A 56,087-nucleotide genomic window follows, 5' to 3' on the forward strand; every position below is an offset into this window, starting at 1 on the left:
TTATCTTCCAGCCTGATCCAACCTTTAAAATCCATTTGCCAGAGTTGATTAGGAAGAGGAGCTTCAAATCGCTGCCAATCCGGGGACCTTGGGGTTGATTTCGGTTCAATACGGTCATGGCGCTGTAGAATGGCGTGCACCGTGGAGCTTGCTGGAACTGTAATGCCTTTATGCTGCAGATAAGCGCAGATCTTTCGAGCGCCCCAAGCCGGGTAAGTATCACGTACTGATAAAACCCTCTGCTCCACCTCCTGTGGTGAACGTCCAGGAGATGTTCTGGGCCGGCGGGAGAGATCATTCAAGTCTTCTCCCGCACGCCACCGCCTCAGCCATTTATAGCCTGTTTGTGGGCTGATACCGAACCGGCGACACAAGGCACGCCGATTAGCATTGTCCTGAGCTGCAAGTCGGACAAACTCTTCTCGAAGTTTCATTGTTGAACACTCTTTCCAAGGCATCCCGGTCCCTCCCTGAATGCCATGTTAATGTGTCAACCATCTCTCCGAACACCTGTCACCTATGTCTCCGGTATGTACATCAATGGCCGGGAAGACACCAGTGTTGCGGCGGCGACCAGTGGCCAACCACCAGCCTACACAGGGAGCCCAGTAAGGCATCCATCAACAGCACCGTCACAGCTCGTCATCCCGCGCAAACGAAGTGCGACGCGGGAACCAGAGCCCCACGCACAAACCTCACAATACGGCACTCGATACCGGATCAGCACTCCGCTCGTCCGGCATGACGTTAGGAACTAGCTCTCAGGCTTCAACAACAGACATTGCCTCACTAACAAACCGCCGACTGCCAACAACACCACGCCTTGGTGTCATCCCGGGCGAAGCAAAGCGAAGACCCGGGATCTATACTCCCACCAGTCACGACCTTTACGATCTACTTTGGGTATCATTCTAAAACTTCGCGAGTGCGGCTTGAATTTGCTCATTCGCTCCCATGTTAAGCAATGCATTCTCCAATTGGTACGGAACTTTTCCGTACCCATTTTTCTTCCTCCTGGCCCAGTCAAAGAGAGAGCAAACAGACGAATAAACAGACGCGATCTCTTCAACATCAGACAACAAAGATTGCCCCCAATCATCAGTTTGCATCATCATGCTTGAAGCACGTGTATGCATTGATTGAATGCTTCTGAAGATTTGCACTGCTTTTGCTTGTTCTACTTTGTAAAAAACGACCGCTTGTGCCAACTTATCGGCACTATCTCTCGGAAAATCAGGCACTTTAAAATTAGCTTCTCTGATTAGTTCACAGCTCACCAAACATGATAAAGTCGGCTCTCTCTGATCATGAGCGAGCACCCAAAGATCTTGATAGGCATTAAATAACGCTTCCAAATATAAGCAAATATCAGAAAGATAAAACGAAGACATTGAGCGCTTCGCCTCTGCCTCTCGTTTAGATCGAACCCGTTCAAGAAACAAAGCGATGAGAGCAGCGGCAACAGCACCAAAGGCCGCCAAAATCGTCCCAAAGGCAGAGACATAATCTACCCATGGATAGTTTTTGAAGGTTACATGCAATGCATAGCCATCAAGGAGTTGCAAATACACAATCCCTACAATGATCATCATCCAAAATATGTAACCAGATGCGATTGCAAATATGACCCAGGCTAATAAGCGCATTGAAAATCCATCAAAATATTAACTAACCGAGTTTTACAGGATGTTTCTGCGTAACAACTACCCTGTGCTCCAACAAAATGCACAACTCCCCCACCATGACCACATCCCGCCCAAATCACGGCATCAGGGGCGCGAAAATGCGACTTATTTAAAAACTTACGCTTTTCTTGCCCAATCGCAGCGATTTGCGGTTTCCTATTAACCGGAAATCGCGTTATCTAAAGACATCATTAACTTTAAAGCGGGTTCTGCTTGATTGGTCTGACCAGACAAAGAGAAGCCGCTTTGCTTTAGATGTACGCAGGATAATGGCACGCGACTACGATCCCTACAGTCTGTCGAGCCCACAGGTTTACCTGTGGCGCATGATTATTTTTCTGGTCCTGGCAGGCTTCATCGCCTTTGTCCTGATCGGGCAAATCACAGCAGCCTTCATGGCAAACCCCGCATTGAACGGCCTGATCGTAGGCGTCGCAGCACTGGGTATACTTCTGTCTTTCAGGCAGGTCCTGCGAATTTTCCCGGAAGTATCATGGGTTAACGGCTTCCGCCTCGGCGATCCTCGCCTTGAGGTACGCCGCCCGCCTATCCTTCTGGCGCCAATGGCAACCCTGCTTGGCAACAAAGCAGGTGACATGACCATCTCGCCAACCACCATGCGCTCTATGCTCGATTCCATCGGCATGCGCTTGGATGAATCCCGCGAGATTTCACGTTACCTCACCCGCTTGCTCATCTTCCTCGGTCTGGTCGGCACCTTCTGGGGCCTGATGCAAACCGTAAGCGCCGTGGCAACCACCGTCAGCACGCTGAATGCAGCAGGCGGCGATGCCAACGTGCTGTTTGAAGATCTGGTCTCCGGCATCACCGCACAGATGACCGGCCTCGGCATCGCGTTCTCCTCCTCCTTGCTCGGTCTCACAGGCTCCCTCGTTCTGGGCTTCCTCGACCTGCAGGCGGGACAGGCACAGAACCGCTTCTATCAGGAACTGGAAGACTGGCTCTCCACCCTGACGGATATCGATCCGGACGAACTGGGCAACGGCACATCTGCCGATATGGCTGCGGACCTGCGCATCACGCTCGACAAGCTGCGCAAATCCATGGAAACAAAAGGCGCTGAGCCGGATGAAAATTCCAACGCCGCCATGAGCAAACTGGCAGAAGGCATTCAGGGCCTTGTCCAGCACGTGCGTTCCGAGCAGAAGATGATGCGCGAATGGGCCGAGGCCCAGTCTATGCAACAGCGCCGGATTGAACGCTTCCTGAAAACGCTCACCGCAGAGGTAGAGCGGGAGAAGGAATAAAGCATGGCTGGTGTACGCACACGCAGGTCTCAAAACAACTCAGAGGATTACTGGCCGGGTTTCGTGGACGCCATGTCCGCGCTCCTGCTGGTGTTCATCTTCCTGCTCTCCATCTTCATGATTGCGCAGTTCTTCCTCAGCCAGCAGCTGTCTGGCCGGGATAAGGTGCTCAACCGCCTCAACCAGCAAATCGCAGAGCTCACAGAGCTGCTGGCGCTGGAAAAGGCGAGCGTTGGAGATCTGGAATCCACCATCTCCTCCCTGCAACTGGGTCTGGATCAGACCGCTGAAGAACGGGATCGTCTTCAGGGCCTGCTCAACGAGCGCTCCGGCCAGATTGACGAGGCAGGTGGCGCACTGGCATCCCTGCGCGCAAAGCTGGAAGGCGAACAGCAGATCAGCGACAAGGCTCTGGCACAGGTAGAACTGCTCAACCAGCAAATCAGCGCCCTGCGTCGCCAGATTGCCGTACTGGAAGACGCACTGGACGCCTCAGAAACACGCGACAGAGAAAGCCAGACCCGCATTGCGGACCTTGGCAAGCGGCTCAACGTCGCCCTCGCCCAACGGGTGCAGGAACTCTCACGGTACCGCTCAGACTTCTTTGGCCGCCTGCGCGAAATCCTCGCCCAGCGTTCTGATATTGAAGTTGTCGGCGATCGTTTTGTGTTCCAGTCCGAGGTGCTGTTCTCCTCCGGTGATGACGAGGTCAACCCGCAAGGCAAAAACCAGCTGGATATCCTCGCAAGCGCCATTTTGGAACTTGAGGGACAAATCCCATCAGAGATCAACTGGGTCCTGCGCGTGGATGGCCACACAGATGCCCGCCCACTCTCCGGCACCGGTCGCCTGCGCGACAACTGGGAACTCTCAGCCGCTCGGGCTATCTCGGTGGTCAAATACCTCATTGCCAGAGGCGTAGAACCAGACCGCCTGGTCGCCGCCGGCTTCGGCGAGTTCCAGCCCCTCGAAGAAGGCACCACCAATGAGGCCAACGCCAAAAACCGCCGCATCGAGCTAAAGCTGACACAGCGGTAGAGGTTGATAAAACCAGACACCAAAACAGGCGCTTGTGCATCCCTCAAGTGCCTGTTTTTTTTTGCTCAATGAAATTGATTTAATTGATGTAAAACTACCACCCCTCAGGGCTACAGAACAACCGATGTACGAATATAGCCGACAGTCGCTGCATCCTAAAAGTTCTGCTAAGCAAGTTGAAGCAGGCCCACTCTAAGGCTTCTACACTCACCCTCATGCGTGATCTGGAATTACCCAGCTGACCAAAAACGACTTGTTACACCCGCTAAGACCGGTGGTATTGCGTATGGCCACTAAGCCATTTTGGTTGGAATTACATTATCCTCAATCCTGGACTAAGGAACTGACGGCACCCCTCTTGTGGAGAGATGCCGTAAAGAGAATGTACTAAACTAGATTTCGGCACGGGCAGAAAAGTAAGCATTCGCTGTCTCTAGATCAGCCAGAGGCGTGAACATTTCAAAATCAAACGGACGTCGTGCTTCGTTCTTTTGCACTTTCACAGGCCAATTCTGCGTAACAAGCGCGTCTTTACCAATCGCCACAAAATCACACTCATCTTGCAGGATCATTTTTTGTGCGATTGCAGGATCACCCAGGCCGCCATTCGCTATGACAGGTAAACCGGTAAGATTTTTTGCATGTGCAGCTAAAGACGGTCCATGTTGAAATGCCGAGGCCTGAGCAGCAAATTCTGTAGTGTGCACGTAATCAGCACCACTCGCTTCAACCGCCTCGAAGATGACCTTAGCGTCGTCTTCTTGTCCTGCCCATTTGTGCTCGAAGTCGTTGACCTTGCTCTGTGATAGACGTATGCCAACCGTAAAGTCACCCCCGACAGCATCACGAACAGCTTCTAAAACCTCGCATGTCAGTCGTGCGCGTTCAAATATGCCTTGGCCGTATTGGTCACCACGCTGGTTTGCGTAATCGGTTAGGAACTGATCCAAAAGATAGCCGTTGGCACTGTGAATCTCGACCCCATCTGCACCAGCTTCCTGAGCACGTTTAGCCGAGTCTGCAAAACCGCAAATTGCAGTCTTAATCTCAGAAACCGTCATTTCAGAAGGGGTAGGATACATACCAGAACCCCGATAAAACTCCATTTGATGACCTTTAGGCTGTACTGGGGAAGGGCCACGTGTCTCATTAGAGAAACGATTAAATTGAGACAGGGCACCAGCATGCATTAATTGCATAATTATTTTTGCGCCTGTTGCCTTCACGCCTTTGATTAACTCAGCCCAACTTGCAGCTTGCGTTTTATCAGTGATCCCCGGCTGGAACTCGTATCCCTGACTAAAGTGTTGGTCAGTGTAGACACCCTCGGTAATGATTGCTCCAAAGCCACCCTTGCCAAATCTCTCATAATACGGCTGCATAAGAGGGCCAACGCAGCCTGAAGCACTTGCACTGACGCGCGTCATTGGAGCGACAAGAGTTCGGTTGCGTAGCTCTAGCTTCCCAAGTTTTGCGCTTTCGAATAACTGAGAGTAGGTCATGGTATCTCCGTTTGCTGGTAGTCAATCGGGTATACCTCTTCCTGCTAGTATGTTAATTGGATGCAATGGCTAATCACCTTTTCCAATTCGTTATATAATGACAAGCGAGAACCTATCAGATCTACTCGGTATTTTTCGGGTTGTTGTTGATTCTGGAAGCTTTTCAGCTGCCGGACGCATTCTCAATATCTCACCTGCCTGGGTTGCCAAGCAGGTTACCCGGTTAGAGGCTGTTTTAGGCGCTAGCTTATTGATCCGCTCAACCCGTGCTTTGCGTCTTACAGACGCCGGGCAGGAATGCTACCGAACCGCAAGTATTGTTGCCGATGAGCTGACATGGTTGAAGGACAAGCTTTGTGCAGACTCAAAGGCCATTACGGGCGTTGTACGGCTCAATGTGCCCTCAATCATTGCTCAAGACGTTATAGCTGAGCACATTTCTGAGTTTCAGATGAAATATCCGAGCTTAAAACTGGACATAGTTGTATCTGATAGCTTTTCTGATGTCTTGAATGAGGATGTTGATATCATTTTTAGGGTCTCCAGAGCCCTTGAAGACAGTACAGCTGTTACACAGCAAGTTTCGTTTGTGCCACGAGTACTTTGCGCCTCAAAAGACTACCTTTCCCGTACTCCAAAAATTGAAACAAGCCATGACGTGAAAGGCCATAAAGCTCTTGTGTTCGATAGCCCTCAGAGTTCTTCTGAGTGGTTTTTGCGCTGTCGCGAGGGGCAGGAGTGGATTGCGCCAAACGTCGTGCTGCGTGCCAATAATAGTTTTGTTTTAAAACGAGCAGCGATCAGCGGCGCGGGTATCGCTTTTCTGCCTAAAGTGATTGTAGAAAATGAACTAAGAACTGGTCAGCTGATCCATTTAGACCAAATAGAAGATGCTGACCCCTTTAAATTGTTCTTACTGCGCGCGCCCAGAAAACATCTTCCCAAGCGTGTTCAAATTGCATGGCGCTTTTTTGCCCAAGCTTGCAAAGACAAAACATAATGGGTGTAGCGCAGCAGTTGTGATGGAATGGCTGCCTCACCTACAACACTCTCAGGTCAAATTGACTTATTTATCCCTTAAGTACTGACGTCACACACTCATTGATCGTTTTTGTACTAGCACCATAAGCACGACAATGCTTTATGTTAGCTTCAACACAATGATAAGGTAGACTAAATCAATGGCAGATCGTTTTGAACGCCACCGCCAAGCATGGACCCCTGAGGAAATTCGGAAGCTGCATTTGCTGGCGACAAAGGGGATGAGTTTAAAGGCCATAGCCAAAGCTCTCACGCGTTCTGAAGAATCCACCAAGAATCGAGCGAAGCAAGAAAAACTGAAGATCTCAAAAGCCCGCTGACTTCTTACGCTCAGGCTTTCACAAAAGATACTTTCTTGCCAGCCTCCGCCTAATTGATACTCAAAGCCCACCTCACCCTACTCACGGACACTTTCTACCCTCAATCCGGCTATCACACACCTTCACACCGGACAGATAACGCGACCACTTCACAATCTCTGCCTTACTCACCTTTGAGCGCCAGGACTTGATGGTGAAGTAGGTACTGTCATTACCCACAATAACCTTGGTCAGCACTGTCTCACTTTTGGAAGCTGGTGTGGTGGTGCAGCTGGTAAGAAAGAGGTCAAACTCGTAGCCATTCTCACGCCCCCTTCTCACGAGGCGCCCATCTTGCTGCTTGCAGATAGGACTCTTCACCTGCGTATATTGCTTCTCCAGTACCTTCATTGGTACTCGCCGGGAAAAATGAATCTGAACGGTCACCATATCCTTCCAGTTCTTCAGAGATTGTCCGCGAGGGATCATCTCGGAAACCAGCAGACCATTCTTGTTTTGTGAAAAGGCAACCTTGTAGCCCTCAGGCATTCCCACCAGAAGGTTTTCGTTCTTCAGGTCAGAGGCAAACGACAAACCGCTCGCAATAAGCAATGAAAATACAGCACCAAGCAATCTACGCATAAGAGCAACTATCCAAACAATCAGGAAATGAAGTGATGCTACATCATAGCCTCAAACCTCAACAAGGGGAGTAACTTCCCTGTTGGAGGAGGCCAGCGTTCAGCCAACGAATGTAAGCCATTCCGACCTGTATAGCGCAATCAACACAGCAACGCGGTCAGAACGTAAAAAACGCAGAATAACGCAAAGGTTCACATAGCAGCGCAAACACGAAAAAAGCCGCTCCCCAGCAGGCAGCGGCTTTTCATGTTATCCAACAAAGGCAGGGCAAGCTCTTTTAGAGTTATGCCCCTTCCAAGCGCGTTCCGTTTGATTAAGTTCAATCAAACGACAAGAATTCGCTCTAAAGACGCTCTTAGAGCGTGTTCCCGAAAAGTGGTTCCGGTTTTCGGATAAGAATACGCGCAAAATTAAAGAGTTAGAGCTTGGTGCGTGAATGCATATGAGCGCAACAGGCTCTAGCGCTCGTCTTCGTCCTCATCGCTGTCACCGGTAGATTTGAAGTTCGCGAACACAGCATCTGCATCCACGGCTTCTTCAACTTCACGGGTCTTCGGCGCAGGTGTCGCAAACGCAGCAGCCATCGCTTCTTCGCTTGTTGTTTCATCAACAGGCAGAAGGGATTGCGGCTCTTCACCTTCAACCGGTTTCGGAGCGTTCTTCGCAGCTTTCTCAACTTCGATGTCCAGCTCAATCTGAGAACTCAAACCCAGAGTGACCGGATCCATCGGATCAAGATGCGCAGAGTTCCAATGCGTTCTCGTACGAATTGCTTCAATCGTCGGCTTGGTTGTGCCAACAAGACGCATGATCTGAGCATCAAGCAGCTCAGGATGGTAGCGTACAAGCCACAAAATTGCGTTCGGACGATCCTGACGACGAGAAACAGGGGTGTAACGAGGACCTTTGCGCTTGTTCTCTGGAACACGCACTTTGGACTCGAAAATCTGCATACGGTAGCGCGGATCGTTCGACGCTTTTTCAATTTCGTCACGGGTCAGCTGACCTGCCAGAACAGGGTCCATACCCTTGATGCCCTGAGCAGCTTCACCATCAGCGATCGCCTTCACTTCAAGCGGATGCAGCTTACAAAACGCAGCAATCTGATCAAAGCCAAGAGCGGTGTTATCTACCAACCATACGGCTGTTGCCTTTGGCATAAGCGGCGCGTTGGACATTGTATAAATCCCTCCTGAGTGCTCCACAGCCTAATCAAAGGTGGCGAAGCCGAATTCCATAAGAGTTTTTGGGAAACTTGAGCGCACTATACGCTCACATTTTCCCAAAAGCAAACCAGATCAACACGGGCCTCCACCATCTTTAGGAAACCTGTGAGAATTCAAAACCGGCCTATGCACTTTCCCTAGGCAACCTTGAGGATGATCTTTCCGATATGGCCGGAACCTTCCATCCTGTCATGCGCGGCCTTTACATCGCTGATATCAAAGACCTTATCCAAAACCACCTTAACGCGGCTGGTCTCCAGCAATGGCCAGACCTTCTCACGAAGAGCATCAGCGATCTGACCTTTATACGCGTTGGTCCGTGGTCGCAGTGTTGAACCGGTGTGCGTCAGCCGCTTCATCATTAATCGGCTAAAGTTGACATTCTCCGAAGGCCCATGAAGCGTCGCAATCTGGCAGATACGCCCGTCAACTGCTGCAACAATCCAGTTCTTCTCAACATAATCACCACCAACCATATCAAGGATCACTTCAACCCCCTGCTTAGATGTGATGTTACCAATCTCTTTCACAAAATCGGTCGTCCGGTAATTGATCACATAGTCCGCCCCAAGCTCGCGAACCGCCTGAGCTTTTTCATCAGACCCAACCGTTGTAAACACCTCAGCGCCGAAGGCCTTTGCCAATTGAATGGCTGTTGTCCCGATCCCGGAAGACCCGCCATGAACAAGGAACTTCTCACCAGACTGAAGCCCCAAACGGTCAAACACATTGGACCACACCGTAAAGAAAGTCTCCGGAATGCCGGCAGCTTCCTCCATAGATATCCCCGCAGGCACATGCAGAACATGCGCAGCAGGCGCAACACAATACTGCGCATACCCACCACCCGGCGTCAGCGCACAAACCCGCTCTCCCAAGCTGTGAGAAGCAACACCTTCTCCCAACTCCACAACTTCACCAGAAACTTCCAATCCCAGCAAAGGAGAAGCCCCGGGAGGTGGCGGATATGCTCCCGTCCGCTGAATGACATCCGGACGATTTACCCCCGCTGCATGAACCTTGATCAGCACCTCGCCGACACCAGGCCTGGGGACTTCAACCTCTGCAATTTCAAGGACTTCCGAACCCCCGACACCGTTCATTACAACGGCTTTCATTTGTGCTGAACGATCATCTATTGTCATAAGCTGCCTCGATTTTTGCAAATAGCGAAACTGCTGCTTGCTCACCTTCTCAATTAGGTAAAGAATAGTAGCCAACAAGTGCCCGTCTACCCCACCAAAGGTGAATTCTCGCTTTTTTGATATCGAGAATTCCCCAAGGCAAACACAAGGAGTACATAACGCTATGGGTTTATTCGATGATGATGACACACCTCGCCCAGCAACCTCCGGGGTAATAGTGGGAGAGCCCCTCACGAACCTCTCAATCCACGAATTAAATGAGCGTCTTGAGCAGCTTAAGGCAGAGATCGTGCGCGTTGAGAATGAGATCGAAACAAAATCAAGCGCCAACTCATCAGCCGAAAGCTTCTTTAAGTAATCAAACAAAGTTTAAAACAAAAACTTACTCAAATTCATATAAATGCAAGCTACAAATTGTAAATAAATGAATTGGATACTTATGGTTTACGTATCGTTAACCATTTTAAATTAGAACTTAGTTATTCCAGTTGATCTGGAACCAGAGTGAACATTCACTCTGCTTGACGCCTCCCTGTTAAAACACCTCAGAGCCGCACCGATGCGGCTCTTTTTTTCTGCTCAGGCAACACCCTGCCCCGGTTTAATCACTCTATTCACAACCATGAGTTGGCACGGGCTTTGCTCCACTCAGATTGAAGTAAGATCTCTTGCTCCATTTCGAGACAGTTTTATTCTTTCCAAAAGGCTCACTTCAATTTTCGAGCCGTAATTGTTTCAGACTGGGATTTTAAAGGACGCGAGTGAGAGAAACCTAACGCAGTTATTGAAGGGATTTTTAAGATGGGTGAATTCAAAACTGAAACAGGGCCAGAGAACACCTTCAACTTCGCTCAACGGCTCATGTCCTCCCAAAACTTCACGGAGCTTTTCCGCGAAGGGATGGGCCTTATTGAAGACACTGCATCCTATCTTGATGGTCCGGGAAGAAAACAGAGCAAAGCTCTTGGCTCCGCCGCTTCTCTCGCTTACGCAACCGAGTCCATGCGCCTCACCACCCGCCTCATGCAGATGGCCTCCTGGCTTCTGCTGCAACGGGCAGTAAATGACGGTGAGATTGTACAAGCAGAAGCTCAGAATGAGAAAAACAAGATCCGCGTCGATAATGCGACCAAGGAAATGCAGAACCCGGCCTGGCCAGACCTGCCTGAAACACTTCGCACCCTGATCGAGACCTCATTCCACCTGCAAAGACGCATCAAGCACGTCGATAGCATGCTCAAGGAGGAGCTCCTGCGCGAGCAAGCGGCAAACACCTCCAATCCAGTAGGTGATCAGCTCTCTCAAATCACAGCAGCGTTTAAATAGCCTGATAAGTTTCGCTAGCGCCAAACTCCGCTAGCAACCCTGCGCACTCCTCAAACGCGCACAAAAAAACCCGAAGCAAACGCTTCGGGTTTTTTAATTTCGCAAACTTCAGAGCAATTATTTGCCTAGGAAGCCACCAAACTTGTTGGTGAAGCGGGACACGCGACCGCCACGGTCCATGAGCTGACGGTCACCACCAGTCCATGCTGGGTGGGAGCTCGGATCGATGTCGAGCTGCAGGGTGTCACCTTCTTTACCGTAAGTAGAACGGGTGGTGAATTCGGAACCATCAACGAGTTTTACAGTGATGGTGTGGTAATCTGGATGAATGTCCTGTTTCATGACTAAACTGTCCTGTCAGCAACGGCTGAGCCGCCTCAATCAAAAGATGGGCTTAGGGCTGGCCTGAAGCATCGGTAGAAAGAAGCCGCGCTTTTCCAAGAACGGCACAATTGTGAAGGCGTCTATACCCCATCCAAACCGAGGAAACAAGAGGGTACAGCCCGCAGAAAACCAGAGAAAGCGCTTGCAATTAAAACTATCGGGACACATCTACTGCATCATACGATAAACTTAAATGATTTCGCAGATATCCGGGGGTGGCATGAGCCAGCAGGACTCAAACAATCGGGAAAAGACCTTGCGTCCACTCGCAACACTTTTCCCTTATCTTTTAAGGCACAAAACCCGTCTGGTTCTGGCAACCTTTGCTCTGCTGGCGGCAGCTGGCCTCACTTTGGTACTGCCAATTGCCGTCCGCTACATGGTTGACTACGGTTTTACCGGCGACAACCCCAACTTGATTGACGATTATTTCATTGTCATTATTTTTGTAATCGCGCTACTCGCCCTCACCAGCTCTCTTCGTTACTACATGGTCATGATGATTGGTGAGCGAGTCGTAGCGGACTTACGCTCTGACGTGTTCCGTCACCTCACTTATTTATCCCCCTCATTCTACGACAAAACAAAGTCCGGTGAGATCATTTCGCGCCTGACAGCCGATACAACCCTCATTCAGTCAGCATTCGGAGCCAGCGCATCTATTGCTCTTCGACACCTGCTGATGTTCGCTGGTTCGACAACCCTGATGGTCATCACCAGCCCGCGCCTCTCCTTGTTTGTACTACTTGCGATCCCGCTCATTGTCCTACCACTGCTTGGCTTTGGCCGTGCGGTTCGTAACAGAACCAGCCATGCACAATCCACGCTGGCAAATGCAATTGCTTATGCAACAGAAGCACTTGGTTCCATCCGCACACTTCAGGCTTTCACCAATGAAAAGAGCGTTTCAGACAGGTTTGCAGGAGATATCGAAACAACTTACGAAGTTGCTCTCATCGCCACCCGTGCTCGCTCATTCCTGATCGCCACAATCATCCTGATCATCGCCTCAAGTATTGTGGCGGTACTCTGGGTCGGTGCATTGGACGTGATTGATGGTCGTATGAGTGGAGGTCAGCTCACACAGTTCCTCATCTACTCCATCATCGCTGCAGGGGCTATGAGCGAACTCTCTCAGGTATGGGGCGAACTGGCAAAAGCTGCTGGTGCAGCAGACCGCATTACAGGGCTACTACATGTCCCATCCGAAATTAATGCACCAACCAACCCAGTTGAACTCCCCTCTCCTGCCATTGGTGAGCTCGAATTTGATGATGTTGACTTCCATTACCCGACAGCAAAAGAAGCTGGTGTCTTGGAGGGACTGAACCTCTCCGTCAAAAAGGGTGAAACAGTTGCGATCGTTGGCCCGAGTGGCGCAGGCAAGTCCACACTGTTCCAGCTCTTGATGCGATATTACGATCCGGTTGCTGGTAAAGTCACACTCGACGGTATCGAGCTGAACTCTGCTGATCCACGAGACCTCCGCGAACACATCGCTCTGGTCCCTCAGGACACTGCTATTTTCGGCAGCTCAATTGCAGAGAACATCGCATTCGGCAAAGAAGTCGCCTCCAGAGAGCAGATTGTCGAAGCTGCAAAGTTTGCGTTGGCCGATGAATTCATCAACAACATGAAAGACGGCTACGACACCCTCATTGGCGAGCGCGGAGTAACCCTCTCAGGCGGCCAACGACAGCGCATCGCGATCGCTCGTGCTATTCTGAAAGACGCCCCTGTATTGCTGCTGGACGAGGCCACCAGCGCATTGGACGCTGAAAGCGAGACCATTGTTCAAAAAGCACTCGATAAGCTGATGGAAGGCCGGACCACGCTGATTATCGCACACCGTCTGGCAACTGTCCTTAAAGCTGATCGTATTGTTGTTATGGACGGCGGCAAGATCGTGGAAGAAGGCACCCACGACACACTGGTCGCCCAGAACGGCCTTTACGCAAAACTCGCCAGAATGCAGTTTGAGATTGGAGCAGAAGCACTCAACTCTCAGGAAAAAGCAAGTTAGAGCATATTCCCGAAAAGGAGTTCCATCTTCGGACAGGAGTACTCTAAAACAAAAAAGCCGCGCTTTCAGAAGCGCGGCTTTTCAATTCTATCTGAGAAGATTACTCAGGCTCACTCACATCCACTGTATAGTTCAGCGGCATCCGCGCACCATCAGCGTAAATGGTCTGCCCGGAAACGTAGCTCGCATCGTCTGAAGCAAGGAAAGCAGCAATGCTGGCGACTTCAGCAGGTTGCCCCAAACGACCAAGCGGCGTCCGGGAAAGAACAGTTTCCATCTTGCTCGCATCCTGCACAACGCTCTTGAGCATCTCGGTCTCAATGGACCCAGGACCAATACCGTTCACACGAATACCGTGTTTTGCCAACGCAACAGCCGAAACGTGCGTCAGCTGGTTCAAGCCACCTTTAGAGATCGTGTAAGGGACCTGATCAGGGATCGCCAGAACACTATTCACGGAGCTGATATTGATGATTGAGCCGGCAGAACCGCCCTCTTCAACCTTCTCGACCATATGCCGCGCAACAGCTTGCGAGCACAGGAATGCACCCTTCAGATTGACACGCAGAACCCGATCAAAATCATCTTCGGAAAGCTGAAGAAAATCACCAGCCGCTGTAATGCCGGCATTATTAACCAGCACATCAATGTCACCAAACTCATCCAGAGTGTTCGCAACCATATTGCGCACATCAAGGCGGACACTTACATCGCAATGGCAGAACGCCACATGCCCAAACTCGGAGAGAGCTTCCTGAGCAGCTTCACCGGCACGCTCATCCGCATCGGAGAGCATGACTTTGGCGCCATCTTGCAAAAAACGCTGCGCAATAGCGTAACCGATGCCTTGAGCGCCACCGGTTACAATCGCAACTTTCTTCTCTAGTTTCACTTTGAAGATACCTCTGGCAATGCCGAAATTTCGCCGACCTTAGTCTCAAAGCCTAAATATGTCGATGCACTTCTCCAGTAAAACTGCTTAGCTCCTCTGAATTTAGCTGACAGATGCCACCCCACGAACAGAGATCGCTTCTGCAATCTCCTCAAGAATGGCAGGGTCATCAATTGTCGCTGGCATCTTGAACTCTTCGCCATCTGCAATCTTCCGCATAGTCGCACGAAGGATCTTACCAGACCGCGTTTTTGGAAGACGCTCAACGGTAATCGCCAGCTTAAAGGCAGCCACCGGACCAACCTTTTCTCGCACCAGAGCAACCAGCTCTTTCTCAATCACAGCAGTCGGTTTTTCAACACCACTCTTCAGAACCACAAAACCGCATGGCAACTGACCTTTGAGATTGTCTGCGATGCCGATCACAGCACACTCGGCCACATCCGGATGTTCAGAGAGGACTTCTTCCATGCCTCCAGTAGACAGCCGGTGCCCAGCCACGTTGATGATGTCATCGGTACGAGCCATGATGAAAAGATAGCCCTCATCATCCATAAGGCCAGCATCTGCGGTCTTGTAATAGCCCGGGAACTCAGTGAGATACGCTTCCTTAAACCGGTCATCGGCATTCCAAAGCGTTGGCAGTGATCCAGGTGGCATCGGCAGCTTCACCACAATGTTGCCAAGTTCACCCGCACCAAGCTCATTCCCTTCGTCGTCCAGCACACGCATATCGTATCCCGGCATCGGGACAGTGGAACTACCCAGCTTGATAGGCAGCTTACCAAGGCCAAGAGGGTTACCAGCAATGCACCAGCCAGTCTCTGTCTGCCACCAATGATCGATGACAGGTACGCCGAGCAGGTTTTCTGCCCATAAAATCGTATCCGGATCAGCTCGCTCTCCCGCAAGGAACAGCGACCGCAGGCCAGCAATGCTGTACTTCGCCAGCTCTTTACCTTCCGGATCTTCTTTCTTGATCGCCCGGAAAGCGGTCGGTGCGGTAAACAGCGAAACCACGGAATGCTCTGAGATCACCCGCCAGAACGCGCCAGCATCCGGTGTTCCAACTGGCTTACCTTCATAAAGAATAGTCGCAGCCCCATGAAGCAGCGGTGCATAAACGATGTAAGAGTGACCAACCACCCAGCCCACATCAGAAGCAGCCCAGAACACTTCACCCGGATCAATGCCGTAGAGGTTCTCCATAGACCACTTGAGCGCAACCATATGCCCGCCATTGTCACGCACCACGCCTTTCGGCTGTCCGGTCGTACCAGAAGTGTAGAGCACGTAAAGTGGGTCAGTCGCAGCAACAGGAACACACTCGGTGGTCATCTTTTCTGCCACCGCAGTTTCCATCAGCGCGCCCAGATCAAAATCACGGCCCTCAATGAGGCCAGCAACCTTTTGCTCGCGTTGCTGGATAAAACAGAAATCAGGTTTATGGGAGGACAATTCAATAGCGCGATCCAGCAGCGGCTTATATTCAACCACACGACCCGGCTCGATACCGCAAGACGCACTGATGATGGCTTGAGGCTTACAATCCTCGATACGAACAGCCAGCTCTTGAGCCGCGAAACCGCCAAATACAACAGAGTGGATAGCACCCAGACGTGCGCAGGCAAGCATCGCAAACGTCGCTTCAGGGATCATGGGCATATAGATCAGCACCATAGTGCCTTTCTCAACGCCCTTCTCACGCAGCAGCGCAGCCATAGCTCCCACTTGCTCCTGCACTTCAAGATAGGTGTAAGTGCGCTTCTCACCAGTCACAGCGCTGTCGTAGATAATCGCAGGCTGCCCTGGACGGCCATGCTCTACGTGGCGGTCAACACAGTTATAGCAGGTGTTGCACTCGCCTCCGACAAACCATCGTCCATATGTGCCTTGCGAAGCATCGAAAGTCTTGGTGTAGGGCGAGAACCAGTCAATGCCCTTAGCAGCTTCATCCCAGAAGGCTTCTTTGTTTTCTTTCCATCCATTGTAGATGTCGTGGTATCGGCTCGTCATAGCTGCTCTCCTCCCATGCACCCCTGCATAGTACCTGTCCACAGGTTCGGCTAAGACTGGGCCTTGAATGACCTAAAGGCAAGTTTTGCTATATTAGAAAATCGGCTTATAACTAAAGATGACCCTATAGTTTTCAACCCGCCTATTTCTTAGTTTCCTCTTAAATAAAAAGGACTTGCCTGCACCATTGCGGGAAATAAATCATGCTGCCAATTACCGATCCCTTCTTCTACCTCTGTGCAATACCTGCTGTTTTCATTGTTGGCATGGCCAAAGGAGGATTCGGAGGCGGCCTTGCCCTTGTCGGTGTGCCGCTTATGTCATTGGCAATTCCACCTGTGCAGGCAGCAGGAATACTCCTCCCGATCTTGTTAGTCATGGACGCTGTCGGGCTTATCTCTTACCGAGCAATCTTTTGCAGAAAAACATTGGCTATTCTCATACCAGCAGGTCTGATGGGAACCCTGATCGGCTACTTTGCAGCAGCCTACATTTCTGAGACCCACATCAGGCTGGTCACTGGAGCAATCGCTTTGATCTTTGTGCTCGACTATTGGTTCAACAACAAAGCCAACAAACCGCCGAAGCCTCAGAATGTACTTTTAGGGGGATTCTGGGGCACTGTTTCTGGCGTCACCAGTTTTATCGCTCACGCAGGCGGAGCCCCATTTCAGATGTATGTCCTGCCCCTCAGACTGGCACCACCAGTCATGGCAGGCACCGCTGTTATCTTCTTCTCAGTCGTGAACTTCTCAAAGGTGTTGCCTTACTTCGCCCTTGGTCAGTTTGATGCCAAGAACATCGCAACATCTCTTGTGTTGCTCCCGCTTGCCCCTCTGGCGACACTGGCAGGTATTAAGATCGTAAAACACATCAACAAAGAGCTGTTCTACAAGATCACTTACGCAGCCCTGTTTGTTATCGCACTCAAACTGATTTGGGTTGGCGCATCAGGCTTTTAAGGCATGTTATACGGTGCAGAGAAAGGACGTAGCATAAGCCATCAACTACGTGAGTATCAGTCGCGCTCACCCAAGCCGTGGTAAAGCACACGCTTGATCATGTCGATTGGCCCGTCGACCTCAAAAGCAGCATCCGGCATTGTCTTCCAGGTCACTCGGTTATGAAAGAAGCCCGAGGGATCGGTCAGATCCAGATCACCACGCGCAGGCGAAACAATCCGATACCGAACTTGCTTTGCATTATAAGTATCAGAGGGGTTCCCTGCATATTCTGAGCTTGGAGGTTGCCCTTCGACCCACGAGAAGAAGTAGGTACGCAGTTGATCTGCCATAGTACCTGTTGAATTAAGCTGGCCAAAGTTGAGCTGAAGTCCGACAACCAGACAAACGGCTGTCGATATCGCCCAAAGATACCAATGATCGCGGATGTGATTCAGAATAACAGCACGATTGAGATAGAGCTGGATTAGAACAGGGAATGCCACCAGCAGCACAAACCACTGCGCATCCTGTGATCGCTGTGGTCCAAGGGTGAAAATATAACCCGTCAGAGCCACGGTAATCGCGCAGAAAACCACGCCAAAAAATAAGGCGATCTTCCCCTGTCGATTTGGTGTCACTACGGTCATACGAGCCCTGCTTGTTCGTCACTCACCGTACCAAACGGGTCGCGATTTATTCTTTTATCAGACAGGTCTACATTACAAATCGAAAGGCAAACGGGGAAGACTTCTGAGGTGTTGCAAATTGTCGCGAGCGTTTGTCTTGCCCAAAAACGCAACAAGATTTCACCTTTACCGTTAAGTTAAGGCGCCAGTTGCAACCACCGCATTTAAATTCGCCGAATATATCGACACCAATCCACAAAACATCTCAAAAATACTTATAGATTAAAGTCTAATAGCAAGAAGCCCCTCAGACTAACATCTAAGTCATCTGAACTACCCCCTACGCCTATACTCAGATATATCAAAATATGCGACACTCTTAATTCCAAGCTCTTCACCGGAGCCAATAACTATCTTGGGAAAGCTGATAGCCAGCTCAAAGGATCTTCGCAGTTCTCTTGAGCGGAAGTTGAATGCCTGGGGAATTTCATGAAAAACAATAGTCCAAACACATCATATTTCGACAAAGACCTCTCAAAAACTGACGCAAATTACACGCCATTAAGCCCGCTCAGTTTTCTGGAGAGAGCTGCAAAAGTTTTTCCAACCCACACAGCCATCATTCACGGCAAGATTCGCCGGTCTTATAACGAGTTCTACGAGCGCTCCATCAAACTCGCGAGCGCCCTGGAAAAGCGTGGTATTAGCAAGAATGATTGCGTGTCAGTCATGCTGTCCAATACACCACCCATGCTTGAAGCTCATTACGGCGTGCCTATGGCTGGTGCAGTACTCCATGCACTCAACACCCGTCTCGATGCCGCTATCATTGCATTCCAGTTAGACCATGCGGAGAGCAAGCTGGTGATCGTGGACCGCGAGTTCTCGAAGGTCATGACCGAGGCATTAGAACTGGCAGCCGTGAAGCCGATCGTCGTGCTCTACGACGACAAGGAATTCCCGCAATCAGCTCCCACAATTGGAGAGTTGGAGTACGAGGAGCTGATTTCCAGCGGTTCAGATGACTTTGAATGGCAACTTCCTGCCGATGAATGGGATGCAATCTCACTCAACTACACATCGGGTACAACAGGAAACCCGAAAGGTGTCGTTTATCATCATCGTGGTGCCTACCTTCTCGCACAGGCAAACATCATCACCGCAGCCATGGGCAAAAAACCGATTTATCTCTGGACACTGCCAATGTTCCACTGCAATGGCTGGTGTTTCCCATGGGCTTTGTCCCTCGTTGCCGGAACGCACGTCTGCCTCCGCCAAGTACGACAAGCCCCAATCTGGAACGCGCTGGCGGATGAGAAAGTCACGCACCTCTGTGGTGCTCCAATCGTGATGTCTACGCTACTCAACACCCCTGAAGATCAAAAACGTGCATTCACCCACGATGTTGAGTTCTTCACTGCAGCAGCTCCACCGCCTGAAGCTGTTCTTGCCGCTATAGCAGAGGAAGGCTTCAACGTTACTCATCTGTATGGGCTCACAGAAGTCTATGGCCCAGCTGTCGTCAACGAATGGCATGACCATTGGAATGAGCTTCCACCATCGGAACAAGCTGCGTTGAAAGCCAGACAAGGGGTCAATTACGTCGCCTTGCAGGACCTTGCTGTGCTTGACCCCGAAACCATGAAACCAGCCCCTGCTGATGGAGAAACCATCGGCGAAGTCATGTTCAAGGGCAATGTTGTGATGAAAGGGTATCTGAAGAACCCAACGGCAACACAGGAAGCCTTCAGCGGTGGTTGGTTCCATTCAGGAGACTTAGGCGTTCAACACGAAGACGGATACGTCCAACTCAAAGACCGCTCCAAAGACATCATCATCTCAGGAGGTGAAAACATCTCATCCATTGAGATCGAGGAAGTCCTCTACAAACACCCGGAAATCTCCGCAGCAGCAGTGGTTGCCCGTCCCGATGACAAATGGGGGGAAACTCCCTGTGCGTTTGTAGAGCTGAAAGAGAACAGCAGTGTGACGGAAGACGATATCGTAACCTACTGCAAACAGCATCTGGCCAGCTTCAAATCACCAAGAACTGTTGTCTTCACAGACCTACCGAAAACCTCAACAGGCAAGATCCAAAAGTTCGTACTGCGCGAAGAAGCAAAAAAGATCGGCTGACCCTAAACAAAAAATGCGCCGCTAAAAGCGACGCATTTTCTATTCGTTTAAGAAAAAGGAAGCTACCCTGTCACTCGTATTCGCGAGATCTCATCCTTAAGCTTCAACTTTTGCCTTTTTAGATTGCCTAGTTCGATCTCATCCATCGAAGGATGGTGCTTGGCTGTTTCCAGCTCCCTCTCAATGGTAGCATGGCGGCGTTCCAGCTCAGTCAAATGCTCACGGATGGACATAGGTTTTGATCCTCCTACATTGTCTCTGTTACAGGTGGATGATGGCACCATTTTATTGAGTTGTCGAACTATGATTAGCTGTTTTTTTGGGGCCTCTACAACGCGAGATCGCTAATTCATGAAAAACTTAGGGAACTTATAAATGACCCAGTAAATTTAATGGGTTTCATATTCCACTCAAAAGAGAACTTCACTAAGTATTCAACCCTATATATACGCTGCGTAAATCCGTCATGAGACAACACTTCCTGTAAAAATCGAGAGACTCTTGTTCATCACCGCTGCACATTCGGTATACTGTTGCCGAGCGGTGAATTGCGACAACGCGCCCCACCAGATTTGATCAATGATGGGTCTCGTTGCACACAGACCGATATGTGTCATGTGAGGACAAAACGATGACGGAAGATACTCTCGATCAGGATAGCAAGCGTTCCGAGCTCGCTGAGTTGCGACAGGAGCATCGGGATCTTGATCATTCTATCGACGCGCTCATTGAAACGGGACGGGCGGATCTTCTCCAGCTGCAACGCCTAAAGAAGAAAAAACTGATGCTCAGAGACCAGATTCAAGTGCTGGAAACACAGCTCTTACCTGACATTATCGCCTAAATTAGAGGCAGAGCTCTAACCTTCGTATACTATTGGCATTTCTTATTGTAATTGGGTTGAAACACGCCGCGTTATTTCTATAATCCGCGCTTTCTTCCCAGACGCTCAGAGGGTGCCCGTTTTATGAACCGCACAGATCAGCCAGAAGTCGCTATCATCATGGGAAGCCAATCCGATTGGCCAACCATGAAAAATGCTGCAGATACGCTAGAAGCACTGGGAGTTTCCTATGATGCTCGCATCGTCTCAGCACATCGCACCCCGGACCGTCTGGTAGAATTCTCCAAAACAGCAAAAGAGAACGGCTTCAAGGTTGTTATCGCTGGCGCTGGCGGTGCAGCCCATCTTCCCGGCATGGCCGCATCCATGACCCCGCTGCCGGTATTTGGCGTTCCAATTGAGTCGCGTGCCCTTAAAGGACAGGACAGCCTTCTTTCTATCGTTCAAATGCCAGCAGGCATTCCGGTTGGCACTCTTGCAATCGGTCGCGCAGGTGCTGTCAACGCAGCATTGATGGCTGCTGCTGTTCTGGCACTCAACAATCCGGAGATCGCCGCCAATTTGGATGACTGGCGCGAAAAGCAAAGTCAGGCTGTGGCTGAGAAGCCAGTCAACCCGGAAGAGTAAGAGTTTCAGAGGCGCCCACTTGCAGGCGCCTCATTTGTATCAAGCCGCCCCTAACATCTGGCCCCTAACATCTGGAAAGTTTTCGAAATGGGTTCCACACTACGTCCTGGCGACACGATTGGTATTTTGGGTGGAGGCCAGCTTGGTCGCATGATCGCGCAAGCTGCCAGCAGGATGGGCCTGAAGTGCCATATCTATTGCCCGGATGAAAACAGCCCCGCTTTTGAGGTCTCAGAAAAGAAGACCATTGCGGCCTACGAAGACGAACAAGCACTCACCCAGTTTGCGAAAAGCGTTTCAGTCGTTACTTATGAGTTCGAAAATGTCCCCGGCGAGACAGCCCGCATTCTGGAGCAGTTTGTTCCAGTTCGCCCCGGCCCACATGCACTGAAAGTTTCCCAGGATCGCCTGGCAGAAAAGACATTCCTTTCAGAAGAAGCGGCAACACAGGTCGCTCCCTTTATAAAAGTCGACACGCAGGCAGAGCTGGAAGCTGCGCTCATGGAGTTGGGCGGTCAGGGTGTACTGAAAACGCGCCGTTTTGGATATGATGGCAAAGGCCAGATCATGATCCGTACACCTGAGGATATCGAAGGCGCCATGAGCAAGCTTGGCGATCAGCCAGCCATCCTTGAAGGCATAGTGCCGTTTGAAAAAGAGATCTCCATCATCGTCGCACGTGGCGTGGATGGAACAGTCAAATGCTACGACCCTGCGGACAACTACCACAAGAACCACATTCTGAAGACCTCTAGCGTACCAGCAGACATCCCGGCAGAAACCGCTCAGGAAGCCATCGAAATGGCAACTCGCATCGCTGTTGCGCTCGATTATATCGGAGTGATGGGCGTAGAACTCTTTGTCGTCAGAGATGGCGAGGCTACAGAGCTGAAAGTCAACGAAATAGCACCACGCGTTCACAACTCAGGTCACTGGACTGAAGACGCTTGTCCGGTTTCCCAGTTTGAACAGCATGTTCGCGCTGTTGCTGGCTGGCCACTTGGCGGACCAACCCGAGCACACAACGTCATCATGGAAAACCTGATTGGTGATGATGTGAACTCATGGGAATCAGCACTGCTCGAGCCAAACGCTCGTCTGACACTCTACGGTAAAGCCGAGACACGGGAAGGCCGCAAGATGGGCCACATCAACCGCCTCTCCCCAAAATCCTGATCGAATTATTCTACAAAGAAAAAGCCCCGAAGATCTCTTCATCTTCGGGGCTTTTTCTTATTTAAACCAGACTATCCTAGCCTAACCAGACCAAGTTGATCGCGTTTTTGGAATCGGATCAACAACAGGATTCCGGTGATAAAGAGACCGCTGGCCAAACCAACCCAGATCCCTTCAGGGCCCCAGTTAAAGGTGAACGCCATCACATAAGAAAGTGGCACACCAATAATCCAGTAGCCAATCACCGCAATCACCATCGGCACTCGCGTATCTGAAAGGCCGCGTAGAACACCACCAGCAACCACCTGAATGCCATCAACCACCATGTACACTGCTGCAATAAAGACCAGTGGCACACCAAGGCGGATCACATCAGCTGCGTCTGGATTGCTGCTGTCCAGATAGAAGGAAATCAACGTGTCAGGGATCGCAACAAACAACACCGCACCAAGCAGGCCAATCACAATGGACCAGATCAATGCGACCCAACCGGCTCGCGTAATAGCATCAGCATCACTACGGCCAGATGCGATACCAACACGCACCACAGCAGCATTAGCAAAGCCGAGCGGAATCATAAACGCAATACCAGAGAGCTGAACCGCAATACCGTGAGCAGCAAGCTCCAACGTCCCAATCCAACCCATCATCAAAGCGGCTGCTGCAAACAACCCGACTTCAGCAACCAACATGAGGGAAATCGGCCAGCCGAGGCGTAGAATTTCGAAGAACGCAGGCCAGTCAGCACGCCAGAAGCGAACGAACACCTCATATTTACGAGACTTCTCTTCCCAAAACACATAGGCGATCAAAATCACACAGGATGCCAACGCGGTCACAACAGAAGCAATCCCGGCACCTAGAATGCCAAGTTGAGGAAAGCCGTAATAGCCAAAGATCAACACATAATCGAGAAGTGCATTGACCACAGCACTCACCACGGTCGCCCACAAAACAATCTGCGAACGTTCAATACTGGTGAGGAAGCTACGCAGCGCCGCCACAAATAGGGATGGATACATCGACCACTGCACAATGCGCAGATAATCCGCAGCAATGGCAGAAACTTCTGCGTCCTGCCCAAGAGCAAGCAAGAGGCTCTCACCGTTCCACAGCACGACCATCGCAAAAGTCGTATAAATGAGCGAAATCCAAAGGCCCATGCGCGAAGCACGCCGCACATTACGCACGTCGCCTTTACCTTCGGCTCTGGATGCCAATGGCATAACGGCTTGCAAGAACCCAAGTCCTGCCAGCCATGTCAGAAAGAACAACTGCAAAGCCAGCACGGATGCTGCCAGCTCGGTTGCGCCAAGCCAACCGATCATCAATGCATCGGTGGCATTGATTGCCATCTGCGCAAGTTGCGCACCGATCAAAGGCAATCCCAAAATAAGCGTTGCATTGGACTCCCCCCACCATGCAGACATGGATATGGGTTTGGCAACGCTGGTGCTTTCAACCCGCGTCATCATAAGCTCCTGAAGAAAAGGGCATGGAGCCCCTCCAGAACTTGAGCCTCTCAAGAACATAAACAAGGCTGGGTCCTGCAATTGACCACAGTGCCTCGCTGGGAGGAAACTTCCTATCATAGAAACAGACCGACAAAGTCCCAGTGGCTTCTTGCCTAAGCAATACCGCTAGTAAAAATGCCGATTACGCTACTTTGCAAAACTCTTCAGGAATGTCCAGAGGAATAAAGCAAGGCGCATTATCCCCCCCATAAACCATGATGTGTCCGCAAGGCACTTCATACCAACCTTGCCCGCCCTTTTCCAAAGGCTCGGAGACAACACTCAAGTTGCTGTTATGTAAGCGGTAATACAAGCTTGGAACGATCTTATCACTAGAGCATCGCACAGCATAAAGACGCTCCCCATCAGTCAAGGCCATCGCTACACGCAATGGAGCAATGACATCATTGCAACGCATAATCTCAAGTGTTTTCGTGAGAACCTGTTGCACAGCCCCCACAGGATCAACATCCAGACCATGACTTAACATGGCAAGAAACAGCGCTTCACTGTCTGTTGTACCCTGCCGGTAACGATAAAAGTCGTCGCTGATCAAACTCTCAATCTGCCGGCGGATATCATCATACCCCCCAATCTGCCCGTTATGCATGAACATCCATTTGCCAACAGCAAACGGATGACAGTTGGAACGGGAGGTAGCAGTGCCAGTAGACGCACGCACATGAGCAAAGAACAAAGAGGATTTGAGGTGCTTGGTAATGCTCAGAAGGTTCTCATCGCCCCATGCAGGCTGCGTATCACGATAAAGACCCGGTTCTGATTTGTGACCGTACCAACCAATTCCAAAGCCGTCACCATTGGTGTTCACCTTGGCTTCCGCACAATGCAGGCTCTGCGCAATCAGAGAATGATTGGGCATTGAAATCAGCTCTTCCATGAAAATGGGAGCTCCACGGTACGCAAGCCAGCGGCACATTACATTATTCTTTCTTCTGGTCGATTACCCAAATGAGGTCACTAGAGTATGCATGATCCATCAGCACGTATAAACCCCTCCCCTATAACTAGAGTAACGAGTTTTCTCAGGGATCGTTCCGTGGATCTAAAGAGAGCCCCTCAACCGCAGCTCTCGTGAGTAAGATGGACTCACTCGACTCATCTTCGAAATCGGACATGACGAACGACGTTTGAAGCAAATTCCATTCAAATTTCCACCTCGATTTCCACTGTTCAGAAAAGCTCCTGTGACTTTTTTCAGCATCAAAAGAGAGACTCAACCACACACAATCAAAGGTTGTATTTTTTCAAAATAATTTCATACGTGAAGTTACAATGCATTTTGAAAGCATTTTTTACTTATCTTTTACTTCACACACGAGCGTGCCAATGCGCCATCTTGAAGAAAATGAGCAAACGCTGCTGAGATTGCCTTGTCCCACAAGAGGTATTCCCCCCTTTCCCATCTATAAATTAACATAGATTCTCAAGTAAGGAGGTAGACAGCCCCCACGCAGTCTGTTAGTTACCCCGTCAAGAAGCGACGCATCAGCGGCGACGGCGTTCTTGTGACCCGTGCATATGCGCTAAGTGTTGCTATCAATCATTTCATCTATGTCGTTCTGGATACGTAATCCAGAATGCTCGAAGGTAAGGATAAACGCGTGCAGGTTCTCGTTCGCGATAATAACGTCGATCAGGCGCTTAAAGCGCTTAAGAAAAAGATGCAGCGTGAAGGCATCTTCCGCGAAATGAAGCTTCGTGGCCACTACGAAAAGCCATCTGAAAAGAAGGCTCGCGAAAAGGCTGAAGCTATCCGCCGCACTCGCAAACTGGCTCGCAAGAAAGCACAGCGGGAAGGCCTGTTGGTCGGCAAAGGTCGTCGTTAATCCGGCGACACTCGGGACATCACGCAGCTAAGGCTCAACTATGTTTGACGAAAAGCGTGTGAGCGGACCGAAGCTAGAATTCAGAACGGACTAACCGGTAAACCGGTTGGTCCGTTTGTTGTTTTTGCTGGTTCATTTGACCTTTTTTTGCCACACTAAAGTGTAGGCTATCGTGTCATTGCAAGGACTCTTTAAGAATGGGGCACATTCTCGTGAACAATAAACTGGCTAAAGGCATCTGTGCGTGTCTGCTCGCACTTGGCGTTGCAGCATGCCAATCCAACTCATCTGGCCTTGTTTATCAGAATGTGCCTATCGACAAAGCTGTTGGCTCTTCCTCCAACATCGATAGTCTGAGTGCCGTTGTTGACGCAAACCCAACCGACGCTGACGCCTACAACAAGCGCGGCATTGCATATGCAAAAGCTGGACGCCTTGATCAGGCTATTGAGGACTTCAACAAGTCTCTTCAGCTGAGACCAAACTCTTATCAGGCTTACGCAAACCGAGCTTTGGTGGAGCGCCGCAAGGGCAACACGTCCCAGGCAGTGCAAGATTACAGCTCAGCACTTTCTATAAAGCCAGATTACGTGAAGGCCCTGAACGGACGCGGAAACACCTACCGCTCTATCGGACAGAACACAGCAGCGCTTCGTGACTACAACGAAGTCATTCGTTTGAACGCCGGCGATGCACAGGCCTATCACAACCGTGGCCTCATCTATCAGGCGCAGGGTCTACAGGAAGCAGCCCTCAATGACTTTTCATCGGCTGTTGGCTTCAACTCCCGCGCATATTCACCTCTGATTGCGCGAGGTGTAACCTACCTTTCTCTAAGTGATCCAAAATCTGCACTCAAAGACTTCAACGCTGCGATCGCACTCAATGACAAGTCCGCATCTGCTTGGGCAAACCGTGGCCGCGCTGAAGAAGCTCTGGGTCAGATTACAGAAGCCCGCCAGTCCTACAGCAGAGCACTGCAGATTTCTTCGACAAACCAGATTGCGAAGGAAGGCGCCCAGCGCCTATCAACGTCATCTGGCGTTCCGCAAGCTTAAGCTCACAAACATATCGCTTCCAAAGGCCGGGTTCTCCGGCCTTTTTTATTGTCTTGCTTTCGAAGATATAGACAGCATCCAGTTAATCTCGTCACGCCAGTCAATCATGCGAATGGGTGTTCCGTGAGAGCCTGTTTCGAACAGTCGGAAGCGCACCGGATACTGTTTCTTTTTACCAGTGAGCACCTCGAACAACTGATACTGCTTCTCCCAACTGTAAACCCTATCAGCACTGCCATGCCCAAAGACAATCGGCACGCCCGTCTTATACGCTTCACTCGTCGACAACCGCTGATCCGTCGCCCCGCCCAAGAACATGAGGCCGGACAGCGGCCCCGCGACACCGGCCTGATCAGCAAGCCCATAACAAACCTGCGAACCCATGGAACCACAAGCCACAATCACTTTGGCCTGAGGCGCTTCGTCCCGATACTGAGCAATCAGCTCGCGGATTTCCTGAGTACCCCTGGAGCTTTCAAGCTTCACATCAGGAGACAGATAAACCCCACGATTACGCACCATCAGGTTTTTCACGCGATTGAAATTGCCACCGAACGTCCAATCGGCATTCCCCTGCTTTCGATTGCCACCCTTACCATGCAGATAAAGCAGTAACAGCTTGGTGTCAGCGTCAGGAGCCCCAACTCGGATGTGCTTACGCATATTCCCCGCAAGCACAGCTGAGCGCTCTCGCACATACCACGAAGGCCTGCTGGAGACGTAACGCCTCTCAACGCGTCGTTCCGGTATTTCATCCCGATCACGCAAATCACGCTGAATCTGATAATCAAGCCGCAAAAAGGCTCCATCCTTCGACTGCTCCAGCACGCGCGGATAGGCAAACAGCTCATTTTTATAAGGCTTCAATTCAAAACCGGCAGCCTGCGCGACCGACAAAGTCACCGCAAGTGCGCTGCCAACCAAATACCCTAGGATCCTGAAGTTGCCTCGCATGTAGCACCTCCGTAAAAGTGCATCACTTAAGGCTTCAGGTAATCATACATAACCCGGCCATAAGGGAGTGTAAGGTCGGTGATAAAATGAACACCACCAAGTGATTTAAGCATTGGCAACTCAGCCACTGGTGCATTGGCATGGTGGAACAATTGCAGGCTTGCCGGACCAGACCATGCCCCTTTCACCGTCACATCAGCCGCCTCGTAAGCAACCAACTGAGCGATAGCCAAAGAACCATCAACATCTGGAATGAGCTTCAGATTAACCTGAGTTTTCTGAAGCTTCTTAAGAATCGCATCAGGGTGACACTGCGTACCATGTTCCACATCATAAAGAAGATGCTGGTACTTGTAGCCCATGGTCGCAATAGCGATGGTCACATCATCAAAGACCAGATGTCCCGTTAATGTTGCTCCCGATATACTCAATTCCGGCTGGCCAAGTTTTTTCGGGAAGCCCCAAATCTCACGACCACCAAATATCGGCGGCGTATCATCAAGAAACATTTGCTGCGTGAAGTTCACAGGATGATCACCAAACTTGGCAGGGATCACGATACCAGACTCGGTGTAGTCCCCAAAGCCAGCAGAATCTGGCATGCGGATCACCTCGAACATCACCGTGTTGGACCCATCCGGTTCCAAAGGCTCAGGCAAAGCTTCTCGAATTGCGTCGGGATCACTTTCATAGGAGACCACAAAAAACTCGCGGTCGATAAACCTGTATGGCCCCTTGGGATAAGCAGGAGAAGCAATCGGCATAGAAGCCTGTTCAAGAATATCGGCAATTTTCATGGACCACCTCGATCATGAAAGAGTGGGAACCGCGGCCAAATCACCAGCCAGCGCGCTCTCACCATAAGCACCGATATTTTAGATGTTGCCCCTTGGGTTTTAGGGTGACACTTTCAGAGCTCACCCCAAACACTTTTTTAATCAGCTTGTTACATCAATTTCTTTGAAAGTCGCCAGCGGCGCTTTTTCGCGGATAACCCAATTCAATGCACCCAGCTCCGTTTTCAATTTCGGGTGAACCAGCCCCAACACGCGCAGTTCACTCGCTCCGGTGCCTGAATGAGTTTGGTTTACACGACTTGCAATATTGAGTGTGGTCGTTGACTGATCAACGCTCCAACCAACGCGATCACCTGTAACAAAAGCAACTTTGCGCCCAGTGCGGGTGGTACCAATCGGAATCCCCTCAACCAGGTCAACAGAAGCAAGACGCTCCGTATCAATATGATAATCAGCGATCATCATCAGACCCAGTAGGTAATAATAACCCGCCTCTTGAGAAAGCCCCTGTCGACTAGCCTGATCAATCAGATCATTCTTTCCGCGAACACCCTTCAACGAGTGCAGGCTTGCAACGAAAATCATTTTTTCACCGCGCGTCATAGAAGTAGCGCTTAGGAATGCTCGTGTGCTGCGCTGGCGAATGGCCATATCACCAAGCATCTCGCGCATCGTCTCATCGGCAACGGTCGGGCTGGCCTTGAGAGCTTCGCTTAAATTGGTTGTCGCCAGAACTCCACTAACCGCCGTACCAACGCCACCCGGAATAAACACAGTTGCGAGATTGGTCAGACGGTTAGACGTTGCATAGGCCCAGGCGGCCTTATCAAGCGCGTCAGAGAGTGGAGGAAATGTCGTATACGGGTCAACATTCGCCGCAACAGCTATATAGCGTCGGGCTTTATCTCGGCCAACAACAGCTGCTGCAACACTCTCAACCGCAGAGGTCTTCTTTCCACTTTCCTTAGACGGGGCAGTCGCTCCGGAATTTCCGGTAATGGTGTTCACAGTACCATTCAGCAACAAGCCGACACCATCAGCCGTGGAACTCAGTGTCTCTTTGGGAGAGGTTACAAGGCTACCAAGAAACGTCAGAGGTTTGGCGACCGCAGTCACAACGCCCTCACCCGCCTGAGAAACCGTATCCAGTTCTTGAATGCCCTTCAGCGCATGAAGTTCATTAATGCGCTTCTTCAATGTCGCCGTACCGCGCACTTTATAGGTCTTGCCATGAACTTTGAGGCTGTAAACCAGCAATGTCCCGTTCCGCAAAACCGGCGGCACAGTCTCGTAATTACTGCCACGCGCAGCAACACCTTCTTCCTTCAGAATCTGGGAGAAACCAAGATCAGTCGAGGCAGAATGAGATGGCGATGAGACAACTGCAACCACAATGAAAATTGCAAGCAGTAAGGAACAGCGCAGAAGAACGCGAACAGTTTGCGCAGTAGACATATGATACCCGAACTCAGAACAACTCTTACTAAAGGCTCTATTCTTCAATAATGATCAGAAAAGGGCAGCGCCTCTGGCAAATCTCGGGGTTGAAACGAAAAATCGCAGAAGCACACAGCTCCTGCGATTCTCAAAACCTTAAAAACCTGAGGGTTTCTTAGATTGTCAGTACAGCTGTCACCACACAAGCAAACAGGAATACGATTCCCGGTACAATGTGCGACCTGTCACCAGATGCCATGCCAACGCCAACTGCAATCACTGTTGCGATTGTGGTGATGCTTGCCCAAACCGTCCCGGCAGTACCACCAAATCCAATCATTGCAATAACGAGTACAAATGTGAGAGCTGCAAGAATTCCAACCTTTGAGAAGTTGATGAAGTTCTTGTAAGTCTTCTCGTGTTCCTTATAGTCCATAACAGACGCGCTCCCGTCAGCCATGCTTCCCCCTCGAAACAAGTAGTTTTCCTAATATCAGTCTTTAACACCACATGGTCCGGTGACGCAACTTCCCTAAAGAACCACTCAGGAGATAACCCAGGTTCCGGGGAAAATTCCAACGGCCCGAGTATGTGCCTCAATCCTCACTAGACAAACCACATAAGTCCAGTTGGTGCTTTTGATGGGCGTTCAACGTATCCAGCTCAAACCCATCAATCTGCTCATTAAACAGTTGATGGAAGTTAAGCTCAGCTCGCAAGTGAAGGAAAACAGATCCAAGCCCAATTGCTGCCCGGTCCATAAAAACAAAGTACCGAGGTATTTTCACTGGCCCCAGCTCTTTGAGAGACTGATGCACCCGAAACGCTTCCTGCCGTCCATAAGCTGCTGGAGAAACCCCATCAGCAATCGAGCGCACCCGATCACTGAGCAACGGGCCAAAAATGAAACTCGCCCAAATATTCAAGGTCTCAATAAGCTCGGTCGTCAGCCCATCAAAACCCCAAGTCTCATAAGCAGCGACAACACGATCCTGATCATCTTCGAGCAGACCATGATACAGATCCACCACGCCTTGCACAAAATCAGGCGGGAAGATACGCACACACCCGTAATCCAGCAAATTCACACCAGCTGGCTCCGCGCCATCCTCAAAGATCGTGTAGTTCCCAAGATGGGGATCGCCATGGATCACACCATAATGCGCAAACGGATGCCACCACGCCTTAAACATCACTTGCGCAATCTTGTTACGCGCCTCCAGCTTTTCTTGTCGATAGGCCAGAAGCGGACGCCCTTCCAGCCAACTCATGGAAAGCAAGCGCCGTGTTGACAGACTTTCAAACACGTCTGGGATCCGGATCTGCTCATCTGCAGCAAAAACATTGGCGTAAAGCTTGGAATGCCGAGCTTCCCGGCGATAATCCAGCTCTTCCCGCAGTCGGTCACCAACTTCCTTTGCAATCTCAGAAGTCTCAATCGCAGGCCTGAAACGCCGATGCAGAGCAAGCAGCATGTCAAATTGGTTCAGGTCAGCTTCAACCGCACTATCCATATCCGGATATTGCAGCTTACAGGCCAGCATTGCCCCATCCTGATCATAAGCTCTGTGAACCTGACCAAGAGAAGCCGCTGCTGCAGGCTCCTTCTCAAACTTATCAAACTTGCCTTGCCAACCTGGACCAAGCTCAGCCCGCATGCGCCGCTTCACAAAAGCCCACCCCATAGGAGGTGCATTCGCCTGAAGGCTTGCCAGTTCTGCTGCATATTCGGGAGGCACAGCATCAGGAATCGTCGAAAGAAGTTGCGCCACCTTCATCAGTGGCCCTTTGAGTTCACCAAGAGATTCTGCGATGGAAGCCGCATTCTTCGCAGGGTCTTGATCCCAACCAAACAGCTTACCTGCTGCAAGCTTGGCTGCGATGCCACTCATATTTCCACCAACCTTGGCATAGCGGCCAAGACGGGCGGTCATTCTGTTTGCTTCCCGATCACGAGATGAAGGCATATGGGGTTCCTGCGTCTCACACTCTTATTGCAATATATAGTGCACTGCAAAACCTAGCAGAAAACGCAGAGAACCCAAGGGCACTTTTAGAAATTACCTAATCACATATTTGCTCAGGCTTGCTCAACTCTCTCCACAAACTCCAATTCAAGCAGGCTTTCAACAGCATTGCCATGCGAAGCAACATACTCGCCCCGACCAAAAACACTCTCAAATCCTCCAGTCCCGGAGCCGGGCACCACAGTCATCGAAGAGCGAACAGTCTCCGCATCAAACACCCCGCTCTCCTCAACAAGGAACGTGCCTTCACGCAATCCATATCGACCTGAAATCTGCGTGTATCCCGAGTATTTGCCCTCTTTCTCAGTTACATAGGCCAAAAGATAAAACATGTTTACCTGCCCAACGATTTCTCCGCTGAGGGGTCCATGAGCGCGAACTGATGCAAACTTGCTCGTCATAGAAAGCGCTTCTGCAATCTCCTCTTTCCATTCTTCAACTTTGTAGGTGCATTTAATCTTTGCCATTATCAGCTCCTTGCTTTGGGAGCCGAACACCTACTGCGTCACAACCAGAAGGGCTTGTAAAAGCGCGACAGCTGCTATCTTTTATGCCTATGCCAAATCAGGATGACACCTCAAACCAGATCAGCGGCTTGCTAGACCAGCAGCGCAGCCTCAAACACTTCAATCTGGACTGGCTCACTCCAGCTGAACCATTACAGGAAGCCATCGAGTTCTATTGGCTGATCACATGGGATCTTCGCGGCAAGCCTCCATATAAGCAAGCTAACCTGCCCCACCCATCCCAACACATTGTCATCGACACATTGCAGACGACAGGCGTGTTCGGCATTAACACAGGCGTTTTCCATTACACCTTGCAACAGAGAGGCCGCGTATTTGGGGTAAAGTTTCGCCCAGGAGCCTTTGCAGATTTCTTCCGATACAACCCATCCTCGCTCCTCAACACTCACGAAAATATTGAACCGTTCCTCAGTATTTCCGAGCAGCAACTGGTAGCTAAGCTAAAATCTGCTGATGACACAGCAGCATTCGCGATCCAGATGGACGCCCTTCTGATTTCACATAAACATCCCTCAACTTCTAAGGCGAAGGATGCCGGTGCACTCGTAGACCTCATCGCGACAACAGACGAAATTAGCAATCTGAAAGATCTTTCCGGGATCTCAGGTTTCCAGCCAAGAACAATCCAACGCCTCTTTCAAAGCCACGTCGGCGTTAATCCCAAATGGGTGATCGAACGCTACCGCATGCTGGCCGCGGTTGATGCGATCAACAACGGACAAGACCTCAACCTAACAGACTTGGCCCACTCCCTCGGCTACTTCGACCAATCCCATTTCAACAACGCCTTCAAGAAACTAACAGGCCACACACCAAGTCATTACCTACCAGCGTCTCAGCCTTCCTAAACACGTTCCTCAGCAATCATATCAAGCGCTCGCGCGATAGTTGATGCGTGCGCTTTGATGCCTTTGTAGTCCAACTGCTCATCAGTTAACTCAAGCAACTGTGTCTTTAGGCCTTGGGCTAGTTGATCACCATCCGGATGCTCTAACAAGCCATGAACGGGATCATGATGAACCCTGATAGTGAAGAGGATATCTCCACTGTTTGGCAGACGTCGCAATGTCTGCTTCTCAACGCGAACATAAAGCTGCTCAAATGCCTGATCAGCCTCACAAAGAACATCACCGCACAAACCCGAAATCGGATGATGAAGCTCAGCGTCCGTATACAGAGACCAATTCAGTCGCCAAACGGGCTTATCTGCCTCCAACCTTTCAAAAATCCGCTGAACCATGTGTCCCATGCGATGTCCATTGAAATCCGGTACCCCTTCATGGATTGCACTCATTGAGCCGCCGAACTTTTCCACCAAAGACCAACTGGAAGGGAAACAAAGGCTTGCTGCAACAAGCCTATACCCGTCATCGCCTTTACGCATCAGCACCAGATCTTCCTGAACAACACGGGAGATAGTTAGTAGTGGCGGTTCAGCACAAAACGATAGCTCAACACGCTTCCCCGCATTCTTCACGCGAAGAGAGTTATCCGAGTGAAGCTCATACATACTGGGAAATTGATCAGGCAGATGGACAGCAAGAAGATCTGCTACTTCGCGCTGAGCTGCTTCAGTATCCGCTTCTGCCGCAAACACAAACCTCTTAGGATCTGCAATCAGTCGCTCTTTTTCATCAAGATGGGCAATTAAAAACTCATCGGGCTCAATCCACTCTCTCAAATCAAGACGCTCAAGCCCAACGGTAAACGGTCTCTTAGAGCCATCATAAGGTGTATGTGCAAATCGCGACATAAAACGCCCTCCCCATACAAAACATGCACCGGAAGGAGGACGTTCTTCAACCTATACGGATTACCCGAGCTCTTTCATGAAATGAGCAAAAGAAATAATGCCTTCTGGCCACGGCCCCTGACCGCTCTCAGAATTGATATGGCCACTTTCACCAGCATCCTGCAAACGTGCATTCCAGAGCTTGGCAAGCTGCTCAGCACGCTCGAAGGTGCAATAAGGATCATTGCGGCTCGCCACAACCTTAGCATGGAACGGCAGTGGGGAAGTTGGAAACGGACCAAAGCTATGCAATTCCGACGGAACACATGAGGTATCATCCACATCTGCAGGCGCAACCAGATAAGCACCCTTCACCCAATTCTTGATACGAGGTGCAGCGTGAATCACTGCAGCAACACCAGCAGAGTGCGCAACAAGCACCACCGGACGCGTGGCTTCTTCGACCGCCTTCACAACGGCATTCACCCATTCCTCAAGGTCTGGCTTGCTCCAACTGCTCTGCTCAACACGCCGACCAGTGGAGAATTTTGTTTCCCAACGGCTTTGCCAGTGGTTTGCGTCGGAGCCATGTAGGCCGGGGACAATGAGAATGTCCGCCTCAGAAATCTTCATAAGGTTCCTCAATACGTGGTCGTGCTAAAAAGTCTGGCAGCTTAATAGGACGAAAATACCCAGTTTTCAAAGCGCCAGCCCAATCTCCACGCTGATTACGCGCAGCTTTTCTACTGGCATGGTCCCAATCGTAGTTCACCATTCGCTCTTCAAAGGACCACCGTGTCCCAACCCGGGTCACAATCATGTACCGCGCATGAGGACTTCCAACTTCCATCGTATGTGCATGAGGCTTGTCATCATCATAGGCTGGCAGCCCAACACTGCCTGCATTCATCACGATTTGTCCGGTTGTCTCTAACCAGATGACCCGGGGAATGTGGGAGTGCCCACAAACGACCAGCGGTGACGAGACATCGCCAATATGCTCTAACGCATACTCCGGTGATGCAATTCTGGTGTGATCCCCACAAAGCTCTTCAGTGAGATAAACATGATCCGCTGATGGCGTACCATGGCACAGAAACACATTCTCTACATGTTCCATTTGCGTTGGCAGTTGCTTCAACCATGCCTTGGATTCATCAGAAAGCAGAGAATAAGCATGTGCATCGCTAGGACCCATCTTGGATTGGACATGGTCCACCAAATGCCGGTCATGGTTCCCACGTACAGTGAGCCAGTTTTCTGCGATGAGGTACTGAGCTGTTTCTTCTGGCCACAACGGCCCCGAAACACAATCACCCAGATTAAATACCAGATCCGGTGACTTCCGCTTTATGTCGCGATGAACAGCTTCCAGAGCAGGCAGGTTACCGTGAATGTCCGAGATAACCGCAATTCTCATAGCAATGACTCCTGATCGACATCAGCCCTATTAAAACTAAGAAGGACCATGTTGTCAGCGAGGTTCGCCCAGCAGTGTCAAAACATTGCCAAACGGATCATGAAAATGTGCAAGAACTCCGCCCCACACCTGCTTTTCAGGCGGACTGGTAAAGGCAACGCCTTTCTCACAAAGGCGCTCATAAGTATCGACAATGTCATCAACCTGAAGGGATGCTCCGAGAAAGCGACCAATGTATTCTTGGTCTTCCTCGTTATGCGCTTGCTCAATAATGAGCTCTGCGTTGTCGAGCTTGGCACCAAACGCGCCAAGCTCTGGCATATCCCAGCTAAGAGGAAGACCGAGCGTTTCGGCATAAAACTCCCTGGCCTTTTCGATATCACTCACGAAAATCCGTAGACCATAAAGCTTCATCTTCCCCTCCACTGCTGTGTACGGGTTGCTTAGGCTTCGCCAAACACCCGCTTAAAGATCACATCTACATTCTTGGTGTGGTAACCAAGGTCAAAGCGTTCACGAATTTGCTCTTCAGAAAGATGCTTGCGAACGTCTTCATCCGCTAGCAGTTCCGTCAGGAAGTCCACCTTCGCATCACCAGAAACCTGGTAGCTGTCCCAAACCTTCATCGCATTACGCTGAACAAGGCGGTAGCTATCTTCGCGAGATGCACCAGCCTGTGTCAGTGCCAGCAAAATACGCTGAGAGTGCACCAGACCACCAAGGCGATCCATGTTACCCATCATACGCTCTGGGTAAACCACTAGATTTTCCATCACGTTGGTCAAACGAGCCAGCGCAAAGTCCAGTGTTACAGTCGCATCAGGACCGATCATACGCTCAACGGAAGAGTGCGAGATATCGCGCTCATGCCACAGTGCAACGTTCTCCATCGCAGGCAATGCATAAGAACGAACCATACGAGCAAGACCGGTCAGATTCTCAGTCAGCACAGGGTTCCGCTTATGCGGCATCGCAGAAGAGCCCTTCTGGCCTTTGGAGAAGAACTCCTCAGCTTCCAGAACTTCCGTGCGCTGCAGATGACGTACTTCTGTAGAAAGACGTTCGATAGAGGATGCAATCACACCCAAAACCGCGAAGAACATGGCATGACGGTCACGTGGAATAACCTGAGTGGAAACAGGCTCAGCACCCAACCCCAACTTCTCAGCAACATGCTCTTCAACACGCGGGTCGATGTTTGCAAAGGTACCAACAGCACCGGAGATCGCACAGGTTGCGATCTCTTCGCGAGCCAGCTCAAGACGCTTCTTACAGCGATCAAACTCAGCATAAGCCTGTGCCATTTTCAGACCAAAGGTCACTGGCTCAGCATGAATGCCGTGGGAACGACCGATGGTCACTGTGTCTTTGTGCTCGTAAGCACGGCGCTTCAAAGCAGCCAGCAGCTTGTCCATATCAGCCAGCAGAAGGTCTGCAGCGCGAACCAGCTGAACGTTGAAACAGGTGTCCAGAACGTCAGAAGAGGTCATGCCCTGGTGCACGAAGCGTGCTTCCGGACCAACAATTTCAGCAAGATGCGTCAGGAACGCAATCACATCGTGCTTGGTTTCACGCTCGATCTCATCAATCCGCGCAATGTCGAAGGTAGCTGGACCACCCTTCTCCCAGATCTTCTCAGCAGATTCTTTTGGGATTACACCCAGTTCTGCCAATGCATCACAGGCATGAGCTTCAATCTCAAACCAGATGCGGAATTTCGTTTCAGGAGACCAAATAGCGACCATGTCAGGACGCGAATAGCGCGGGATCATGCCAGTCCTCGTATGCGTTACAATTCTGTCGCAGGATGTAGCAGGACAGGCTCTCTAGAACAATGCCAGAAAGCTCCGGTAATGCCGAAAAAACGCGTTTTTTAGAGAATTCAACGTTGCTATGCGCACTATGAATATTTCTTCATCACCCGAAAAAAGAACCTGCACTTTTCAGTCAACTTGTCTGCAACCAAACACAATCAAATCCAAGCCGGAAATCCCCCTTGGTAGTATCTGTTGCATCGTGGTTCATGACCAACTTGAGCTCTGCAAAACTTCCCTTATGCTGAGCATCCAAGACGTTTCAAAGTGGTTCTTGAGGGGGAAGTCACATGCAATTGGGTGCATTTTCAATCAGCCTGACGGTTAAGGACATCAAAGCATCAATCTCGTTCTATCAAAAGCTCGGCTTCGCATGCGATCCTGGTTGTGATGGCACAGATGGCTGGGCGATCATGAAGAATGGCGTGACTATCATCGGGTTGTTTCAGGGAATGTTTGAAAAGAACATGCTCACCTTCAATCCAGGATGGGATCAGGAAGCACTAGCCCTTGATAAGTTCATCGATGTGAGAGAGCTCCAAAAGCGCTTGAAAACTGATGGTATTGAAGTTCACGGACAAGAAGCAGACGAGACCACATCAGGTCCGGCAAGCTTCACTGTAATTGATCCGGATGGAAACCCTATTCTGATAGACCAACACCGCTAGTGGGCAAAGGACCAGCAGCAAACAAGAGAGCCAGCAAAGTCATATTATAACTCCGACAAACGTTGAGCTTCAGTAAGCTACTCAGTTCCCTCTACACTCCTCTCAGTAATCCAGTGAGATTTGTGAGTGACTGTGCCTTCAAGTGAATTAGCCAATACCAAAGCCTGTTACCTGGAGTTCAACACCCCGAACAGGCAAACGCATTTCATTGAAAGTACATTCTTCCTCCGCGACGATGGAACGCTCTCGGCCCAAAGCAAAGGCAACTTCGCCTCCCCCTATGCTTCGTTGCGGTTCGAACATCACGCAGACCATTCAGACACCCCATTCAAGCCGAAATACATGCCTCCCAAACTGACAGCTTCACCTAAGAAACATCCGGTCATCGGCACCATATGGGGGATGAGGTTTAAGCACTTGCCACCCAAAACCATTCAGCATCCATCATACCGTATGCAAGAGCAAATCGCAGCCGTTCTCCAGCAACATACTCTGGCTCGGTTAAGTATCGAGGGCATCCATCAAACCCTTATCGAAATATGCGACCTCTTGATCTCGTCCGTACCCGATAACAGTTTGCCACAATATGCTGATGATCGGCCTGACAAGAGGTCAGAACGGACAGCGCGCCGACATTTCAAGGCGCATATGGGGCTATCCCCCAAGCCGTTCGCGGGGCTCAATCGGTTTCACGAGGCTCTCTCTGATATCACCAGAACCAACACCTCACTCACTGATATTGCCTACGATCACAAGTTTGCTGATCAGGCTCATCTCAGTCGGGACTTCCGCGAAATGACCGGCCATACACCAGCCCAGTTCCGACAAACCTGGCGCAAGACTGAAACTGTCCGTTTCCTTCAAGACTATAAGAGCCATCCCGCACTAAGACTTGGCATAGTTGCCACCTAACAGATTCAGATAGACATTTTCGGAGATAATATGAGTGAGTTTACGCCTCGATTTGCAGGTTATGAGAAGAAAGTACGAGACAGCTTTGCCCGTCAGCCAGCCATGGCTTCATTGGGTATTAAAATCGCCAAAGTAGAACCCGGTATCGTCGAGCTGACCATGCCGTACAACAAGGATTTTACCCAGCAACACGGTTTTCTCCACGCCGGCATCGTCACCACTGCCCTCGACAGCGCAGCCGGATACGCAGCCTTCTCACTGATGGACGAAGACGCTGCTGTACTTACTATCGAACTCAAAACCAACCTGATGAACCCAGCTGCGGGAGACCATTTCATCTTCAGAGCAAAAGTAGAAAAACCAGGCCGCACAATCACCTTCGTCAACGCCACCGCCTATGCAATTAAGGACGGCAGTGAAAAGAAAGTTGCCACCCTATCTGGCACCATGATGTCCGTCCGCGGCAGAGCCGACGTTCAACAGTAGATCAATGTTGCGAGAGTCGCGCGCTCTCGCCAAACAATTTCAAGTACACTCAGTTACTTATTCACGCGCAAAACAAGTGAAGGTGCCAATTTCCCATGGTCGCCAGAAATAAAGCTCACTCCAGCGACATCAAATGATTGCTTTCCATCGGAGGCTGTTTCTAACTCATTGATCCAGCTGGTGCGCTTGACACCTCCGGAAATCCTCACACTCTTTGAGAAAGAACCCGCATCTTTTTTGTAACCATCAAAGACATAGCTTTTAATTTTATCGTCGAAAAACTTGGCAGATCCGTATTTCATACTCGTAGCAAAATAACATGTTGGAGAAGCCTCAGTTGCATCTGCTGACTTATACTCTCCAAGAACAAGCACACTATCGCCATTTCGAGAGCGATACGCTTTCGTAGTCTTGTGACTAAAATTCCGGCTCTCAGCAATCGAGACCAACGGGAGATCACGCCCTGAAGAGGAAACCACTTTCCATCCTTCAGCCTTGAGATACTTATCTCGTCCCTTCGCGCTTGACGAAATACAGGCCTTTTCGAAAACCGCCCAGTTCCGCAAGTCGGTCTCCGAAGCCACGTCTTCAGCATCAAAGCCGCCGCCGCAAGCACCTAGAGGCATAATCACCGTCAGAAGTAATGGTATCCTTTTAAGTCTCATAAAGCCTCCCCAAGCAACGAACGATCAGATCGCAAAAATCACTTCAACTTGCACTTGGTTTCAGTCCCCTCCCAGAAACCACTACTAGTTTCGGTACAATCGATTGGAACTTTGCGAGCAACCTGCACATCAAGCCCACTCGCTCTTTCGCCGAAAGCTTGTTTCAAGCTCGCTTCGACAGCGCGTTTCAGGTCAGATGCGCTCCGCCGATGCTCCCACCCGTAGGGAATAACTGTCACGGTGCCAGGTTTGAAATTGCTTACAAATGTCGCGTCACCAACCTTGAAAATACGACTTCGTTGACCAGAGTCTCCAGTGACAAACGCATATTTGCCAGAGCGCGCAGACACGGCGTAAGTCATCAAGAAGTATTCGTCATCATGCTTGAAAGTGACCCGATAAGACCCAAATAGTCCTTCAAACGCCTCAAAGGTCAGCCTATTTTTGTTGCTTGCTTCTTTGTCTTCACAATCGTCAACCTCACCCGAAGCGTTCACCTTGCAGAAAACCGAAGTCAGATCTGATTCAACACTGCCATAGCGCCAAATCAAATAATTCTTAGTCTTATCTATCGGGAACTTATCTAGATGCGATTGATTACTGGTGGGTTTATACGACCCACAAGCACTCAGGGTGAATGCAGCTACCAGCATTGCAATATTTATGCGCATGATCCCGCTCCACTCACCCATATTAAAGCATCAGTCTAAAACCAAACATTGAGCGACAGCGCCTATGAGATCTGACTGAATACCTAAGTAAGCTTGGGGAAACTCGTGCACCGACACACAACAAAAAAGGCGAGAGCAAACGCCCCCGCCTCTTAAAAACATCAAAGTCAGTTTAGCTTACGCCTAATCCATCTCTTCCAGCTCATCAATGAACCGCTCAATCACAGCCAAGCCTTTCTGCCAGAAGGCAGGGTCGGTTGCGTCCAGACCAAATGGAGCGAGCAGCTCGCTATGGTGCTTGGTACCGCCCGCTTTCAGCAGGTCGAAATACTTCTGCTGGAAGCCATCCTCAGCTTCTTCGTAAACCGCATAGAGCGAGTTCACGAGGCAATCACCGAACGCATAGGCGTAAACATAGAATGGCGAATGGATGAAGTGCGGAATGTAGGTCCAGAAGTTCTCATAGCCGCCTTCCAGGTCAATCGCCTCACCGAGGCTTTCTTCCTGAACGCCCATCCAGATTGCCGAAATCTGCTCAGCAGTCAGCTCTCCTTCCTTACGCAGCTCATGTACCTGACGCTCGAAAGTATAAAAGGCGATCTGACGCACAACAGTGTTCAGCATATCTTCCACTTTGGCAGCCAGCATGATCTGACGCTTTTCAGGCGTCTCTGCCTTCGCAAGCAGATCCTTGAAGGTCAGCATCTCACCAAACACAGAGGCGGTTTCAGCCAAGGTCAGCGGTGTCGGTGCCATCAGCGCGCCGTTTGGTGCAGCAAGAACCTGATGCACGCCATGACCAAGCTCATGCGCCAGCGTCATCACATCGCGGATTTTGCCCTGATAATTGATCAACACAAACGGATGGGCACTTGGCACAGTTGGGTGAGAGAAAGCACCCGGTGACTTACCTGGGCGAGCAGCAGCATCGATCCAATTCTTATCGAAGAACTGCTCTGCAATTCCAGAAAGCTCTGGCGAGAATTTCGCATAAGCATCCAGAACGGTGCCTTTTGCTTCATTCCACGGAATATCGCGCGTATCAGCCTGTGGCAGCGGGGCGTTACGATCCCAGAAATTCATCTTCTCAACGCCAAGCCACTTGGCTTTCATCGCATAATAACGGTGCGACAAACGCGGATAAGCAGCACGGACCGCATCAACCAGCGCATCAACAACCTCGCGTTCAACACGGTTGGCGAGATGACGGCTGTCAGCAATATCATCAAAGTTATGCCAGCGGTCGTAAGTATCTTTATCTTTCGCCAGTGTGTTCATGATCAGCGTAAAGATGCTCAGATTTTTACCGAAGGTTTTCGCAAGCGATTCAGCAGCCTTCTTGCGCATGTCCCCATCAGGTCCTTGCAGCAAGTTCAATGTCTGCTCAATGGAAAGCTCTTCACCATCAATCTCATAACGAGAACCAGAGATTGTCTCATCAAACAACCTGTTCCATGCTGCAGCGCCGGTCACGTGCTTCTCATGAAACAGCTGTTCAATTTCCTCGCTGCGTTCATGCGGGCGTTCTTTGCGCAGGTCTTCCAGCCAAGGGCGGTAATACGCCAGCTTTTCGGAGTTCAGCGCTTTTTCCAGAACCTCATCTTCAATCTTGTTCATCTCAAGTGAGAAGAACAGCATGTGAAGACTAGCAGTCGTCAGCTTTTCCTGCACATCGCCATAAAACTTCTGACGAGCTGGATCTGTTGTGATGCTGGTGTAAGCCAGACCGGCAAAAGAGCCGATACGCCCCATCAGATCTTCAAGTTCCTCATAACGACGCACAATTTCAGCGAGCTCATCGCCAGAGCGTGCTGCAATTTCAGCAAGCTTGCCTTTGCAGTCTGCTTCAAACTGCTCTGCCAGTTCTTTTGCACGCACCATATCCTGATCAATCGCAGGATCATCAATAGAGCTGTAAAAAACTGAAAGGTCCCACTCCGGCAGTTCACCAAGGGCAGAACCTGCCGTGGCTGCATCAGCGCTTTGATAGGTGATGGAAAATGGAGTGACGTGCTTGAGTGTCATATGAGCGTCCGATTATGGGATGGCATTGCGCCAGAAAAGAAACCTGAGGTCTGCAAAACAAGTTCTGCAGTACACTGTTTTAATATGCGTCCAATCCTTACACATGCAATGGCGTCTTTTAACAAGATCCCCAAAATGAAGTGGGCAATTTGTTTACCAAATTAGGTGCAGGATGACCTGAATTGGCACACTATGCATTACTGCCCAATCGATTTGAAGGGATTTCCCATGGCACAGCGCATTTTGATCGTAGATGACGATCCGGTACAACGACGCTTGCTGGAAGAAGCCGTAAAGCGTTTCGGGTACCGCTCTAAAAGCTGTGTCGATGGTCGCCAAGCGCTGGAAATCCTTACAGGAACTGCCCAAACAGAAATCGATCTGGTCATCCTTGATCTGATGATGCCAAAAGTAGACGGCTTTCAGGTCCTGAAAGAAACACGCGCCGCCAAAAATGCAGTACCTGTCATTGTTCAGACGGCTAATGGCAGCATCGAAACTGTTATCGAAGCAATGCGCGCTGGTGCACAGGATTTCGTTGTAAAGCCAAGCCGCCCTGAGCGCTTGCAGGTGTCCATCACCAACCTTCTCAAAGTTGCTACGCTGGAAGGTGAACTCACCCGCATCCGCAAGCACACAGAAGGCACTCTAACCTTCGATAATATCGTCACACGGTCCGAGCCGATGAATCGTGTCCTGCGGTTGGGCGAAAGAGCTGCCTCCTCCAACATTCCGATCCTCATAGAAGGCGAGTCTGGAGTTGGTAAAGAACTGATCGCGCGCGCTATTCAAGGCTCCAGCGAGCGCCGGTCCAAGCCATTTGTCACCGTAAACTGCGGCGCTATTCCGGACCATCTGGTGGAATCTATTCTCTTTGGTCACGAGAAAGGTGCATTCACCGGCGCTGTCGATAAACACATGGGCAAGTTTCAGGAAGCCAGCGGCGGGACTCTTTTCTTAGACGAAGTCGGCGAGCTCCCACTGGAAGTACAGGTAAAACTCCTGCGCGCTTTGCAAGAGGGTGAAGTCGACCCAGTTGGTGCACGCAAGCCGATAAAAGTAGATTTCCGCCTGATCTCGGCAACCAACCGTCGTCTGATCGATCAGGTGAAAGAAGGTAAGTTCCGGGAAGATCTATATTATCGCCTCAACGTCTTCCCAATCTGGATCCCACCGCTACGAGATCGTAGTGAGGATATTCCTGAGCTTACTCGCCATTTCCTAGCGCGTTTTGCTGCAGAAGAAAGCAAACCTCAAGTCACGGGCATCACTTCTAACACGGTCAATATGCTTAAGAGTTATGACTGGCCTGGCAACATTCGCCAACTTGAAAACGCAGTATTCCGCGCCGTTGTCCTGTGCGATGGTCCAAGCCTGACATGCGATGACTTCCCGCAAATAGCTCAAGCGACTGATACGCCAATGAGTTACGCGGCAGCACCGCCTGCCGGAAACAAAGAACCGCAAGCTGACGTCTATTCTTCATCCCTAAGTGTAGCGAGTAAATGGGAGGAACAGCAGGACGAACGATTTCTTCAGGTCGAGGCCGTTTCAGCCTTCGACGCGGAGCAACCTCCCTTTGGATATATGCGATCACTCGATGGCGAAGGCCACGTGCGTACGCTCATCAGTGTTGAAGAGGAAATGATCCGGACAGCGATCTCCCATTACGGAGGCCGCATGACCGAGGTTGCCAAGCGTTTGGGCATCGGGCGCTCTACGCTATATCGCAAGCTGAAGGAATATGGTCTGGAAGAAACTCCGGAAAGCAAAACTGCGCACTAAAGCTCAGTTTGCAGGATGGTTGGAAGCGAGTGAGTAAGCCTCGCGCAAGCCACAGGCACGCGTGCATCTCAATAAATCGATAAAGCATAGCGACTAACAAAAAACCGTGGGTTTAAGTTCATATCACTGATCCTTGAATTTAAAACATCACGCTGTCGTGCTATCTCAAAACGCATTAGTGTATATGCGTAATAAATATAAGTTTGGGCAAAACAATACTCTTAATTCTTAGGGCATTCTTCTTGTGTCCATAAATATCAAAGAGTTATCAGGTGGGTAGTCATAAATGTTTGGTAGAACGAGCACATCATCATTGCTCGCAGGGGCAGTTATTGCGCTTTCGTCAACTATGTATTCTGCGCAAGCCGCAATTCCTGACAATTTTGACGAGCAGCTCGAGCAAGTAAACCTCGCTCAGTCAAATCCTGTTGCGCAGGAAATTCAGCAGGCACTTAGCAAAAAGCACCGCCGCCAGAACTTCCATGCAAAACGCGAAGCAGCAGCCGCAAAACTGTTCTACGAAAACAGAAGCTTCCAGCCCGCCTGGATCCTGAAAGGCAAGCTCTCCACCAGCGCATTGTCCGTTATGGAAACGTTGCAATCAGCCGAAAAAGAAGGCCTGCACGTCGCCGACTACCCGGTGCCAGCAGCAGGCTTTAATGCAGATGGCAAAGCAACCCCAGAGCAAATTGCAGCAGCAGAGCTTGAGCTGACCCATTCTATCCTCAAGTACGCAGAGGATGCCCAGGCAGGCCGCGTCAGCCCCTATGCAATTTCAGAGGACATTACCCTTCGCCCAGAAAGGCCAGACCCGATTGAAGCGCTGACATCCATAGCGCACTCGGTTGCTCCAGCCAAAACTCTAGCGGCTTTCAATCCTCCGCATGCAGAATACAAAGCGCTGAAGAAGCAGCTTGCTGAACTAAGAGAACATACTGAAAATGGCAGCCTCGAAGAGCAGGTTGTCATTCCAGCCGGCAAAGTCCTGAAAGTTGGAGTAAAAAGCTCCCGCGTTGCCGTTCTTCGTGGGCGCCTGAGTGTTCCAGCAGTTGAATCTCAGATGAACGTCTACACGCAGGATCTGGCCTATGCTGTTGAGGCATTTCAGGCTGCAAACGGCCTGCATCCAGATGGCGCAGTTGGCCCACGCACATTGCTTGCCCTCAATGGGCGCGTTAGCGGTGACCCAATCAATGACGTGATTGCAAACATGGAACGCTGGCGCTGGATGCCGCGAGAGCTGGGCGAAACCCATCTGCGCGTAAATATTCCAGAGTTCATGGTTCGTTTGAACATGGATGGCTTTGTTCTTTATGAAACCCGCGTCGTTGTTGGCAAACGCTCCAACAAGACACCGGTCTTTTCAGACAAGATGCAGCATGTGATCGTAAATCCATACTGGAATGTCCCATATTCCATCGCATCAAAAGAGCTTTTGCCGGAACTGCGCGCAAGCAACCCACAAAGCTACCTGCAAAAGGGCAACTACGAGATCGTATACGGCGGCAAGATCGTTGATCCTCGCCGTGTGAACTGGGATGCTGTAACCTTCAAGCAGATCCGCATTCGTCAGCGTCCGGGCCGCGGCAATGCACTTGGCAAAATCAAGTTCATGTTCCCGAACAAACACAACGTATACTTGCACGACACACCGTCCAAATCGCTATTCAATCGGTCTGAGCGCGCCTTTTCACACGGCTGTGTCCGCGTGCAAAACCCGTTTGAATTTGCCGACGCCTTGATGGCCACGCAAAACACGATGACGGGTAATTACATCCGCTCACTTGTCGGCAAGAAGCAGACCCAAGTGAATCTGCAGAGGGATATCCCGGTGCATATCTCCTACTTCACCGCATTTGTGGATGAAGCTGGAAAGCTGCAAAGACGTCCGGATATTTACGGACATAATCAGGCAACGATCGACGCTCTGAATCTTTAAAATTGTCACTATCCACATGTATCCACAATAACATGACGACTTATGCGTGCGGATTCGCGCGCATTTGTCGCATGTAAATAGCGGATTCTGGCAAAAAACTTGGATTGTTGCCGTGAAGTCACTAGTTCGCGTTAATTGTAACTAAAGTAAAGGCTCATTAACCTTGTCCGCACTAGATAAAGAGGTGGGGCTCTGGGGTAAGGTTTTAGCCGATAACGCGAAAGCGAGATTCAATTGCGTGACATGATTGCATTCGGGCGCTCGGACTTTGGTAAACGTCTGCCTGGCATTTCAATGCTGGTCGCAGCGGTTCTTTGTGCGTTCTTCCTCACCTCAATTGCTTCGGCCAGTGCGAGCACACGCACGCTCAAGCTGTACTTCACCCACACGAAAGAGCGGGCGGAAATCACCTTCAAGCGGAATGGCCGCTACGACAAAGAAGGCCTTCGCAAGCTCAACAATTTCCTTCGGGATTGGCGCCAAAAAGAGCCAACGAAAATGGATCCTGAACTGTTTGACCTCATCTGGGAAGTTTACCAGAAAGCAGGCACAAGCAAGTACATCCATGTTGTCTCCGCTTATCGGTCGCCTAAAACCAACAACATGCTCCGTAAGCGCTCCAGCGGTGTGGCTAAAAACAGCCAGCACACCAGAGGCCGCGCAATGGACTTCTTCATTCCCGGTGTAAGCACAGCCAAACTGCGCGCGCTTGGTCTGCGCCAGCATGTTGGCGGCGTTGGCTACTATCCTCGCTCAAACACGCCGTTTGTTCACATGGACACCGGCTCTGTACGCCATTGGCCACGCATGAGCCGCTCTCAATTGGCAAAGGTATTTCCAAAAGGTGACACCATTCACGTCCCTTCCGATGGAAAACCAATGGCGCGTTACAAGCAGACGCTTGCTGCTGTAAAACGGAAAGATTCAGGCCGCTCAACCAGTGTCGCAAGTCGTTCCACCTCATCATCAAAAGCAAGTGCCCGGGCAAGCTCGTCCAACAGTGGTGGAAGCTTCTTCTCCCGCCTGTTTAGCAATTCAGGCAACAACGAAGGAAGCAAACCGGCACCAACTCCGGCAACAAAAGCACCAAAAGCACCAAAAGTGCGTGAGCCAGATCCAAGTCGCCGGGTAGAAACCGAGTTTAACGCTATTCCGCAGCCAAAAGTGGCGTTGCTGGCAACTCAGCCAGCAGCGAGCCCGGTTCCTGGGGCGGCATCGCCATCGATTTTGGCTTCAGCAAAACCATATGCAAAGCCGCAAGAAGAGAGCGAAGCAACGCCTGCACCAGCCGAACAGAATCTCAATCTGTTTGCCTCCGCTCGCCCGCGCATAAAACCACAACAAATCCTTCAGGTCGCCGCTTTGCCGGCGGCCACCCCTGCAACGCCGAAGCGCGCTCAAGTCATTCCGCAAAAAGTGGAAACACCAAAGGACGGCATTGCAGCGATCATTGCAGCAACTGGCGAGCAAACACCTGACAGCCTGCGTCCGCTTGTAGGCACACAGCTTGCCTACGCCTCTCCTGCCGCGACTGCAGATCTACAAAAGAGCAAGTTCAACAAAAAAACTGCGCTCACTGCACAGGCTCTCTTCTCAGAGCAGCGCCTGCCAGACTTAATGCCGAAATCACAACCAGCTCAACAGACTGTTGTGACAAAGGCCCCAGTCTATGGATCTCCGTTGGTAGGTTTCCATTCTGCACCAGAAGCAAACGCAGTGCTGATGCTTGATCCAACATGGACAGCAAGCAACCGCCGCACCATCACCATGCAGCACCCTGACCAGAACCAACTGGCAGTTCTGATGAGCCCTGTAACAACGGTGTTAAAGGATGCTCTGACCCAAACGCCATACCGCTCAATTCGCAAACGGATCAACCGCGGATCAGCAATTGCATGGCTGGACTCGATCTATACAGGCGAGATGAAAGTCTCCTCCAGATAGACCACCCACTATAATAAATGCTCGCCAGCACGGCATCAAATGCCGTGGAAGCACTCTCCTGCCCTCAGCCAGCCCAGCCAATACCAACAAAGCCAATCACCACTGCCTGTTCAGGCACCTCTCAGCACTCCACAAACACAAAAAAGGCCCCTCACCGCAGTAAGGAGCCTCTTTCAGAACTCGTGCTAAGAGCCAGCTCGCGCATACATATAACACGCGGTGCTCTCACCAGTTGGAGCGCTTATGCGTCTTCCATTACTGGGCCTGCCATGCCGAGAGCATGCAGGTAAAGATCGAGGATTGCCTCTTCTTCTTCACGCTCATGCGGCTTGCGTTTACGCAAGGAAACGATTTTGCGCATTACCTTCACGTCAAAGCCGTTACCCTTAGATTCCGCATAAACATCCTTGATGTCGTCCGCGATAACTTTTTTCTCTTCTTCAAGACGTTCAATACGTTCAATAAATGCGCGCAGCTGATCTGCTGCTACACCACCGGCATCTGACATATGAAATCCACCTTACGTTCGTGCGAAACACCATTAACCTTGTTGTCTTGCTGCCAGAACTGAGCACACGGGTCAACCGTTCACGACCTCTTTTCAGCAACCTTTACAGGTTCTGGGGGATGAACTGAATTTCAATGGGAATATAAAACAGTTGCCTCAATTGCCGCACAATCTATTGGCACTCACCTGACGGAAATTCACCTAAGCATTGTGGCCTGTTTTCTCTATCTGACATTCATTGTCAGGTGGCCCCTGCAGGTTGTCATAAAAATAAGTGCCGCTACGTACGCATTGATACCGCAGTCAAAACATACTCACAATTGTCCAAAGATAAATCTGCGCGACAAATGCGCCATCTAAATATATCAGTGAACCAGCCTGCTAACTAAAAGTCTTCACTCGAAAATTTAAGATAACAAATTCGAGATTTCCATTCAGCGGAACATTTGCCTCAATCAAAACCCGACAAAGTGTCGCAGCATCAAGAAACAACTTTCGGCTCCGCTACGTAATACGAGTTTTGCTAATCTCCTGATGCTCATTATTGAGCGGTCCAAACCGGACAATTGTCCGAAATGATGTTTATCTCTTTGTCTTATCTTTCAAAAAATCACAGCCAAAAAAGGGAGGAACTGTGGGAGGTAACACTGTTTTTTGGCTTTTCGCTTGATTCCGTGTAGAACTCAGGCCAATAAAGATATTCAGATTCCTAGAGGTAAGGTCCGACTTTTGGATCATATTTCAAATGTTGACGGGGGTCGTCCACACTCATCCAGAGTAAGGGTGGCGCAACCAAAGCATGACATGTCGGGTTTAAGCCAATTCATCATCCTGCCGTTTTTGCATGGTCAATGGTGAGCTGGGGCAACGTTCTTTACTCAGAACAACCTGTATTACCCTTTAGTCGTGCTCGAAATCACGTCGGCCATGGGCTGAACCACGTTGACAAGGGCATCAACTGAACGCATTAAACTGCCGTTTGTAGCTGTACATATGACTGTTATGAGAACATCCAGAAACGACTTCGCATCTGCTGTAATAAACCGTTTTCGGAAAAATTCACTGGCTCTTGCCTGTGTTGCTTTTGGAGTTCTGAGCTTTCAGCAGATCCCCTCTGCTAAAGCGGACTTTCGTGCATGCAATAAGACCGAAAGCACAGTTAACATCGCAATAGGCTACCGCGATGGCGCCGATTGGATCACCGAAGGATGGTGGACCATCGACAAAAACACCTGCGACACACTAGTGTCCGGGGATTTGGCGTCACGCTACTATTACTTGTACGCAGTACAAACGGATCAAAATGGCGAATGGGATGGCAAGGCGTATATGTGTGTACGTCAAAAAAAGTTCACCATTCGCGGTATAGAAGACTGTGTCGCTCGCGGTTATGAGCGAACAGGTTTCTTTGAAATAGATACAGGCGAGCAAAGCAGCTGGACGGTCCAGCTGACGGAGCCGGTAGAGCAAGGAACAGGTGGACGATGAAGCGTAATAGACGGGTCAAAATTCTAGCAACTCTCGGCCCGGCGTCTTCCGAAAAAGAAGCAATCAAAAAGCTATGGCTTGCAGGTGCAGATGTTTTCCGCATCAACATGAGCCATTCCTCCCACGAAGTTCTCAACAATTTGGTTGGTCGCATCCGCGAAGTAGAAGCAGAAGTAGGCCGTCCAATCGGCATTCTCGCTGACTTGCAGGGTCCTAAACTGCGCGTAGGCACTTTCGCAGATGACGCAAAGCCAGTTCTAGAAAATGGCGCAACCTTTGTTGTAGACGCAAACGACGCTCCAGGTGACGCATCCCGCGTATACCTCCCACACCCAGAAATTCTTGGCAGCCTCGAAGTTGGCCATCGCCTTCTTGTAGATGATGGCAAAGTTTGCCTGCGTGTAACTGAAGCGTCTCCACAGCGCTGCGTGACCACTGTTGAAGTGGGCGGTAAGATCTCCAACCGTAAAGGCGTTTCTGTTCCAGATACAGAGATCCCTGTTGGTGCATTGACCGAAAAAGACCGCGCAGATCTTCTTGCAGCTCTCGATGCAAAAGTTGACTGGGTCGCACTGTCCTTCGTACAGCGTCCAGAAGACCTCATCGAAGTTCGCAACACCACTCAGGGCCGCGTTGGCGTTCTGGCAAAAATCGAGAAGCCTCAGGCAATTGATCGTCTCTCTGAGATCATCGAGCTGTCCGATGCAATCATGGTTGCCCGTGGTGACCTTGGCGTTGAAATGCCACTTGAGCAGGTTCCAGGCCTTCAGAAGCGCATGATCCGCGCATGCCGCAAAGCTGGTAAGCCAGTAGTTGTTGCAACGCAGATGCTTGAAAGCATGATCACGTCTCCTGTGCCAACCCGCGCAGAAGTTTCTGACGTGGCAAATGCAGTGTTTGAAGGTGCGGACGCAGTGATGCTTTCCGCTGAATCAGCTGCAGGTGACTTCCCGACAGAAGCCGTTACAACCATGGACAAAATCGCCGTGGAAGTTGAGCAGGACGAGAACTACCGTTCCATCATCCACGCTCAACGTACAGAACCAGAAGCAACCGGCGCTGACGCAATCACTGCTGCAGCTCACCAGGTCGCTGAAACTCTGGATCTGGCAGCGATTATTTCCTACACCGCATCTGGTGGTACAGCACTGCGCGCATCCCGCGAGCGCCCTGCAACACCAATCATTGCGTTCTCTCCTGAAATCTCCACAGTTCGTCGTCTGACCATCGGTTGGGGTCTGCACTGTGTGGCCAATCAGGATGCTGCGACTGAGGAAGACCTCATCGACCGCGCATGCTGTCTTGCAAACACCGAAGGTTTTGCAAAGCCAGGTCAGCGCGTTTTGGTTTCCGCTGGTGTTCCATTCGGCACCCCGGGTTCCACAAACATGCTGCGTATCGCATTCGTGGGTTCCAAAGACGCTTAAGTCGTCAAAGAACACATCTTAAAGCAATAAAAAGCCCGTGATTTCGTATCACGGGCTTTTTTCTTTCAATCGATTAAATGAGCTTGCTCCAACGCAACGAACTCCACAAAACACAGCCTTGCTTTAAAACGCCCATTTGAAGTCTGTGAGCCATTCACTCTCACTCCAAAGACGACGAGCAACCTCTGGGTTCAGCGCATGGCTAGCGATCTGCGCTTTTCCAACCGGTCCAACAGTCTCCATGCGCTTTGTTGGGCCATAGTAGCCATTCGGCTCAACTTCCACTCCAGCCGCAGCAAGCACCGTTGGCAATGCACCTCGCTCAGCAGACTGCGCGAACATGCTATTCATCCACTTGTACGCCATGTTCATCCAACCCGTCGGACCTGTACTCTGCAAATTAGTAGCTGAATAACCAGGATGCCCCATAGCTACAAACGAAGCACTCCCCGCATCCGACAGACGTCGCTGAAGCTCCAGTCCAAACATCAAAGTGGCCAGCTTACTTTGCGAATAAGCTTTCATAGGCGCATAACTTTCACGCATCATCAGGTCGTTAAAGTTGATCTTGCCCATCTTGTGCACAAGACTAGCGACCACAACAAACCTTCCGTTTGCAGCTTAGACATTAGCTTTGAGCAAGCCAGACCATAGAAAATGTCCCAGATGATTGGTCGCAAACTGCAACTCATACCCATCAACACTCTTCAACTCTGGTGTCTGCATAATGCCAGCGTTATTGATGAGAGCATCAATCTTGGTGTATCGTGAAGCGACGATTTCCGCTGCATGGCGAACAGACGAGAGATCACTCAAGTCCATCTGGACTAGATCAATTTTTCCCTTCGCTTGGATTTGTAATGCGTGTTGGGCAATTGAACCTTTTTCAGCATTCCGGCAGGCAATAACAACGTCACCACCCGCTTTCGCAAGCATCCTTGCCGCTTCAAGGCCAATACCGGAGTTACCGCCTGTTATGATATAAGTTTTACCCTCAAGAGAAGGCAGTTTATCCGCAGTCCAGTTGGATACTGCGCTGCTCTTGTTCACTGTGCTCATTAAATTCTCCAATGCGCAGCACCTGTTCGTGCTGCATAATAAAGTTGACAACAATTACTAAAATTGTCAACTGGGTAAACATGAAAACAAACTTTGATAAAAAGAAGGCATTAGGCGTTTTTGCTCAATATGGCTTCCGAAAGACCTCAGTCGGTGACGTAGCAAGCGCGGTCGGCCTCTCACGCCAATCGCTCTACAAAAAGTTTGGAAGTAAGGAAGAGTTGTTCCAGACCATAATCGAGGAGTATTCTGAAGAGGTTGGGCTCCAGGCACTGGATATTCTTGAAGAAAAGACCAATGACTCCAAATCTCGCATCCTACGCGCTTTGGACACGATCATAGGTCAGCATGTCGATCTGATGAGAAATTCTGTCCATGGCGCTGAGCTGGTTCAGATGGGTGAGCAAGTCATGTCTGCCGTTGGTAAAGGCATCATGCCTCGGGTCATGCTCAAAATTGCGGATGTGATCCTGGAGACCCATGAGAACCGAAGCAAAGAGCAGGCAGAAGACGACGCCTTCATCCTCTACACCCTCGCCAAGGGGCTCTCTCTTACGGTCTCAAACTACGCAGAATATAAATCAGGCATCACCAGAGCTGCAAACCGCCTGCTAGACTAAAAACCAGTAGTCTTTGAAAGCTTAGTGATACTGCCCCCACAGCTCCTCACGTAAGCTTTTAACAGAGTCCTGAGCATTCTCCAGCAACGGATAGATGCTCAGCACATGCTGAAACACTTCAAGTGCCTTATCGTTCTTTCCAGTTTTCCGAAGGATCATGGCAAAACCTGAGAGCGCAGGATAATGGCGCGGCTCGATCCGAAGCACTTGCTCAATGTCAGCAAGTGAACGCCCCAGATCCTCTTTCAAGAAATATACGGTCGCCCGGCGGTTCCACCCTTCCACATACCCGGGATCTAAACGAACAACCGCATCCAGCAAATCGAGCGCTAAACCGTATTCTTTCCCCTCAATGGCTTTAGCAGAACGCATCATAAGCAGATCAAGCGTATGACTCCCAGACTGCATGAACAGGCTGTGTATGCGCCGTGAGATCGACTGCGCATTACCCAATGTATCCGCATCCCTCAACTCAAGGAACAAGGCATCCAGAAGCTGCCCGCGCGTGTAGTGAGCGGGTACACCATGCCCGGGTGCAGACCGCCCTATCTGAGCAGGACCTCCGGCAGGACCATTAAGAGCAGCCTCAGGGCCGGTATTGAGCTTAGGATGCCCCTTTGGCAGTCCACGAGTGACCTGAACCTCTACGGGACCCACAACAGCCACAACACGCTCAGAAGCACCTAAACGCTCCACTCCCACCACAAGCAGCAGGAAACACGCAAGCGCGACAGCACCACAAGCGCCAACACAACACCTCAACCTGTCAGATTGTCGTGAAAAAGAGCCCCCTACCGAGAAACCGGAGAGCTGAAGTTGTGGAAACGTCGATGCTCCTTTGACGGAGCTGTTTGGGCGAGCAAACAAAAAAAACCGCATGGCAAAAGCATCTCACTTTTGCCATGCGGCTCGCAACTCTTAGAACCAAGGGTTTTTCGCGCTGTTTTAGTTTAAATCAGCGCAGAAAACTTAACCCTGACGTGCTTTAAAGCGTGGGTTCTTTTTGTTGATGATGTAAACACGACCCTTGCGGCGTACCATCTGGTTATCACGATGGCGGCCCATGAGTGCCTTAAGAGAATTCTTAATCTTCATTATCCTACCCCCGGTTAGGGTCAATTTTATAGGGATCCTGAAGTACCACGATCCGCCAGTGAAAAGAGGCGCTAAGCGCCTCATTAGTACAACCTCTGATCTCGCCGCGCTGCATTCTTACGAAGCGGCGCAGGACCAAGATCGAGGTCCGCTCCGCCGGATATACATCAAGGATGTTAACCGACGAAAAATGGTGGGCGTGACAAGGATCGAACTTGTGACCCCTACGATGTCAACGTAGTGCTCTCCCGCTGAGCTACACGCCCGAAACTTTCAAAGAAGCTCGTCCGTCAGCGCTTAAACGCTGCGGTGGAGAGGCGTATAAGAGGAATTTTGAGAACGTGCAAGTCCAAAAATGGAAATTTGCTATCTCTTTCCACATTCACCCCTCAAAACTAACTAAACGAGCATTTTTTCCACTTCGCGCACCAAATCTTTTAGGTGAAAAGGCTTGGAAAGAACCTTTGCATCCTGTGGCGCCTTGGAATCAGGATTCAGCGCAACAGCAGCAAATCCAGTGATGAACATAACCTTCAGGTCTGGATCAAGTTGAGTAGCTTTTCGAGCTAACTCAATACCATCCATCTCTGGCATCACAATGTCAGTCAGCAATAGGGCAAAGGGCTCTTCGCAAATACGTTCATATGCGCTCTTTCCATTATCAAAGGAAACAACAGTGTGCCCAGCCTTCTCAAGTGCCTTGGACAAGAACTGGCGCATGTCATTATCGTCTTCCGCGAGCAGAATTCGAGACATGTTCGACAACCTTAAAACTCCAGGTGCAGCGACGAGGTTCTCTTTTCAGAGCCGCCCCGTAAATAAATAGAA

General features: G+C 50.4%; 58 protein-coding genes and 1 tRNA gene. 25 read left to right on the forward strand and 34 right to left on the reverse strand.

What is annotated here, in order from left to right:
- Positions 1–458: helix-turn-helix domain-containing protein (locus PsAD26_RS29230; protein ID WP_153041587.1), on the reverse strand; the 458-nt coding region annotated here is incomplete at its 3' end.
- Positions 459–485: 27 nt separating this feature from the next.
- Between PsAD26_RS29230 and PsAD26_RS29560 the strand changes: the two genes are divergently transcribed.
- Positions 486–758 carry a hypothetical protein gene (locus tag PsAD26_RS29560; protein ID WP_153041588.1) on the forward strand — a complete coding sequence of 91 codons (273 nt, stop codon included), beginning with the start codon at positions 486–488 and terminating at the stop codon, positions 756–758.
- Positions 759–911: 153 nt separating this feature from the next.
- On the opposite strand, the gene PsAD26_RS26650 is transcribed toward PsAD26_RS29560, so the two are convergent.
- Entirely contained in the window at positions 912–1,646 is a 735-nt protein-coding gene (locus PsAD26_RS26650; protein ID WP_063312831.1) for a hypothetical protein, read from the reverse strand.
- A gap of 308 nt (positions 1,647–1,954) precedes the next feature.
- On the opposite strand from PsAD26_RS26650, the gene PsAD26_RS26655 reads away from it, so the two are divergent.
- Together PsAD26_RS26655 and PsAD26_RS26660 are read left to right on the forward strand one after the other, a co-directional pair.
- Entirely contained in the window at positions 1,955–2,953 is a 999-nt protein-coding gene (locus PsAD26_RS26655) for a hypothetical protein (protein ID WP_057462010.1), read from the forward strand.
- 3 nt (positions 2,954–2,956) lie between these two features.
- Positions 2,957–3,991, forward strand: coding sequence for a peptidoglycan -binding protein (locus PsAD26_RS26660; protein WP_057462011.1), 1,035 nt, complete (start codon positions 2,957–2,959; stop codon positions 3,989–3,991).
- A 392-nt stretch (positions 3,992–4,383) separates the two neighbouring features.
- On the opposite strand, the gene PsAD26_RS26665 is transcribed toward PsAD26_RS26660, so the two are convergent.
- Positions 4,384–5,493, reverse strand: a complete 1,110-nt coding sequence (locus tag PsAD26_RS26665; RefSeq protein WP_063290241.1) for an NADH:flavin oxidoreductase — start codon at positions 5,491–5,493, stop codon at positions 4,384–4,386.
- A 97-nt stretch (positions 5,494–5,590) separates the two neighbouring features.
- On the opposite strand from PsAD26_RS26665, the gene PsAD26_RS26670 reads away from it, so the two are divergent.
- Positions 5,591–6,493 (forward strand): LysR family transcriptional regulator, encoded by a 903-nt coding sequence (locus PsAD26_RS26670; RefSeq protein WP_063312832.1) that lies wholly within the window; start codon positions 5,591–5,593, stop codon positions 6,491–6,493.
- 181 nt (positions 6,494–6,674) lie between these two features.
- Complete coding sequence (locus PsAD26_RS26675; RefSeq protein WP_057462014.1) at positions 6,675–6,854, forward strand: hypothetical protein; 180 nt, start codon at positions 6,675–6,677, stop codon at positions 6,852–6,854.
- An 81-nt stretch (positions 6,855–6,935) separates the two neighbouring features.
- Here the strand turns inward: PsAD26_RS26675 and PsAD26_RS26680 are convergent, their stop codons facing one another.
- The 3 genes from PsAD26_RS26680 to PsAD26_RS26690 all read right to left on the reverse strand — a co-directional run bounded on the left by PsAD26_RS26680 (position 6,936) and on the right by PsAD26_RS26690 (position 9,846).
- Complete coding sequence (locus tag PsAD26_RS26680) at positions 6,936–7,475, reverse strand: hypothetical protein (RefSeq protein ID WP_063302773.1); 540 nt, start codon at positions 7,473–7,475, stop codon at positions 6,936–6,938.
- 458 nt (positions 7,476–7,933) lie between these two features.
- Complete coding sequence (locus tag PsAD26_RS26685) at positions 7,934–8,653, reverse strand: cell cycle transcriptional regulator TrcR (RefSeq protein ID WP_063312833.1); 720 nt, start codon at positions 8,651–8,653, stop codon at positions 7,934–7,936.
- Between the two features lie 185 nt (positions 8,654–8,838).
- Positions 8,839–9,846 (reverse strand): NAD(P)H-quinone oxidoreductase, encoded by a 1,008-nt coding sequence (locus tag PsAD26_RS26690; protein WP_063308198.1) that lies wholly within the window; start codon positions 9,844–9,846, stop codon positions 8,839–8,841.
- A gap of 163 nt (positions 9,847–10,009) precedes the next feature.
- On the opposite strand from PsAD26_RS26690, the gene PsAD26_RS26695 reads away from it, so the two are divergent.
- The gene (locus PsAD26_RS26695) at positions 10,010–10,204 is read left to right on the forward strand and encodes a DUF1192 domain-containing protein (RefSeq protein ID WP_063308199.1); all 195 of its coding nucleotides are present in this window, start codon (positions 10,010–10,012) and stop codon (positions 10,202–10,204) included.
- Between the two features lie 443 nt (positions 10,205–10,647).
- Positions 10,648–11,172: a DUF1465 family protein gene (locus PsAD26_RS26700; RefSeq protein ID WP_057462019.1), complete on the forward strand. Its 525-nt coding sequence runs from the start codon at positions 10,648–10,650 to the stop codon at positions 11,170–11,172.
- Between the two features lie 117 nt (positions 11,173–11,289).
- Here PsAD26_RS26700 and rpmE read toward each other — a convergent pair whose 3' ends face one another.
- A complete protein-coding gene (gene rpmE / locus PsAD26_RS26705; protein WP_008551475.1) occupies positions 11,290–11,514 on the reverse strand; it encodes a 50S ribosomal protein L31 in 225 nt (74 codons plus the stop codon).
- Positions 11,515–11,776: 262 nt separating this feature from the next.
- Between rpmE and PsAD26_RS26710 the strand changes: the two genes are divergently transcribed.
- Positions 11,777–13,579, forward strand: coding sequence for an ABC transporter transmembrane domain-containing protein (locus tag PsAD26_RS26710; protein ID WP_193758373.1), 1,803 nt, complete (start codon positions 11,777–11,779; stop codon positions 13,577–13,579).
- Between the two features lie 100 nt (positions 13,580–13,679).
- Here PsAD26_RS26710 and PsAD26_RS26715 read toward each other — a convergent pair whose 3' ends face one another.
- On the reverse strand, positions 13,680–14,471 hold the full coding sequence (locus PsAD26_RS26715; protein WP_063312834.1) for an SDR family NAD(P)-dependent oxidoreductase: 792 nt from the start codon (positions 14,469–14,471) through the stop codon (positions 13,680–13,682).
- A gap of 102 nt (positions 14,472–14,573) precedes the next feature.
- Positions 14,574–16,487, reverse strand: coding sequence for a propionyl-CoA synthetase (locus PsAD26_RS26720; protein WP_063312835.1), 1,914 nt, complete (start codon positions 16,485–16,487; stop codon positions 14,574–14,576).
- Between the two features lie 203 nt (positions 16,488–16,690).
- On the opposite strand from PsAD26_RS26720, the gene PsAD26_RS26725 reads away from it, so the two are divergent.
- Positions 16,691–17,449, forward strand: coding sequence for a sulfite exporter TauE/SafE family protein (locus tag PsAD26_RS26725; RefSeq protein WP_063312836.1), 759 nt, complete (start codon positions 16,691–16,693; stop codon positions 17,447–17,449).
- A gap of 56 nt (positions 17,450–17,505) precedes the next feature.
- Here the strand turns inward: PsAD26_RS26725 and PsAD26_RS26730 are convergent, their stop codons facing one another.
- On the reverse strand, positions 17,506–18,078 hold the full coding sequence (locus PsAD26_RS26730) for a hypothetical protein (protein WP_063312837.1): 573 nt from the start codon (positions 18,076–18,078) through the stop codon (positions 17,506–17,508).
- 468 nt (positions 18,079–18,546) lie between these two features.
- On the opposite strand from PsAD26_RS26730, the gene PsAD26_RS26735 reads away from it, so the two are divergent.
- Entirely contained in the window at positions 18,547–20,193 is a 1,647-nt protein-coding gene (locus PsAD26_RS26735) for an acyl-CoA synthetase (RefSeq protein WP_063312838.1), read from the forward strand.
- 62 nt (positions 20,194–20,255) lie between these two features.
- Here PsAD26_RS26735 and PsAD26_RS29235 read toward each other — a convergent pair whose 3' ends face one another.
- On the reverse strand, positions 20,256–20,426 hold the full coding sequence (locus tag PsAD26_RS29235; protein WP_082596622.1) for a DUF465 domain-containing protein: 171 nt from the start codon (positions 20,424–20,426) through the stop codon (positions 20,256–20,258).
- Between the two features lie 398 nt (positions 20,427–20,824).
- Between PsAD26_RS29235 and PsAD26_RS26740 the strand changes: the two genes are divergently transcribed.
- The 3 genes from PsAD26_RS26740 to PsAD26_RS26750 all read left to right on the forward strand — a co-directional run bounded on the left by PsAD26_RS26740 (position 20,825) and on the right by PsAD26_RS26750 (position 22,840).
- A complete protein-coding gene (locus PsAD26_RS26740; protein ID WP_063312839.1) occupies positions 20,825–21,037 on the forward strand; it encodes a DUF465 domain-containing protein in 213 nt (70 codons plus the stop codon).
- Between the two features lie 123 nt (positions 21,038–21,160).
- A complete protein-coding gene (gene purE, locus PsAD26_RS26745; protein WP_008551529.1) occupies positions 21,161–21,664 on the forward strand; it encodes a 5-(carboxyamino)imidazole ribonucleotide mutase in 504 nt (167 codons plus the stop codon).
- 87 nt (positions 21,665–21,751) lie between these two features.
- Complete coding sequence (locus PsAD26_RS26750; protein WP_063312840.1) at positions 21,752–22,840, forward strand: 5-(carboxyamino)imidazole ribonucleotide synthase; 1,089 nt, start codon at positions 21,752–21,754, stop codon at positions 22,838–22,840.
- A gap of 71 nt (positions 22,841–22,911) precedes the next feature.
- Here the strand turns inward: PsAD26_RS26750 and PsAD26_RS26755 are convergent, their stop codons facing one another.
- Complete coding sequence (locus PsAD26_RS26755) at positions 22,912–24,312, reverse strand: MATE family efflux transporter (RefSeq protein ID WP_208985885.1); 1,401 nt, start codon at positions 24,310–24,312, stop codon at positions 22,912–22,914.
- 184 nt (positions 24,313–24,496) lie between these two features.
- Positions 24,497–25,234: a class II glutamine amidotransferase gene (locus tag PsAD26_RS26760; protein WP_244278342.1), complete on the reverse strand. Its 738-nt coding sequence runs from the start codon at positions 25,232–25,234 to the stop codon at positions 24,497–24,499.
- Positions 25,235–25,976: 742 nt separating this feature from the next.
- Here PsAD26_RS26760 and rpsU point away from each other — a divergent pair.
- Both rpsU and PsAD26_RS26770 read left to right on the forward strand, forming a co-directional pair.
- Positions 25,977–26,201: a 30S ribosomal protein S21 gene (rpsU, locus tag PsAD26_RS26765; protein ID WP_063298527.1), complete on the forward strand. Its 225-nt coding sequence runs from the start codon at positions 25,977–25,979 to the stop codon at positions 26,199–26,201.
- 197 nt (positions 26,202–26,398) lie between these two features.
- Positions 26,399–27,259 (forward strand): tetratricopeptide repeat protein, encoded by an 861-nt coding sequence (locus tag PsAD26_RS26770; protein WP_063312842.1) that lies wholly within the window; start codon positions 26,399–26,401, stop codon positions 27,257–27,259.
- A 45-nt stretch (positions 27,260–27,304) separates the two neighbouring features.
- Here PsAD26_RS26770 and PsAD26_RS30320 read toward each other — a convergent pair whose 3' ends face one another.
- The 6 genes from PsAD26_RS30320 to PsAD26_RS26800 all read right to left on the reverse strand — a co-directional run bounded on the left by PsAD26_RS30320 (position 27,305) and on the right by PsAD26_RS26800 (position 32,941).
- On the reverse strand, positions 27,305–28,213 hold the full coding sequence (locus tag PsAD26_RS30320) for an alpha/beta hydrolase (protein WP_063312843.1): 909 nt from the start codon (positions 28,211–28,213) through the stop codon (positions 27,305–27,307).
- Positions 28,214–28,239: 26 nt separating this feature from the next.
- On the reverse strand, positions 28,240–29,010 hold the full coding sequence (locus tag PsAD26_RS26780) for an acetoacetate decarboxylase (protein WP_063312844.1): 771 nt from the start codon (positions 29,008–29,010) through the stop codon (positions 28,240–28,242).
- 141 nt (positions 29,011–29,151) lie between these two features.
- Positions 29,152–30,465: a hypothetical protein gene (locus PsAD26_RS26785; protein ID WP_063312845.1), complete on the reverse strand. Its 1,314-nt coding sequence runs from the start codon at positions 30,463–30,465 to the stop codon at positions 29,152–29,154.
- Positions 30,466–30,622: 157 nt separating this feature from the next.
- Positions 30,623–30,907 (reverse strand): aa3-type cytochrome c oxidase subunit IV, encoded by a 285-nt coding sequence (locus PsAD26_RS26790; RefSeq protein ID WP_208985887.1) that lies wholly within the window; start codon positions 30,905–30,907, stop codon positions 30,623–30,625.
- A gap of 136 nt (positions 30,908–31,043) precedes the next feature.
- Entirely contained in the window at positions 31,044–32,414 is a 1,371-nt protein-coding gene (locus PsAD26_RS26795; protein WP_063312846.1) for an AarF/ABC1/UbiB kinase family protein, read from the reverse strand.
- 113 nt (positions 32,415–32,527) lie between these two features.
- Complete coding sequence (locus tag PsAD26_RS26800; RefSeq protein ID WP_063312847.1) at positions 32,528–32,941, reverse strand: DUF3224 domain-containing protein; 414 nt, start codon at positions 32,939–32,941, stop codon at positions 32,528–32,530.
- 83 nt (positions 32,942–33,024) lie between these two features.
- Here PsAD26_RS26800 and PsAD26_RS26805 point away from each other — a divergent pair, with 83 nt between their 5' ends.
- Positions 33,025–33,849: a helix-turn-helix domain-containing protein gene (locus PsAD26_RS26805; RefSeq protein WP_063312848.1), complete on the forward strand. Its 825-nt coding sequence runs from the start codon at positions 33,025–33,027 to the stop codon at positions 33,847–33,849.
- Here the strand turns inward: PsAD26_RS26805 and PsAD26_RS26810 are convergent.
- The 5 genes from PsAD26_RS26810 to purB are packed head-to-tail and all read right to left on the reverse strand — an operon-like array spanning position 33,846 to position 37,925.
- A complete protein-coding gene (locus PsAD26_RS26810; RefSeq protein ID WP_063312849.1) occupies positions 33,846–34,754 on the reverse strand; it encodes a DUF3445 domain-containing protein in 909 nt (302 codons plus the stop codon). The genes PsAD26_RS26805 and PsAD26_RS26810 overlap by 4 nt on opposite strands.
- Before the next feature lie 60 nt (positions 34,755–34,814).
- A complete protein-coding gene (locus PsAD26_RS26815) occupies positions 34,815–35,366 on the reverse strand; it encodes an alpha/beta hydrolase (protein ID WP_063312850.1) in 552 nt (183 codons plus the stop codon).
- Entirely contained in the window at positions 35,353–36,153 is an 801-nt protein-coding gene (locus tag PsAD26_RS26820; RefSeq protein ID WP_063312851.1) for a metallophosphoesterase family protein, read from the reverse strand. Before PsAD26_RS26820 ends, PsAD26_RS26815 begins: the two co-directional genes overlap by 14 nt.
- Before the next feature lie 54 nt (positions 36,154–36,207).
- Complete coding sequence (locus PsAD26_RS26825) at positions 36,208–36,567, reverse strand: VOC family protein (protein ID WP_063312852.1); 360 nt, start codon at positions 36,565–36,567, stop codon at positions 36,208–36,210.
- Positions 36,568–36,596: 29 nt separating this feature from the next.
- On the reverse strand, positions 36,597–37,925 hold the full coding sequence (purB, locus tag PsAD26_RS26830) for an adenylosuccinate lyase (protein WP_063312853.1): 1,329 nt from the start codon (positions 37,923–37,925) through the stop codon (positions 36,597–36,599).
- Between the two features lie 332 nt (positions 37,926–38,257).
- Here purB and PsAD26_RS26835 point away from each other — a divergent pair, with 332 nt between their 5' ends.
- From PsAD26_RS26835 to PsAD26_RS26845, 3 genes are all read left to right on the forward strand, one after another.
- Complete coding sequence (locus PsAD26_RS26835) at positions 38,258–38,635, forward strand: VOC family protein (RefSeq protein ID WP_063312854.1); 378 nt, start codon at positions 38,258–38,260, stop codon at positions 38,633–38,635.
- 126 nt (positions 38,636–38,761) lie between these two features.
- Positions 38,762–39,547, forward strand: coding sequence for a helix-turn-helix domain-containing protein (locus tag PsAD26_RS26840; RefSeq protein ID WP_063312855.1), 786 nt, complete (start codon positions 38,762–38,764; stop codon positions 39,545–39,547).
- A gap of 30 nt (positions 39,548–39,577) precedes the next feature.
- Positions 39,578–40,033 (forward strand): PaaI family thioesterase, encoded by a 456-nt coding sequence (locus PsAD26_RS26845; RefSeq protein WP_063312856.1) that lies wholly within the window; start codon positions 39,578–39,580, stop codon positions 40,031–40,033.
- Between the two features lie 53 nt (positions 40,034–40,086).
- Here the strand turns inward: PsAD26_RS26845 and PsAD26_RS26850 are convergent, their stop codons facing one another.
- From PsAD26_RS26850 to PsAD26_RS26860, 3 genes are all read right to left on the reverse strand, one after another.
- Complete coding sequence (locus tag PsAD26_RS26850; RefSeq protein WP_153041589.1) at positions 40,087–40,698, reverse strand: hypothetical protein; 612 nt, start codon at positions 40,696–40,698, stop codon at positions 40,087–40,089.
- Between the two features lie 38 nt (positions 40,699–40,736).
- Positions 40,737–41,369: a hypothetical protein gene (locus PsAD26_RS26855; RefSeq protein WP_063312858.1), complete on the reverse strand. Its 633-nt coding sequence runs from the start codon at positions 41,367–41,369 to the stop codon at positions 40,737–40,739.
- A gap of 183 nt (positions 41,370–41,552) precedes the next feature.
- Positions 41,553–43,394 (reverse strand): M3 family oligoendopeptidase, encoded by a 1,842-nt coding sequence (locus PsAD26_RS26860; RefSeq protein WP_063312859.1) that lies wholly within the window; start codon positions 43,392–43,394, stop codon positions 41,553–41,555.
- 228 nt (positions 43,395–43,622) lie between these two features.
- Between PsAD26_RS26860 and PsAD26_RS26865 the strand changes: the two genes are divergently transcribed.
- The 3 genes from PsAD26_RS26865 (at position 43,623) to PsAD26_RS26875 (ending at position 49,062) form a co-directional block, all read left to right on the forward strand.
- Entirely contained in the window at positions 43,623–45,179 is a 1,557-nt protein-coding gene (locus PsAD26_RS26865) for a sigma-54 dependent transcriptional regulator (protein ID WP_063312860.1), read from the forward strand.
- Between the two features lie 286 nt (positions 45,180–45,465).
- Positions 45,466–47,118: a L,D-transpeptidase family protein gene (locus tag PsAD26_RS26870; protein WP_208985888.1), complete on the forward strand. Its 1,653-nt coding sequence runs from the start codon at positions 45,466–45,468 to the stop codon at positions 47,116–47,118.
- 243 nt (positions 47,119–47,361) lie between these two features.
- Positions 47,362–49,062 carry a DUF882 domain-containing protein gene (locus tag PsAD26_RS26875; RefSeq protein ID WP_063312862.1) on the forward strand — a complete coding sequence of 567 codons (1,701 nt, stop codon included), beginning with the start codon at positions 47,362–47,364 and terminating at the stop codon, positions 49,060–49,062.
- 241 nt (positions 49,063–49,303) lie between these two features.
- Here the strand turns inward: PsAD26_RS26875 and PsAD26_RS26880 are convergent, their stop codons facing one another.
- Positions 49,304–49,570 carry a DUF2312 domain-containing protein gene (locus tag PsAD26_RS26880; RefSeq protein ID WP_057462047.1) on the reverse strand — a complete coding sequence of 89 codons (267 nt, stop codon included), beginning with the start codon at positions 49,568–49,570 and terminating at the stop codon, positions 49,304–49,306.
- Positions 49,571–50,563: 993 nt separating this feature from the next.
- Here PsAD26_RS26880 and PsAD26_RS26885 point away from each other — a divergent pair.
- Both PsAD26_RS26885 and pyk read left to right on the forward strand, forming a co-directional pair.
- Positions 50,564–51,058: a DUF1036 domain-containing protein gene (locus PsAD26_RS26885; RefSeq protein WP_057462048.1), complete on the forward strand. Its 495-nt coding sequence runs from the start codon at positions 50,564–50,566 to the stop codon at positions 51,056–51,058.
- Positions 51,055–52,485 (forward strand): pyruvate kinase, encoded by a 1,431-nt coding sequence (gene pyk, locus PsAD26_RS26890; protein WP_057462049.1) that lies wholly within the window; start codon positions 51,055–51,057, stop codon positions 52,483–52,485. Before PsAD26_RS26885 ends, pyk begins: the two co-directional genes overlap by 4 nt.
- A gap of 123 nt (positions 52,486–52,608) precedes the next feature.
- Here the strand turns inward: pyk and PsAD26_RS30105 are convergent, their stop codons facing one another.
- Positions 52,609–53,085: a hypothetical protein gene (locus PsAD26_RS30105; protein ID WP_208985889.1), complete on the reverse strand. Its 477-nt coding sequence runs from the start codon at positions 53,083–53,085 to the stop codon at positions 52,609–52,611.
- Positions 53,086–53,106: 21 nt separating this feature from the next.
- The gene (locus tag PsAD26_RS30110; protein ID WP_208985890.1) at positions 53,107–53,544 is read right to left on the reverse strand and encodes an SDR family NAD(P)-dependent oxidoreductase; all 438 of its coding nucleotides are present in this window, start codon (positions 53,542–53,544) and stop codon (positions 53,107–53,109) included.
- Between the two features lie 80 nt (positions 53,545–53,624).
- Here PsAD26_RS30110 and PsAD26_RS26900 point away from each other — a divergent pair, with 80 nt between their 5' ends.
- Positions 53,625–54,164 carry a TetR/AcrR family transcriptional regulator gene (locus tag PsAD26_RS26900; RefSeq protein ID WP_063312863.1) on the forward strand — a complete coding sequence of 180 codons (540 nt, stop codon included), beginning with the start codon at positions 53,625–53,627 and terminating at the stop codon, positions 54,162–54,164.
- 21 nt (positions 54,165–54,185) lie between these two features.
- Here the strand turns inward: PsAD26_RS26900 and PsAD26_RS26905 are convergent, their stop codons facing one another.
- The 4 genes from PsAD26_RS26905 to PsAD26_RS26920 all read right to left on the reverse strand — a co-directional run bounded on the left by PsAD26_RS26905 (position 54,186) and on the right by PsAD26_RS26920 (position 56,015).
- Positions 54,186–55,043, reverse strand: coding sequence for a hypothetical protein (locus PsAD26_RS26905; RefSeq protein ID WP_208985891.1), 858 nt, complete (start codon positions 55,041–55,043; stop codon positions 54,186–54,188).
- A gap of 90 nt (positions 55,044–55,133) precedes the next feature.
- On the reverse strand, positions 55,134–55,259 hold the full coding sequence (gene ykgO / locus PsAD26_RS26910) for a type B 50S ribosomal protein L36 (protein ID WP_054662728.1): 126 nt from the start codon (positions 55,257–55,259) through the stop codon (positions 55,134–55,136).
- Positions 55,260–55,450: 191 nt separating this feature from the next.
- Positions 55,451–55,525 (reverse strand) — tRNA-Val (locus PsAD26_RS26915).
- 133 nt (positions 55,526–55,658) lie between these two features.
- Entirely contained in the window at positions 55,659–56,015 is a 357-nt protein-coding gene (locus PsAD26_RS26920; RefSeq protein ID WP_008551455.1) for a response regulator, read from the reverse strand.
- Positions 56,016–56,087 lie beyond the last annotated feature (72 nt).

Origin of the sequence: Pseudovibrio sp. Ad26, from assembly GCF_001623285.1 — a bacterium.
In the GTDB taxonomy this organism is placed as follows: domain Bacteria; phylum Pseudomonadota; class Alphaproteobacteria; order Rhizobiales; family Stappiaceae; genus Pseudovibrio; species Pseudovibrio ascidiaceicola.

Bases quoted from the DNA above. Each gene is read 5' to 3' on its own strand.
- PsAD26_RS29560 (WP_153041588.1), top strand. From the start codon at position 486: ATGTGTCAACCATCTCTCCGAACACCTGTCACCTATGTCTCCGGTATG.
- PsAD26_RS26650 (WP_063312831.1), bottom strand. From the start codon at position 1,646: ATGCGCTTATTAGCCTGGGTCATATTTGCAATCGCATCTGGTTACATA.
- PsAD26_RS26655 (WP_057462010.1), top strand. From the start codon at position 1,955: ATGGCACGCGACTACGATCCCTACAGTCTGTCGAGCCCACAGGTTTAC.
- PsAD26_RS26660 (WP_057462011.1), top strand. From the start codon at position 2,957: ATGGCTGGTGTACGCACACGCAGGTCTCAAAACAACTCAGAGGATTAC.
- PsAD26_RS26665 (WP_063290241.1), bottom strand. From the start codon at position 5,493: ATGACCTACTCTCAGTTATTCGAAAGCGCAAAACTTGGGAAGCTAGAG.
- PsAD26_RS26670 (WP_063312832.1), top strand. From the start codon at position 5,591: ATGACAAGCGAGAACCTATCAGATCTACTCGGTATTTTTCGGGTTGTT.
- PsAD26_RS26675 (WP_057462014.1), top strand. From the start codon at position 6,675: ATGGCAGATCGTTTTGAACGCCACCGCCAAGCATGGACCCCTGAGGAA.
- PsAD26_RS26680 (WP_063302773.1), bottom strand. From the start codon at position 7,475: ATGCGTAGATTGCTTGGTGCTGTATTTTCATTGCTTATTGCGAGCGGT.
- PsAD26_RS26685 (WP_063312833.1), bottom strand. From the start codon at position 8,653: ATGTCCAACGCGCCGCTTATGCCAAAGGCAACAGCCGTATGGTTGGTA.
- PsAD26_RS26690 (WP_063308198.1), bottom strand. From the start codon at position 9,846: ATGACAATAGATGATCGTTCAGCACAAATGAAAGCCGTTGTAATGAAC.
- PsAD26_RS26695 (WP_063308199.1), top strand. From the start codon at position 10,010: ATGGGTTTATTCGATGATGATGACACACCTCGCCCAGCAACCTCCGGG.
- PsAD26_RS26700 (WP_057462019.1), top strand. From the start codon at position 10,648: ATGGGTGAATTCAAAACTGAAACAGGGCCAGAGAACACCTTCAACTTC.
- rpmE (WP_008551475.1), bottom strand. From the start codon at position 11,514: ATGAAACAGGACATTCATCCAGATTACCACACCATCACTGTAAAACTC.
- PsAD26_RS26710 (WP_193758373.1), top strand. From the start codon at position 11,777: ATGAGCCAGCAGGACTCAAACAATCGGGAAAAGACCTTGCGTCCACTC.
- PsAD26_RS26720 (WP_063312835.1), bottom strand. From the start codon at position 16,487: ATGACGAGCCGATACCACGACATCTACAATGGATGGAAAGAAAACAAA.
- PsAD26_RS26725 (WP_063312836.1), top strand. From the start codon at position 16,691: ATGCTGCCAATTACCGATCCCTTCTTCTACCTCTGTGCAATACCTGCT.
- PsAD26_RS26730 (WP_063312837.1), bottom strand. From the start codon at position 18,078: ATGACCGTAGTGACACCAAATCGACAGGGGAAGATCGCCTTATTTTTT.
- PsAD26_RS26735 (WP_063312838.1), top strand. From the start codon at position 18,547: ATGAAAAACAATAGTCCAAACACATCATATTTCGACAAAGACCTCTCA.
- PsAD26_RS29235 (WP_082596622.1), bottom strand. From the start codon at position 20,426: ATGTCCATCCGTGAGCATTTGACTGAGCTGGAACGCCGCCATGCTACC.
- PsAD26_RS26740 (WP_063312839.1), top strand. From the start codon at position 20,825: ATGACGGAAGATACTCTCGATCAGGATAGCAAGCGTTCCGAGCTCGCT.
- purE (WP_008551529.1), top strand. From the start codon at position 21,161: ATGAACCGCACAGATCAGCCAGAAGTCGCTATCATCATGGGAAGCCAA.
- PsAD26_RS26750 (WP_063312840.1), top strand. From the start codon at position 21,752: ATGGGTTCCACACTACGTCCTGGCGACACGATTGGTATTTTGGGTGGA.
- PsAD26_RS26755 (WP_208985885.1), bottom strand. From the start codon at position 24,312: ATGACGCGGGTTGAAAGCACCAGCGTTGCCAAACCCATATCCATGTCT.
- PsAD26_RS26760 (WP_244278342.1), bottom strand. From the start codon at position 25,234: ATGCCCAATCATTCTCTGATTGCGCAGAGCCTGCATTGTGCGGAAGCC.
- PsAD26_RS26770 (WP_063312842.1), top strand. From the start codon at position 26,399: ATGGGGCACATTCTCGTGAACAATAAACTGGCTAAAGGCATCTGTGCG.
- PsAD26_RS30320 (WP_063312843.1), bottom strand. From the start codon at position 28,213: ATGCGAGGCAACTTCAGGATCCTAGGGTATTTGGTTGGCAGCGCACTT.
- PsAD26_RS26780 (WP_063312844.1), bottom strand. From the start codon at position 29,010: ATGAAAATTGCCGATATTCTTGAACAGGCTTCTATGCCGATTGCTTCT.
- PsAD26_RS26785 (WP_063312845.1), bottom strand. From the start codon at position 30,465: ATGTCTACTGCGCAAACTGTTCGCGTTCTTCTGCGCTGTTCCTTACTG.
- PsAD26_RS26790 (WP_208985887.1), bottom strand. From the start codon at position 30,907: ATGGCTGACGGGAGCGCGTCTGTTATGGACTATAAGGAACACGAGAAG.
- PsAD26_RS26795 (WP_063312846.1), bottom strand. From the start codon at position 32,414: ATGCCTTCATCTCGTGATCGGGAAGCAAACAGAATGACCGCCCGTCTT.
- PsAD26_RS26800 (WP_063312847.1), bottom strand. From the start codon at position 32,941: ATGGCAAAGATTAAATGCACCTACAAAGTTGAAGAATGGAAAGAGGAG.
- PsAD26_RS26805 (WP_063312848.1), top strand. From the start codon at position 33,025: ATGCCTATGCCAAATCAGGATGACACCTCAAACCAGATCAGCGGCTTG.
- PsAD26_RS26810 (WP_063312849.1), bottom strand. From the start codon at position 34,754: ATGTCGCGATTTGCACATACACCTTATGATGGCTCTAAGAGACCGTTT.
- PsAD26_RS26815 (WP_063312850.1), bottom strand. From the start codon at position 35,366: ATGAAGATTTCTGAGGCGGACATTCTCATTGTCCCCGGCCTACATGGC.
- PsAD26_RS26820 (WP_063312851.1), bottom strand. From the start codon at position 36,153: ATGAGAATTGCGGTTATCTCGGACATTCACGGTAACCTGCCTGCTCTG.
- PsAD26_RS26825 (WP_063312852.1), bottom strand. From the start codon at position 36,567: ATGAAGCTTTATGGTCTACGGATTTTCGTGAGTGATATCGAAAAGGCC.
- purB (WP_063312853.1), bottom strand. From the start codon at position 37,925: ATGATCCCGCGCTATTCGCGTCCTGACATGGTCGCTATTTGGTCTCCT.
- PsAD26_RS26835 (WP_063312854.1), top strand. From the start codon at position 38,258: ATGCAATTGGGTGCATTTTCAATCAGCCTGACGGTTAAGGACATCAAA.
- PsAD26_RS26845 (WP_063312856.1), top strand. From the start codon at position 39,578: ATGAGTGAGTTTACGCCTCGATTTGCAGGTTATGAGAAGAAAGTACGA.
- PsAD26_RS26850 (WP_153041589.1), bottom strand. From the start codon at position 40,698: ATGAGACTTAAAAGGATACCATTACTTCTGACGGTGATTATGCCTCTA.
- PsAD26_RS26855 (WP_063312858.1), bottom strand. From the start codon at position 41,369: ATGCGCATAAATATTGCAATGCTGGTAGCTGCATTCACCCTGAGTGCT.
- PsAD26_RS26860 (WP_063312859.1), bottom strand. From the start codon at position 43,394: ATGACACTCAAGCACGTCACTCCATTTTCCATCACCTATCAAAGCGCT.
- PsAD26_RS26865 (WP_063312860.1), top strand. From the start codon at position 43,623: ATGGCACAGCGCATTTTGATCGTAGATGACGATCCGGTACAACGACGC.
- PsAD26_RS26870 (WP_208985888.1), top strand. From the start codon at position 45,466: ATGTTTGGTAGAACGAGCACATCATCATTGCTCGCAGGGGCAGTTATT.
- PsAD26_RS26875 (WP_063312862.1), top strand. From the start codon at position 47,362: ATGATTGCATTCGGGCGCTCGGACTTTGGTAAACGTCTGCCTGGCATT.
- PsAD26_RS26880 (WP_057462047.1), bottom strand. From the start codon at position 49,570: ATGTCAGATGCCGGTGGTGTAGCAGCAGATCAGCTGCGCGCATTTATT.
- PsAD26_RS26885 (WP_057462048.1), top strand. From the start codon at position 50,564: ATGACTGTTATGAGAACATCCAGAAACGACTTCGCATCTGCTGTAATA.
- pyk (WP_057462049.1), top strand. From the start codon at position 51,055: ATGAAGCGTAATAGACGGGTCAAAATTCTAGCAACTCTCGGCCCGGCG.
- PsAD26_RS30110 (WP_208985890.1), bottom strand. From the start codon at position 53,544: ATGAGCACAGTGAACAAGAGCAGCGCAGTATCCAACTGGACTGCGGAT.
- PsAD26_RS26900 (WP_063312863.1), top strand. From the start codon at position 53,625: ATGAAAACAAACTTTGATAAAAAGAAGGCATTAGGCGTTTTTGCTCAA.
- PsAD26_RS26905 (WP_208985891.1), bottom strand. From the start codon at position 55,043: ATGCGGTTTTTTTTGTTTGCTCGCCCAAACAGCTCCGTCAAAGGAGCA.
- ykgO (WP_054662728.1), bottom strand. From the start codon at position 55,259: ATGAAGATTAAGAATTCTCTTAAGGCACTCATGGGCCGCCATCGTGAT.
- PsAD26_RS26920 (WP_008551455.1), bottom strand. From the start codon at position 56,015: ATGTCTCGAATTCTGCTCGCGGAAGACGATAATGACATGCGCCAGTTC.